Source organism: Nocardia sp. NPDC127579 (assembly GCF_042672005.1).
Taxonomy (GTDB): Bacteria; Actinomycetota; Actinomycetes; order Mycobacteriales; family Mycobacteriaceae; genus Nocardia.
On record NZ_JBHXVZ010000011.1, the window covers coordinates 1 to 56,147 of the forward strand.

Consider the following 56,147-nt stretch of genomic DNA (forward strand, 5'->3'; position numbering starts at 1 on the left):
ACACACGCACCACAGGTCGTGCACGACCACAACACCTCGGGATCGATGATCCCGTTCACATCCACACCACCGACCAACGGACGCTCCGCCTCGGCTCGATCTCGCTCCGAGATCTGTTGCAGCGCTTCCTCGTCCCCGCCGGCCAGCAGGTAGGGCGCTTTGGCGTAGGTGTGGTCGCGCAGCGACGTGATGAGCAGTTTCGGCGAGAGCGGCTTTCCGGTGTTCCAGGCCGGGCACTGCGACTGGCAGCGACCACACTCGGTGCAGGTCGTGAAGTCCAGCAACCCTTTCCAGCTGAAGTCCTCGATCTTGCCGGTTCCGAACACGGCGTCCTCGCCGAGCTCCTCGACTCCCTCGAGGTCGACCGGCTTGCCCGCGACGGTCAGCGGCTTGGCCGCGCCCAGTGCGACGCCGCCGTCGCCCTCACGCTTGAAGTAGATGTTGAAGAACGCCGAAATCCGGTGCCACGCAACACCCCAGGTGAGTTTGCGGCCGATGATGTAGAGGAACGCCGCTCCCGCGAGCATCTTGACGAACGCGAAGATCGAGATCATCAGCGGACTGTTCGGCAGCACCCGCGCGACCTGCATGGTCAGCGGGTCGGTCGACAGATGGCCGCCGCCGTAGGTCGCGATCTTGCCCGCTTTCACCAGCACATCGCCGAGCCCGTGGATCATCACGATCGTCTCGATGAGATACGCGGCGAGGAAATTCGATCCGCTGAAGCGCGACAGCCGCTCCGGGCGCCGGGGATGGTTTCGCTGCCGGATGACGATCAGCGCGGTGATGCCGATGATCGTGGCGAGACTGAGAATCTCCTCCAGCAGGTGGTAGCCCGCCGTGTTTCCGATGACGGGCCAATGGAATTCGGGATCGAAGGTCTGCCCGTAGGACTCGAAGTAGAAGACCATTCCGAGCAGGAATCCGACCATGATCAGCCAGTGCGCCCAGCCGACACTCCGGAATTTGTTCATCCGGGTGTGCGCGGCGACCTCGACGAACACCGTCGCGAGGCGCGGCAGTACCGGCCGCAGCCGAGACGAATCCGGCGCGCCCGCGCGCAGTACGCGAATCATCCGGCTCAATCCGGTGGCCAGCGCCACCCAGCAGATCACCGTGATGGCGGCACCGATGATCCCGAGTGCGATCGTCGCAGTGCTCATGATGCAGTTCCCCCGCTCGGAGAAGTCCCCACTACCGGCCCCCAATCGTGTTACCGGCCGGTAACTTACGTATCTGGGGTCAACGTATCACCCCGCTCGACGCCGACGGAAGCCGGTGTGAGGTGCGCCGCAATCACACCGAAACCCTGCCACCGACCGCCCGTGCGAGCTCAGATACTCCAGCGAGCCCTGGCTCGCCGAATTGCACTGGCCCACAACACTTTCGAGCCGGACACGAGTTCGCCGTCGAGCTGGCTGGCGGCGACCAGATCAGCGGTGAGCCGGGCCGCGGCGACCTTGGTCCGCGCCGGCGCCTTGCTCGGGTGGCCGGTGCCGAACGGGGGCTGGGGGTCGTACTCGATGGCGAGCTGGACCGCCTCGGCACGGTCACGGCCCGCCAGCTCGCCGATCAACCAGAGGCCCAGGTCCAGTCCCGCCGAGACACCGGCAGCAGTGACGATCCTCCCGTCACGCACGATTCGCTTGTCGCGCTGCGGTTTCGCACCGAGCCCGGCGAGCGCCGACTGCGCTGCCCAGTGTGTGGTGGCGGGGCGGCCGTCGAGCAACCCGGCCGCGGCCAGGATGATCGCACCGCTGCACACCGAGGCGGTCCAGGTGCTGGTCTCATGGACGCGGCGCAGCCACGCGAGCAGCTTCTCGTCGGCGGCGGTCACCATCGTGTTGGGGATCGAGCCGCCGACGAGAACGATGTCCGGCGCGGGCGTCTCGTCGAAGGCGTGGGTGGCGGCCAGGATCAGCACACCACTGTCGGTGGTGATCGGGCCGGGTTCGTGCCAGACGAAACGGAATTCGGCATCGGGGAGCCCGCGCAGAACTTCGAACGGGCCGATCGCATCCAAGGCGGTCATTCCAGGGTAGGCGACGACGGCGATCTGGATCATGCGGACCTCCGTCGGAAGGAGTCGGCGAGCCGGGGTGTTCCGGCCGTGGTGACGACATCGACGCGGGCACGGAGGTGGGCGTTTCCGGTGGCCGCGGAGACCAGGGCACCGGCCAGGTCCGCGCGTGCGGTGTAGCGCCCGGGAATACTCGAGCAGGCCACGCGGTAGTCGGTCGGGCGGCGGCTGTCGAAGAGTCCGGATGCGCGCATGATCGTCCAGTCCAGGTCGCTGCGCTCGACGGCGTGTTCCATGCTGCGCATATCGGCGTAGGCGGTGCGGCCCAGGTTGAGCAGAATCGGCAGTAGGACCCGGCGGAACAGCAAGGTCTCGCCGGGTGCGGCGGTGCCCGCGACGCAGACCGAACTGACGCACACCAGTCGTCGCACCCGGTGGCGGCACATCGCGTGCATGATGTTCCCGATGCCCTCGGTGAAGATCGAGACGGGCTTGCGAGTGTAGGTACCGCCCAGCGCGGAGATCACGGCGTCGTGTCCGCCGACTGCGTCCGCGACCGAATCGCCGTCGTAGGCGTCTGCCCGAACCACACGCAACCGTGGTGCGGCGCAGGGGAATTCGTCGGGACGCCGGACCGCGGCGGTTACCTCGTGCCCTCGATCCAGCGCTTGGCGCACCACGTGCAGGCCGGTCCTTCCGTTGGCCCCGAACACAACGATTCTCATACGTCTCCCCGTTTCCGATATCCGGTCAGCAGCGGCACGACCAAGGCGTCGATGATCCGCTCGTAGTACGCCCCATCGATGGGTTGCTCGCCGTCGAGCAGGCGGTAGAAGATCATGGCGGGCACGACATCGGCGATCAGTTCGGTCTGCGCCGCCGCCGCGATCTCCCCGCGGCGGCGGGCCCGATCCACGATCGCCGTGTACGCGGCCCGGCGCGGCTCCCCGATGACCCGGTCCACCGTGTCCCGAAGTGCCGGATCACGATTGATCGACGCCGCTATCGCAGACAGGAACGCATCCCGCGGACCGTTGCGGTCCGAGTACATCGCGCCCACCGCGAGCAGATCCTCGCGCAGGCTGCCCGTATCCGGCAGCGGCTCGTCCCACGCCAGCAGCCGCACCGCGTCCCGGACCAGCTCCGACTTGTCCTTCCACCGCCGATATACCGTCGCCCGGCTGGCTCCTGCCCGCGCCGCCACCGACTCCATGGTCAACCGGTCGTACCCGACCTCCGGCAGAATCTCGCGGACTGCCGCCAGCAGAGCCCGGTCCCGCTCCGGATCTCTCGGCCTCCCACCGGATTTCGACTTGCTCCCACCAGGCTGCACTGAACTCACAACTCGACGGTAACCCCGAATCGATTACGATACAAGCGTGTTCCGTATCGCAACTACAACCGGGGGATGGTGCGCCACCAACCGAGAAGGTCGTCGAAGGGGCGATCCCAGGTGGAGACGATGGCGCACTGGCTGCGCGGGGTGGTGTCGAAGACGATGGTGATGGCCGAACCGTCGGTGGTGTCGCGCCAGAGGGTGGCCGGGGCGTCGGGGCGGTCGAGGCGTTCGATGTAGGCGTATTTGCCGGGTGGCCCGTCCGGATACAACTCGCGGCCACGCTGGCAGAGGAAACTGTTGGACGGGTTGCCGGACCGGCTCGGGCACCAGAGGCCGAGGCCGGTGGTGTTTTCCGCATGGCAGGTCAACCCGCGGTAGCCGGTGGCTTCGGGAGCGGGGACCGCAGCCCGGGTGGCGGTTTTCGGGATCAGCGCCGGGTACAGGTCGGCGATCCACTGCGCCGAGCCGTACGATGCCGCTTTCCCGGCATCGGAGGAATGACGTTCCCGCGTGGCGATTCCCAGGACGAGGGCGCAGACGACGGCGGCGACGAGCAGGCAGACGCTCACGACGATTTCCAGCGGGGTGCTCTTCGCGGTGCGCACATCGTAGGCCACGGGTTCGGCCCGGAGCGTGGGCTTTTCCGCCGCCGCCCGCTCCGCGGCTTCGGCCAGGGCACGGCAGGTGCGGTAGCGCCGGGCGGGATCCTTGGCCATGGCCGTGGCGATGACCGCGTCGAAGGCCCGCAGCCCCGGGTCGACCGCGGACGGTTCGGGCGGCGGTTCGGTCAGGTGGGCGTGCAGCACCGACAGCGGCGTCGAGCCGGCGAATGGTTTTCGCCCGGTGAGCATTTCGTACAGGGTGGCACCGAGTGAATAGATATCGGCCCGGCCGTCGATGTCGCCGCCCTGGATCTGTTCGGGTGCGACGTAGGCGAGGGTGCCGATCACCGCACCGGTGGTGGTGAGCGCGACCGATTCGTCGAGACTGTGCGCGATACCGAAATCGGTGATCAGGACGTTGTCGTCGCCGCTGTCGGCGACCAGGATGTTGGCGGGCTTCACATCGCGATGCAGCACGCCCACGGTGTGCGCGTGGTCCAGTCCGCGCGCCACCTCCGCGAGGATGTGGACCGCCCGATCCGGCGGAAGCGGCCCGTCATCGAGCAGGCGCGCGACATCGACGCCGGCCACGTACTGCATGGCGATCCAGCGGCGGCCGTGCTCGACGCCACGATCGAACACGGTCACGATATTGCGGTGGGACAGGCGGGCGGCCAGGTCGGCCTCCCGTTCGAAACGTCGCGCGGCCGCGGCATCGGACCCGACGGCGGCGGCGAGGATCTTCAGCGCGTCCGAACGCGGCAACCGCGGATGCCGTGCGAGATAGACCGCGCCCATACCGCCCGCACCCAGCGATTGCTCGATTCGGTAACCCGCGAACCGCGTCCCCCGCTGAAGCATGCCCCACGATAACCGCGTGACTCGCGGCGCGGATTCACTTGCGCCAGAAGAGGTGGTGCACGATCCCACTCGGGCTCGGGACCTGCTCGAGGTGGAAGCGATCCGTGTATTCGGCGGGGCTCTCCCACAGGCGTTCGCCACGGCCGAGGGTGACCGGCGCGACGGCGACATGCATGGTGTCGATCAGGTCGGCCGCCAGGAAGGCGCGGACCGTGGCGACACCGCCGCCGATCCGAACGTCCTTGCCGTCGGCGGCGTCGAGCGCCTGGGCCAGCGCTTCCTTCGGCGACGCGTCGACGAAATGAAAGGTGGTGTCCGACAGTGTGAACGAGGGACGCGGGTGGTGGGTGAGCACGAAGACCGGCGTGTGGAACGGCGGCTCGTCGCCCCACCAGCCCTGCCAGTCGTAGTTCTCCCACGGGCCGCGCTGGGGGCCGAACTTGTTGCGGCCCATGATCTCCGCGCCGATGTTGTTGGCGAAGTCGCGGGTGAGGTAGTCGTCCAGGCCGTAGGTGCCGCCCGGTTCGGTGCGTCCCGGCCAGTGCGCGGTGGCCCCCGCCCACGACATGAGCCGGCTCGGATCGGCGTGACCGAACGGGCGGTCCAGGCTCTGCCCCTCCCCCGCCCCGTATCCGTCCGCGGAGATCGTGAAGTTCTGGACACGAACTATCTGTGTCATGTCGGAGCCCCTTCTGATTGTGAATTGCAAGCAGTTGCGAACGTACCCTAGACTGCTCTTATGTCGCAACCAGTTGTGCATGAAAAGCTGCCGGTGCCGCCGGGCAGATCCGGCTGTCCGATCAATAGGACGATCGAGCTCCTCGGCGACCGCTGGAGCCTGATCGTGCTGCGCGACATCATGTTCAGCGGCAACACCCACTTCCGCGAGCTCCTGACGGGCTCGCTCGAGGGCATCGCGTCCAACATCCTGGCCGATCGCCTGGCCAAGCTGGTGGCCGCGGGCCTGCTCACCCGCGACGACGATCCGACCCATCGCCAGAAGGTCGAATACCACCTCGCCGAGCCCGCCATTCAGCTCGTCCCGGTGCTCGCGCAGCTCGGGGCATGGGGTGCGCACTGGCTCGACACCGCCCCCGAGCTCACCATCCGCGCCGAACTCCTGGCCGCGGGCGGCCCGCCGCTGTGGGAGCGCTTCATGACCGAGCTCCGCGCCACCCATCTCGACCGCGCGCCGTCGCCCGCCGACGGCGTGCTCGCGGAGTTGACCGCCGCCTACGAGGCGCTTGCCGAATGACGGGCGCTCATGATTCGGCCGCCGTTCGCGCGGTGCGAGTGAGCATGTGCGCCTCTCGCATTCGGCCGTCCTCGGTGAAGCGACCGAAGAAATACACCTCGATGGCCAGATCCTTGCCGCGCTGCCGCACGTGCATGGCGTAGCGGGCGGCGATCGAGTCGCCGTCCGCGACCGCGTCGTACACCTCGATACGCGCCTCGGGGCGATTCTTGCGGACCGGGCGGCAGTGGGCGATCAGTTTGTCGCGGTCTATTCGATGCCCGTCGGCGAACTGCACGATATCGGGGGCGTGGAACCGGTCGACGACGGCGGACGCGTCCTCGTCGCTTGCGAGCAATTGCTCGTTGAACGAGCGGTAGAAGTCGGCGATGAATGTCTTCGGGTCAGCGAAAGACGGCACGGATCTCCTCACGAAAGGATTAATTCTTACACGCTGTAAAACGTACAGCTCCGACCTAAATCTGACAAGATGTAAGAGATGAATCCACCACGCAAGCGCCGCGCCGATGCCCGCCACAGTCGAGCGGCGATCCTCGATGCGGCCACCACGGTCCTGAACGACCAACCGGACGCGAGCGTCGAAGCCATCGCCGCCGCCGCGGACGTCACCCGGCAGACCGTGTACGCGCACTACCCGTCGCGCGAACGCCTGCTGCACGCCGTCCTGGCACGGATCACCGAATCGACCGCCGCGGCTATGGACGCCGCGCTCCCCGACGACGGGCCGGCAGCCGAAGCCCTGCTGCGCGTCCTCGACGCGGCGGCGGGCGAATCCGCCCGGTATCCCGTTCTGCTGCAACAGATCAACGCGCTTCCGGCGACCCCGGAGACAGCCCGCGAGCAGCACACTCCGATCGCGGACCGCTTGGCGCGGGTGATCCGGCGCGGGCAGGCAGCGGGCGAGTTCGACGCTTCGCTCCCGCTCGCCTGGTTGGTGAGCGTCACGATCCGGCTCGCCCACGCCGCGGCCGAGGAGGCCGCCGGCGGACGGATGAGCGCCGAGGCGGCCACGCAGGCGCGGACACTCAGCCTGATGCGAGTACTGGGTGCTCGCCGCGCCGGCCAGGCCGGACAGGACCCCGCCTAGCGTCCGACCTCGCCCGTGTACTGCCGCACCGAGAACAAACTGGCGTTGTAGCAATAGGTTTCGGACGCGCGTGGCTGATCGGCGAGTTCGGCCAGCCGCCGGTCGGGAATCGACGGCCAGTTCGCGGAGGTGACCACCTCGATATCGCCGGGCACCCCCTCGACCCGCTGCCGGTGGTAGCCGTCGACCACGACCATCGCCAGCACGACGCCGGGGTCGGCGTGAATCCGCCACAGGGTCGGTTCGTAGGCCTTCAGGACCAGCACCTGCGGACGGATCGTGGCGTGGACATAGATGTCGGCCGTGCCTTCGGGGTGGTTACCGAACGAGTGGTCACTGCTCGTCTCGTACACCTCGATCGCGTGGGTGTCGATCGCACGACCGGCGTCGGGTGGCGGATTGCGGCGCTCGCGCACGCTGTAGCCGCCGTCGAGATCGCAGTCGTGCACGACTACGGGATGTCGCCCGGCGGGGAGCGCGGGTTCCGGTCGCGGCGCCGGGGCCGGTCGCGGCGTAAGGGGCGTCGACGGCGAATCCGGCAGCGGGCACGGCTGGGTGCCGACCGACCCGAAATCCGGGCAGGGGTCCGGTGATCGGCTGAAGCACGCCGCCGACGCGGCCACCAGCAGGACGACGATTCCCACTACACCGAGGCGCTGTCGCCACATGCTTCCTCCCCGAAGCCGTTGGAATTCACAGCACTGTCGACTGTACCGGCGCGCTCACTCCCCCACGCTGATCGAAAGTCGTGGCTTGGCTTCCTCGTTCGCCTGCGCCACCCGCTCCCAGACCGCATCGATCATCGGCGCGAGCAACAGTTCACCGAACTGCCGGACCAGTACCTCGACGATCTGGGTGGATTCGCGGCGGACGGTGGAGGCCAGTCCCGCCTCACGCAGGCCGCTGACCTCGCGGCGAGTCAGCTCGACCAGCGACTCCAGCAGCCGGGTCTGGGTCTCGCCCGGTTCCAGCACGACCCGGCGGACATAGTTCACCACGGCCGGGTTGTCGTGCAGCATGGCGCGCACCGCCGCGTCGCGAGCGGCGGCGACCTCGCCGGGTGTACCCGTGGGCGGGATCGAGGACACGGCGGCGTCGAAGTAGTCGACGATGAGCTGATCGACGGCCTCGACCAGGCCCGCTTTGGTCTTGAAGTGATGCTGCACCAGGCCGAGCGTGACGCCCGCGGCGGCGGCGACCGCGCGCAGCGAGACCCGGGATTCACCGTACTGCGCGAACAGATCCATGGCGGCGTTGCGAATTCGCGCCTTGGCGGTCAGGTCGTCGTTGGTGGCCCGTGGATTCAGCATCTGCTCTCAGTTCGTCGCATCGGCCGATTCTACGTCGCTGGGCACTTGACACTTTATCGATACCATCGACATGCTTACTATACATCTGTATTGTCGAATATCAGTGGAGATGGCAATGACGCAACCCCTCGCCGGTGTCGAGGTCGTATCGCTGGCGGTGAACCTGCCCGGCCCGCTGGCCGCGGCCCGGCTCGCGGAACTCGGCGCCACGGTCACCAAGGTGGAACCGCCTGGCGGCGATCCGCTCGCCGCCGCCGCGCCGGACTGGTACGCCACCCTGACCTCGGCGCAGACCGTCCGCACCCTGGACGTCAAGCAATCGGCCGACCGCACCGAACTCGACCGGCTGCTCGCCAGCGCCGATCTGCTCATCACCTCGATGCGCCCGACCGCGCTGACCCGCCTCGGGCTGGATCGACCGCACGAGCGCTTCCCCCGGCTCTCGCTGATCGAGATCGTCGGTCACGACCAGGACCCCGAGATCCCCGGCCACGACCTCAACTACCAGGCCGTGCACGGCACGCTGCGGCCGCCGCACCTGCCGACCGTGCCGATCGCCGACATGCTCGGCGCCGAGCGGGCCGTCTCCACCGCCCTGGCCGCTCTGGTGCGGCGCGCGGAAACCGGTGCGGGACAACCGTATCGGGTCGCGCTGGAACAGGCGGCGGCCCGCGCGGGTGATGCCGTCCGCTACCGGCTGACGGCACCCGGCGCGGTACTCGGCGGGGCCTTCCCCGGATACGGCGTGTACGAGTGCAAGGACGGCCACATCGCACTGGGCGCCATCGAACCCCACTTCTTCCAGGGCGCACTGGACGTCTTCGGCGCCGACGGCAGCCACGACGGATTCCGGAACGCCTTCGCCGACAAGACCATCGCCGAACTCGAGGAGCTCGCGGCCCGGCACGACCTGCCGCTCAACGGCGTCCTCGCCGCCACCACCGGAAAGTAGAGAAACAACGATGTCGAAACTCTTCCCCGACTACCGGCCCACCTGGGAAACCGACCAGCACCGCGAGCTACGCAAGCACGCCGCCGAGTTCTTCCAGAAGGAGAGCGTGCCCAACCGGGAACGCTGGACCCGCCAGCACATGGTCGACCGCGAATTCTGGAACAAGGCCGGCGACGCGGGCCTGCTCGGACTCGACCTGCCCGAGGAATTCGGCGGCGCGGGCGGTGATTTCGGCTTCCAGGCGATCGTGCAGGAAGAGCTGGTCTACGCGCACGACAACGGCTTCGGCTTCTCCGTGCACTCCCCGATCGTCTCGCACTACATCTACCACTACGGCAATGCCGAGCAGCGCGCGAAATGGCTGCCCGGCATCATCAGCGGCGAACTCGTGCTGGCCATCGCCATGACCGAACCGGGGACCGGATCCGATCTCCAGTCGGTGCGCACCACCGCCATTCGCGAGGGCGACCACTACATCGTCAACGGCTCGAAGACCTTCATCTCCAATGGCACGCATTGCGATCTGCTGGTCATCGTCGCCAAGACCGACCCGTCCCAGGGCTCGGCGGGCGTCTCGCTGATCGTCGCCGAGACCAAGGATCTGCCCGGTTTCGAACGGGGCCGGGTGCTGGAGAAGATGGGGCAGCACGCACAGGACACGAGGGAACTGTTCTTCTCCGACATGCGCGTGCCGGTGGCGAATCTGCTCGGCGCGCAGGAGGGTCTGGGCTTCTACCAGTTGATGGAGCAGCTGGCGCGGGAGCGGCTGATCATCGCCAGCCTGTGCTCGGCGCTGGCCGAAGCCGCCGTGCTCGAGGCGCTGGCCTACTCCCGCGAGCGCGAGGCGTTCGGCCGGCCGATCGGCAAGTTCCAGCACAACGCGTTCACCCTGGCCGAGGTCAAGACCGAGGCACTGGCCATCAAGACGATGGTCGATCATGCGATCCAGCAGTACATCGACGGCAAGAACGATCCGGCGACGGCCTCGATGGCCAAGCTGTTCGCGGCCGAGACCTGCGACAAGGTCGTCGACAAGTGCCTGCAACTGTTCGGCGGCTACGGCTACATGATGGAGTATCCGATCGCCAATATGTACACCGGTTCCCGGGTGAACCGGATCTACGGCGGCACCAGCGAGATCATGAAGGAGATCATTTCGCGGTCGCTGTGAGTCCCTGGTAGAGGGCCATTTTCAGCTCAGAGAGCAGCCGCGGTGGCGCCCGGGGACCACCTGCCGCCCACGCGCGCAGGTAGCCCGGCCCGCCGAGTCATTGGTCGAGTTCGGTTGCCGTGTGGGAGGTTTCGCGGCGGGCGGTGGTGCGCGCCAGTGGTAGCGCAGGGCGAGTAGCCGCAGAGTGACGCCGGCGCCAGGCCGGTAGTGCACGGAGTGCAGCAGGGCCGCGGCGATACCGACGATGTCGAATCGTTTACGCACGGCCGGCAGCGCGCCGGAGGTGGCGAAGGCGAATACACCAACCACCCCACCGGCGTGCTGGACGGTCAGGCCAGGACCGAGTCCATCGAGACCTCGATCGGGTCGGTGCGTCGCACACGCATGTGATTGGTGCCTGGTTCGGGGCCTTCGTCGTGCTGGTGGAACCGGAACCGGTAGCTGCGGGCGACAGGGTCGGCGAGGTAGTTCCACAGGGTGCGCTCGGGCATGCCACCGGCCACTCCGGCGGCGGTGTTGTCGACGAAGGCGCACAGCACGACATCGAGCAGCGCGTTGACATCGTCGGGACTCCAGGGGCCGGAGTGGGCGGCGACGGCGTCTGTGAGCATGCGGTAGCGGACGAACGAGTCGTGTTCCTTGCCCGGATCTACCTGAGGGAAGGACTCGAGGGTGGGGTAGGTGTGCAGGGCGTGGTTGGTCATGACCAGCGGCGCGTTGTCGCAGGCGTCCACGAAATGGTACTGGCGGGTTTTGCCGTCGATCTCGAAAACCGTTGCCGCGCCGGTCGCGTCGGCGATCAGCCAATGCTGACCTTCGGGGGTCGGCACGAAGAAATGCTGGGTGAGCAAAGCTTGCTTGGCCTCGGCGACGGTGTTCGCGGTGGCGAGCACGTACCCGACCAGCTGCATCGAGCTCAGGCCGTGCGCGAATCCGCCCGCGGGGGACGCGCCGGGGTTACCCGCACCCTGATGGTCTACCAGTAGGGCGATCATCAACCCGGCCTCGTTCATGCCGTCGTAGCCGGGGCTGAGCATGTCGTGGGAGCCCAGTTGCAGTGCGGTGCGCCCGGATTCGCTGGTGGTCGACAGCAGCACCGTGCGTGAGCACGACAGATGCTCGTCGGGACCGGCGGGCAGACCGGCGAGCCGGCTCATCCGCAGTAGGTACCAGTCCATGTTGCGTCCGATCAGCGGATGCCCGGTGGTGGTCAGCGCCGCCGGAACGAACACCGCCGAGCATGCCGGGCGCGCGGGACCGTCGTAGGCCAGGATCGACGTGTCGAAGACGGTGTCGCCGGGCGCGAGCCCGAACACCTCGGCCACGCCGCGGGCGCGAGCGGCCAGGGTGGGGTGATTGCGGTCGAGATAGGCCACCCGGGCGGCGGCATAAGCAGGGTCGGCGTAACGGGTCAGCGCGGTGCCGTAATCGCGGCGCGCCAGCTCTGCCAGCTCACGGCCCATCTCCTCATCGGTACCGCGCAGCCGCAACGACCGCACCGACATGTAATCGGCAACGTTCGGGGGAACCAGATAGGAATCCTCGACGATCATGACCGAGCCACCCTTCCGAGTCGATGATGCAGGCAATCTTCAAGCAAACAAAGATTAGTGCAGCCGCGGTGGATCAGCGCGAATGCCGCACCACGCGCACAATGGTCGCTCAAAACTGTTACGCACCACTCGCACAGGTCTGCGGCGGAACCGTCCCCATCGCCACCCACACGTTCCGGAAGATCTGTCTGCACTCGGTGGGATCGCGCGCTTCGAGGTCGGGCTTCGACGACCGGAATGGATCGAACCGCTGGTCGCCTCGATCGTCGTCGGAGTACTGGAATTGGCGGCAGCACAGCAGGGCAGGAACACAATGAGGAGCGGACTGCCCGGGTCGTCCTCACGTTGGACGGCTGATCTTCGTTGCGGGACAATCTGTTCGGGTGTGCGCGGGCCGTTGCCGCGTCGCTGGGCATCGTGCACTCGATGCACCGCGCCGAGGATGTCGATGTCGTCGTCGCCGTCTGCGATCTCGGGCTCGTCATCCGGATCGGCCACGCCCGCCCGGTGACACGGGCCTGGACCGAAATCGTCTACCCCGAGCGAGGATCGGACGGCAGCGAACTCGGCGACCGATTCGGCTGCACCGGCGCAGCCGGCGAACACGTCGTGGTCCGTGCGTCACTGCTGTCCGACGCCGAGGGGCTGCTCGCCGCCGCATCGGCAGCCGTGGCGGTGATTGCGGTCGTCGTGATCCGCCCGTTCGGCGGTGAACCGGAAACGACGCGACCCACCTCCGTCGCCCCCGCGCAGAAGCTGTGCGAGAACCCGGGCGTCCCGGTCGCCCGCGCACGCCGCGACAACACCGATCCGCCACTGCGAGTACAAGACTCCCGCGTCGTCCCGGCTGAGCGGATGGGTCGACTTCTACCCCGCCAGGGTCACCGTCGACGTGTACGAAGCCGCGACCGGCGTCCACCGCGGCCAGCAGACCCAGGAGTTGCGCACGATGCTGACCTGCCCGGCCAACCACACGTTCTTCGGCAACGACATCGCCCGAGAACGAATGGTGGAGGTCACCGAACAGATCGCAAAAGGCATGCTCGAGCCCTACGTCGACGCCACGGTCCCGCGATTCGGCAGTAACTCCCACCGCAACCACGATGCCCGCGCCCCTCCCACCCCGCAGCCCGCTACGGCCTCGCCCTGGTCACCGGCACCGCCCTCGATCTCATCTCCGCTCCCTAGACGAGCACACCCCGGCCGCGGACCGGGCGTGATGCAGGCCGCGGCGTCAGAGACGGCCGTGCCTTCATGGTCGCCGCTAGCCAGGAGATCACTTCCCGCTCGCTGTGAAGCAGCAATTCGGCCTCGATCGGCTGTGGACAACCGCGCTGACTTTGCTCCGATTGCACAAAACAGTGATGTTGAATTGCGTCAGGTGTTATGAAAATTCACAAGAGGTTATCGCAAATATGCGGCCGAGCGGATTGTGGACTTCTACGAAGATAGTTGTTGCGGCCGATGAATAAATCAAAAAATCTCGAACGGCGAAAACGACAACCCGACGGCATGGTGTTATTGGATCGTGCCGAGAGGAGTGCTGGATGAATTCCAGAATCATCCGTCCGCTCGTCGCTGTCAGCGTCGCATTCACCTCTCCAAAATATCTGAAACCCGAGATAACACCGACCTTTTCGGGCCGCTTCACCTATCCGCCGAACAAAGGACCGCCGACCCGTGCCGAGCACTCCAGCATCGCGAACCGCACTGTCCGCCCTCGTACTAGCGGCGGGCGCGGCACTCGTGGCACCCACGCCCACGATGGCTGCCCCGCAGTCCGCCGCGACGCAACCGGGCGTCCCCGCCATCGCCGAGAACGTCCCCTCGGACGCGCTCGCGGCGCTGGCACCGACGATCGTAGGCACCATTTCCGCCCCCGCCCCGATCGCCGACCGCGGACAGGCAGCGATCCTGACCCAAGCCCGTGTGCTGCTGGCAACGCCAGGCATCCCCGCGCAGGTCAAGGCCACCCTCGAGAAGGCCATCACCTTCCTCGACGGCAGCGGCGGCGGCGGACCAGACCTGCCCCCGTCGGACGGCCCGCGCATCGCGCAGTTCCTCTACCCGACCCTCGGTAAGGGCTGCGTCGGCCCGACCTCGGATTCCGTCGGCACCGCGCTGGCGGTCCCCGGCCCGGCCGAACTGCCCCCGCCCGGACCTGCCGCGGGTCAGACCGGCTTCGTCTTCACCGCACTGGGCACGAAAAGCGCTACCGCCGTACAGAATACGCCGATGACGGTGCAGTGGATCAACCTCGACAACCGCCGCACCGGCACCCAACCGCTCACCAACGCGGCAGGCATCAACTCCGACGGCCCGGTCACTCTGTCCGCGATCGCCGACACCGGTCCCGGCCGGATCGCGGCCGTGATCACCGGCTCGCTCACCAGGGCCTCCGCCGATGGTGACCGGACCTGCTCGTTCGCCCCGACCATCGGGTTCTTCTCCGTCGGCTGATTTTCCCACCGCGCAATTGGAGTTCGATCTATGAAGTTTGTCGTCCCCGGTATGGTCAGCGGTCTGGCCGGCGCGGCACTCGGAGTGATTGCCGTTCTCGGCATCACCGCGGGCGCGCAGCAGAATTCGACCCCGGGGCCCGACAGCTCCGAGTCCGGTGATCCGGGCTCGTCGCTGCTCGGCAGCGTGCAGTACGGCTCGCGATGAGCAACGTGCGCAGGCTCATCGCCTGCGTCCTCGTCGGGCTCGGCGCGCTGCTGCTCGCGGCCGCCGTCATGATCCCCACCTACACGGTCGGCAAGGTCGCCAAGACGCCGCTCGACCTGCGGATCACCACCATCGCCAGGAGCGTTCCCGGCGAGGAAAGCCTTGTGCTGGACGCGAAGTCGCTCACCGCGACCGAGGGTGCCGCCAAGGTGAACATCGACGTGCCGCTCGTTTCGCAGCGCTTCCTGACGATCGAGGAGCCCTCGGACGCCGATAAGATGACCCTCCAGGCCGGCCAGACTCTGCGTCGCGACGACCGGGACCCCAAGGACGGTCTGCTCACCGCCTCGGTCGACCGCGTCACCATCGACCGCGTCACCGGCGCGCCGATCGACGCCTCGCCCAATGGTTCGATCGCCGTGGCTCAGGACCCCTGGTCGGGCGCCGCGATCGCCACCGAGCAGCAGCGCCGCGGCCTGCAGTACCGCTTCCCGATCGGGACCGAAAAGAAGACGTACCCGTACTTCGATCTCAACGCCCGCGCCACCCATGACATCGATTTCGTCGAGGAGTCGGAGATCAACGGCGTGCCGGTGTACCACTTCCGGCAGACCATCCCGGTGACGAACATGTGGGACGTCGTCAAACACCCGTCCCACCAGCTCGCGCTGCCCGCCGCCAAGTGGGGCCTCGAGGGCACCGAGCCGGTCACCATGACCCGCTTCTACACCAACACCCGCGACGTGTGGGTGGAGCCGAAGACCGGCGCCGTCCTCAAGGGCGGCGAGAACATCCACATGTACTACGGTCGCAGCGCGGGCCAGGTCGACGTCGATATTCTGAAGTCGCACCTCGTCTTCGACGAGGAGACCATCGAGGCCCAGTTGGCCGTCACCCAGGAGAGCTTGGACAAGCTCAGCCTGTTCGGCAAGACCCTGCCGATCGTCCTGGGCATCCTCGCAGCCCTGCTGCTCATCGGCGGCGCGGTTCTCGGATTCAGGAGCGCAGGCTCGGGGCATCGGTTCGATCCCCCGACCGCCGGCAACAGCCCATGATGCTCGCGACCCGCGTGACCTCCCGGGAACCCGAGAGGTCACGCAGGAAGCGTTCGACATGTCAATGATACTGAGCGCCACGCAAACTCGACCCGAGCGGCGCTGCGTCGGCAAGGCCGTCGACAGCCACATGGCCCGCGCCAGCACTACACCAAGATCAGACGACACATCGAAGGGGCTCGGATTCCGGCTTCGGTGCCACTTGAACATCGCGTGGCCAAGACCCGTAGTTGATGAGCAGAGGAATGCAGAACGTACGAGCCACGCATCTCGACGGCCCGCTCGTGGTGCTGTCATGTAAGCGCTGGTCTCGAAAGGTGTTGTCCTCGTCAGGTCCCCGAAATCTTACCCCCGAGCAAGCAAGACCTCGGCTGTTGCGGTGTCGCCAGGGAAATACGATTCGACGGCCAGTTCGGCGACGGTGACATCGGTGGGGCGGGAGAAGGTCGTGAGGGTAGAGATGAAGGCGAGATCGTGCCCCTCGACACGAATGCGCACAGGAACAGCAACACTTTCACCCGGGTCGGTCTCGGCCTCGCCTCCGGGATAGCCCCGAACTTCGTCGTACAACTCGGCCAGGGCCGGACTCCCGGTACGCGCCACCTGGCGGCTCAGATTCACGATCACCTGGGCACGCAACTCCGGCAGGTTCGTGATTGCCGGGGCGAGGCCGTCCGGATGCAGACTCAGCCGCATCAGGTTGACCGGAGGTTCCAGCAGGTGCGGTGCCGCACCGGATCCCAACCAGACCGCCGCGGGGTTCGCGTTGATCACATTCCACTCACCGTCGAGGACCATCGCCGGGAAGGGCTCGTGCGCGAGGAGAATTCGATCGAGGGCGTTGCGCACCGGGTCGAGAGCTGCGGCGACCAGCTCACGTTCGGGGAACGATGGCGCGAATCCCGAGGCCAGCAAAAGATCGTTGCGGACGCGCAGGGGCACCTCCAGCCGATCGGCCAGGTGTAGCACCATCGACCGGCTCGGCGCGGCCTTGCCCGTTTCGATGCAGCTCAGATAGCGCGCCGAGACCGCCGCGCGCAGCGATAACTCCAGTTGCGACAAGCCGCGACGTTGCCGCCACAGACGCAACTGCGCGCCGACGGTATTGCCCATGCTCGTCGACATTACCGGCGCGGTTCGCATTGGCCATGACCTAACAGGTCATGGCCACCCTGCACAATGCCTGGCAACGTTGCCGTCGGACACAACACAGGGAGGCACCGATGTTCGGTTCGCGAAAGTATCTCGATATTCCGCAAGGCACGATCGGCTACCACGAGATCGGCCACGGCGCGGCCGTCGTCCTCATCCACGGCGTCGCTTGCAACGGCTCGGCTTGGCGCGCTGTCGCACCAGCTCTTGCCGATCAATGGCGTTGCATCGCACCGGATTTCCCGATGGGTTCACATTCGCCGGCGGTGCCGGACGCCGATCTGAGCCTGCCAGGGCAGGCCGAGATCGTCGTCGGTGTGCTCGACGCGCTCGGACTCGATCGCGCGGTCGTCGTCGGCAACGGATACGGTGCGGACATCGCGCAAATCGTCGCCGCCCGCCATCCCGACAGGGTCGCGGCGCTCGTGCTCGTCGCGTCGAACGTCGACGATTCCTATCACTGGACCGCGAAATCTCTGGTCGCACTGGCGAAGCTGCCCGGCGCCGAGGCGATGACGCGCAGGCTACTACCGCATCGAGCATTCCAGCGCCTGCCCATCACCTATGGCTGGGTGACCAAGCGCCCGATCCCCGACTCGATCATGGCCGAGTACGTCGGGCCGGCGGTGCACGACCGCGCAATCCGCCGTGACCTGCATCGATTCTTGCGTGAGGTGACTCCGGAACATCTCGCCCGAGCATCCGCGCACGTACGCCGCTTCGAACGCCCAGCGCTGGTCGTATCGCCCGACGAGGACAAGCTCTTCCCCCGCGAAGCCGCCCGGAAACTGGCCGCCGACCTACCGCTGGGCGAATTCGCGACGATTGCCGACTCCTACGCGTGGGTGCCCGAAGATCAGCCCGCCGAACTCGTGCGGCTACTTCGCGAGTTCCTGGCCACGGCGGTTCGTTCAGGCACCACAAACCATCCGTGAAAGCATGTCGGTAACGCTCTGCTGGTCCTGGAAGCAGTTCACGAATCGCGCCGGCCTTTCATGGCCGGAGCAACCGGCCAGCAGAAGGAGCCGTCCCAGCCGCACAGCCCCCGCGAGGCCGGTTCAGAGCTTGCTCAGCGCCGCTTCGATGAGGTCCGCCGTGCGGCGCGGCTGGGCAATGAATGCCACATGGGAACCGTCCACCTCCTCGGTGATCGCACCCATCCGGTCGGCCATGAAGCGCTGCGCCTGAGGGGAGAGGGCGTTGTCGTGCCGGGCGATCTGGTACCAGGACGGAATGGACTTCCAACCCGCCCCCGCGGCCTGCTCGGCGAATGCCGCTGCGGCGATGGGCCGTTGGGTCAGGCTCATCGCCAGGGCCAGTTCGACGGGAAGGTCGGCACAGTACGACTCGTGGAAATCGGCCACGTCGATGTAGAGGTCCGGGCCGCCTGCGGCGTCGTGTGCCTCGTAGGAGGTCGACCGTATGGTCTCGGCCAGCATCGAGGGCGGGAACGTGGCAGTGAGATCGGCACAGCTTTCGCTCTCGTCGAGGCCGAACGCGGCGAGGTAGACCAGACCCGCCACGTTGTCGAGACCGGCGGAGGCCTGCGTGATCACGGCACCGCCGTAAGAGTGCCCTACCAGCAGGACGGGGTCGTGGATTTCACCAGCGACCGCGTGGACCACGGCCGCATCACCGGCCAGGCCCCGCAAGGGGTTCGGCACCGCGACGACGCGGTGTCCCGCAGCCGTCAGGTCGCGGATCACCCCCGTGAATCCGGAGGCGTCGGCAAAGGCTCCGTGCACCAGGACGACCACGGGCGCGCCCGATTCGGTCGGCTGGACGGGTTCGGACATGATTGGCGCCTTGTTCGCACCGGTCACCGGCGCGATCTTCTGTTTGCTCACGCCAACGATCTTGGTGCGGACTCGGGTCGTGCGTCCAAGACCGACCGGGTGGGCGGCGATACCGCCCGGGTATCGATAGTGGTCAGCGTAGGCATGCACTGACGCGGTGGACACGCGGGAGCTGCCCGCTACCAGGTCACCGGCAGGGCTTTCGGGCCGCGCACCAGCAACCCGGTCTTCCACGGCACCTCCTCGATCGGAGCCGCCAGGCGGAGGTCGGGGAAGCGCCGTAGCAGAGTGGCGATCGCGATCTGGAGTTCCAGACGGGCCAGTTGCGCGCCGAGACAGTGATGGGCGCCGTGTCCGAAAGCCATGTGCGGGTTGGCTGTTCGTGTGAGATCGAGCTGCTCGGGGTCGGCGAATACCGACTCGTCGCGATTGGCCGCCTGGGTGTTGACGAACACCGCCTCCCCCGCCCGCACCGTGACGCCGCCGAGCTCGACGTCCTCGGTGGCGACGCGGGCGAATGCACCGCCGGACCCGAGCTGGACATGACGTAACAATTCCTCGATCGCGCCCGGCACCAGATCGGGGTTGTCGCGCAACAGCTTCCAGTGCCCGGGCTCGGTGAGCAGCACGTAGGTGAAGTTGGCGATCTGATTGGCGGTGGTCTCGTGCCCCGCGATGAGCAGCCCGAGTCCGAGGTTGACCAGTTCGGTCTCGCTGAGCCGGTCCTCGGCATCACGGGCGGCGACCAGCGCGCCGAGCAGGTCGTCCGCGGGTTGGGCGCGTCGCTGCGCGATCAGTTCGGCCAGATAGGTTTCCAGCTCGCCGCGAGCCAGGCCGATCTGCTCGCGGGTGTAGGCGGTGGTCGAGAGGATGGCGTCGGAGAAGTCACGGAACCGGCGCTGGTGTTCGGTGGGCACGCCGAGCATCTCGCAGATCAGGGTGACCGGCAGCGGTAAGGCGAACTGCCGCACGATATCCGCGGGCGGCCCGGTCTGCTCGATCGTGTCGAGCAGACCGTCCACGATCTCCTGGGCACGCGGCCGCAGCTGTTGCACGCGCCGCCCGGTGAAGGCCTTGGCGACCAGTTTGCGCAGCCGGGTGTGCTCCGGCGGATCCATGCTGAGCAACGAATCACCGCGCGGCGGTTCGGGTGTCACCCGCGGGATGTCTTCGCGATCCACGGCCAGCGCTCGACTGAATCGCGGGTCGGCCAGTACCAGCCGGACATCGTCGTAGCGGGTGAGCAGCCAGCCCTCCCCGCCGTAAGGCAATCGGATGCGTGCGAGGGGCTCCTCCCGGCGCAGACGAGCGAGCAGCGGGTGCATCTCGAGCCGGACCGGTTCGCCGAACGGATAGTCGCGAACCTCGAAGTCGGTGGTCATCACGCTCTCCTTCCGGAGTGGAGCGGGCCGCACGGAAATCGTTTCCCTAGCTAAGTTAAGGCGGGCGGCGCAGTCCGTCAACGCACGAGTGCCGTTACCGGCGTGGGCAATTCGCGTCGATGCAGGCGGGCGGCCGAAGGAACCCGGCGGCTAAACCTCGGCGCTCGACGCAGTCGGCGTGCCGGTCGCACCGGGCGCGGCGGTCGTGCGCCGGTAGACGATGCGGTCGGCGCGCAGGGCCTCGGTCGGCAGTGGTGTGCCGTCGCGGAGGTGGTCGGCGATCGCCGCGGCGGCGCGGCGGCCCTGCTCGCGGGCCGGTTGTTCGACCGTGGTCAGGTCGAGCATCTCGGCGATGGGATGATTGTCGATGGCGACCACGGACATGGATCCGGGGATCGAGAGCTGGGCTCCCAGCCGGAGTGTGCGCAGGGCGCCCGCGGCGATCTCGTCGGAGTGGCAGAACACGGCGGTCGGCGGTGTGGCCAGGCCGAGCAGTCGCTCCATCGCCTCGGCGCCTTCCGCGATGCCCCAGGGGACGGTGGTCACATACTCGTCCCGCTCGGCGATTCCCGCCCGCGCGAGCTCGTTGCGGTAGCCCGTGTGCCGATCGACATCGGCATCCCAGTTTCCGCCCTCCAGCGATTGGGTCCGGATCATCGCGATCCGCTCGTGCCCGAGGTCGGTCAGATGTCTGACCGCTCGCTCGGCGGCGTCGACATCCCGGAAGCCGACCGAGGGCAGCCCTTCGGCATGCGCACCCACGCCGAGCACCGGAAGTCCGCTGCGGGTGAGCTGTTCCCGGTCGGCTTCGGTCAGCGGGGCGGCGATGATGATCACCGCGTCCACGGTGCGGCGTGCGGCGAGACCGCGGAAGAACTCGTGCCGCCGCGCGGCGGTGTCGAGGCAGTGCAGCAGCAGATCCAGCCCGGCGGCCCGCAGTTGGTCGTGGATGCCGGCGACGACGCTCGAGTAGAACCAGGTCTCCACGACCGGGGTGACGACCGCGACCCGGCCGGTGGTCTCGATCGCGATCGGGTAGGCCAGTTCGGCGGCGGCCTTTCGGATTCGCTCGCGCACGCCCGGCGAGACGCCCGGTTCGTCGCGCAACGCCCGGGAGACGGTGGCGATCGAGACATTGCCGACATGGGCGGCGATGTCGGACATGCGGACGCGTTTCGGACTCACATCTTCGAAGTGTAGCGGTTGAGCAAATTCCTTGCGTAACGAAATTTCCTATGTGCCAGCGAAACCGGGGGTTAGGCACACTCTTGACACCGCATCGGACCACGCCCACACTGGGATTTGTTACGTCCGAATCTGCGTAATACGCAAATATTTTCGTTCAGGTTGTGAACATGGACATCGAGCAGTGGTGGCAGAACGCGGTGGTCTACCAGGTCTACCTGCGCAGCTTCCGAGACGACAACGGCGACGGCATCGGCGATCTCGCCGGTCTGCGCGCGGCCCTCCACTACCTGGTCGAACTCGGTGTCGACGCGATCTGGATAGCTCCGTGGTACCCGTCCCCGCTCGCCGACGGCGGCTACGACGTGGCCGACTACTGCGATATCCACCCCGATTACGGCACCCTGGCCGAGGCCGGCGAGCTCATCGCGGCGGCACATGCGCACGGCATTCGCGTACTCGTCGACATCGTGCCCAACCACACCTCCGACGCGCACCCCTGGTTCGCCGCTGCACTGCGCGACGAACCAGGCACGCGGGACCGGTACTGGTTCCGGCCGGGGCGGGGTGCGGCCGGAACCAGTCCACCCAACGACTGGGCCAGCGTCTTCGGCGGGCCCGCCTGGACGCGGGTGCCGGACGGCCAGTGGTATCTGCACCTGTTCGCCACCGCCCAACCGGACCTCAACTGGCAGGACACCCGGGTGCGGCAGGCCTTCGAACACGTGCTGCGGTTCTGGTCCGAGCTCGGCGTCGACGGGTTCCGCATCGATGTCGCGCATGGGCTCGCGAAGGATCCCGACCTGCCGGACGCGGGACCGCGCCCGCCCGCGGGCCTGATGTCGATAACGAATCATCCAGCGTGGGACCAGGATTCGGTGCACGAGATCTACCGCGCCTGGCGGGCGGTCGCCGACGAGTACACGCCGCCGAAGGTGTTCGTGGCCGAAGCGTGGGTATCCGACAACGCGCGACTGGCCCGGTATCTGCGCGCCGACGAGCTGCATACCGCCTTCCAGTTCGACCTGCTCAAGGCGCCGTGGCGGGCCGAGGTGCTGCGCACGGTCGTCGAGGATGCGCTGACGCAGGCGGTCGAGGTCGGTACGCCGCCGACCTGGGTACTGTCCAATCACGACATCACGCGGACGGTAACCCGCTACGCGCGTTCACAACCCGGGCATCTGGTCGAGGGGCACTGGGAACGCGCCCGCTGGACCTCGGAACCGCCGGACCTCGCACTCGGCCGCCGCCGCGCCCGTGCCGCCGCACTCCTGCAACTGGCTCTCCCCGGCTCCGCCTACCTCTATCAAGGCGATGAGCTCGGCCTGGAGGAGTTCGAGGACATGCCGAACGAGTCGCGGCAGGACCCGAGCTGGCCGCAATCCGGATACACCGACGTCGGACGCGACGGATGCCGCAGCCCCCTGCCCTGGTCCGGAAACGCTGCCCCCTACGGCTTTTCGACCGGAAAGCCATGGCTGCCGCAGCCCTCGGGCTGGACGGAACACACCGTCGAGCACCAGGCAGCCGATCCCGATTCGTTCCTGCGGCTCTACCGCGCGGCCCTGGCCGAGCGCCGCGTGAGCTGGGCGGTGGCGGGCGATCTGCGCTGGCTGCCCGCCCCACCCGGAGTGCTGGCGTTCGCGCGCGGCGCACACCAGTGCTGGGTGAACGTCTCGCCGGATCCCGTCCAGCTGCCGCGCGAGGCCGAGGTCGTTCTCACATCGCAACCAGGTGTGGGCGCGACGTTGCCCGTCGATACCACCGCGTGGGTTCGTACCCACCGCCCGAACGCTGCACCCGGGCGGCTCCGGTGATACCCGAACGCTGCGCCCGGGCAGTTCCGGTACCGGAGCGCCGCGAATCGTGGTGTGCCAGCGTGTTCCCGCACTCGTACAGCCCGTTCGCCTCGGGCCTGTACGCGCCCAGCCGGCCGTGAGCCCCCTGAGGAGAAACACCATGAGCTACAACAACAAACGTCCCGACAATACGGACAGACTCTACGAACAGGTCGCCGCGTTCGAAGCGAACCTGGAATCGGTCCGGCTGCGCCTCCAGGACGCGCCCGAACATGGCGGCGGACCTGCCTGGGACAGAGAGCTCGCCCTGGAATCGGTCAGCCGCGTCGCCGGGCACTTCAAACTCATCGTGGCCCTGAGCCTCAGTATCTGACCCGGTGGCGGCGCTCCGGGTCATCCGAGTTCGAGTGTGGTCGTGCCGAAGACCCGGTCCACACGATGCTGGCGCACCGGCCCCGTGTACATTCGCGCGGTTTCGAAACTCGATGTCAGGCCGCATTTTTCGACCAGCTGGACCGCGGGCTCGTTGCAGAGCGGTACGTCCACCGCCAGGGGTCCGTCCGCCAGAGCCGCCAGCAGATGTCGTGCGTCGTCGTCGGAATCGGCGAACAGTGGGCCGATTCGCATCGAACCACGGGCGGGGCGGATGGTTCCGAAGCCGGTCAGTCGTCCGTCCACAATCCGGACGACGGTCTTGTGGCGCGGGTCGCCGAGCCAGGAGCCGAGGAATCGCGGGCGGTCCGCCGGGACGCAGTCCGAATCGTAGGCGTGCACGAGTGCGGCGTCCTCCGGCGTGAACGCCCGCACCGTGGCATCCGGTGCGGGCAGCCTGGGTACACCGCTGAAACGCGCACTGCGATAGGCGAGTTCGAATCCGCTGCGCCGATAGTTGTCCTGCTGGTCGGGCACCCCGTCCAGTCCGACCACCCGGCTGCCCGCGTGCGCGAGCCCCGCCCGCCAGGTCGCGATACCCAAGCCCTGACCGCGCAGATCCGGCCGCACCAGGTAGAAGCCCAGAAACGCGTACTCCGCACCGTAATTCACCACCGACACGGCCGACACCGGCTCGCCGCCGATCCGGCCGAGGAAGAACCCGTCCGGGTCCTGGGCGAAGAACGAGACCGCATCCTCCCCCGGCGTCCAGCCTTCCGCCTGCGCCCATTCCACGACGGTCGCCCACTCCTCCCGGCGGGCGGGACCGATGACAAGGGCGGGGCGCGCGGCATCCGTCATCCGTTCACCGTAGCTCGTGCGACCTGGCCCGCTGGGGGGCGATCGGAGTATCCCGGCTCCGCCACGCCTACCTCCGCCGACCGGCCGCGACGGCACGCACCGTACTCAGGATGGTGATCACGAGCAGAGTCATCAGCTGAAGCAGGTTGAACGCTTCCGGATCCTCGGGCGGCACGACGCGATCCGGCACCGGACTTCGCGGCGCGGCAACCGGTCTCGGCGTCTCCGGCGTCGGCTCTACGAGCGTCGGGACCGGATCCGCCGGCCCGGGGCCGGGCACCGGGACGGTCGGCAGCGGACCGAGCTCCATCGGAATACCGGGCGGCGACTGGAGCGGCAACAGCAGGCACAGGAGCGCGCTGCCGGTGACCGCGCTGCCGAGCGCGGCGCTGCCGGTACCCGAACCACTGGAGCCCGGGCCGATCAGTCCCGGAATCAATCCGCTGCCGGTGACGCTCCCGGTCGCGCTGCCGAGCATGATCAGGGCACTGCCGAGCGCGAGGCCGCCGACACAGGCCGACTGGACGCTCCCGGCGTCGGGCTGTGGTGGAATATCGGCCGTCACAACGGGTTCCGGTTCCGCGGCCGCAGGTGTAGCGCTCGCGCTCCCGATGCCCAGCGGCCGATAGATCGGCTCCTTGGGCCCCAGCTCCATCGGCGTCCCCTCGAAGGACCCGCTCACCGAGCCGGGTTCCACACTGCCGGTGCCGATCCCGGGAATCCATCCGGGGTCGGCGGTGGCGAGCGGCGGTGTCAACAGGACAGCGGTCAGTGGCAGCGCCGCGACGGCGACTGCTGTGCGATAGCCCATCCCCACTCACCCACTGATCTGGTCGAACCGCGAAAGCGCCAGTTCGAAGGCGGCTTTCGACACGACATTGGATCCGGAGAACGGGCGGTCGAGACCGTAGATGACAGTGATCGTGCCACCGACCACGACCCCGAGCAGCGCCGTCATCACCAGGCTGCGCCGATTGACCACCACCCCGGACAGCACCGCGCTGAACAGCAGCAGAAAAGCGGTGAGCCACAGGGCGAAATAGAGGAAGCCGGGCATGGCCAGGCCCGCGTCCAGCGCGCGATCCACCCGGGACTGCTCGACCGCGTCCAGGCTGGCGAGCACGGCCTCGCGCGGGTCACTGTCCGGGTCGGTGGCTGTCCCCGCGAGCTTGGCGACACCCGTATCCGCCCCTTCGATCACACTCCGTAATTCGTCGAGGGTGGCCTGGGCGGAATCGGCGAGTTTCCGCTGCTCGTCCATCACCGACCATTCCTCGGTGACCACCTGTCCGGTGTACTGCCGCACCAGATTCTGGACGCGAGCGGAATCGGGCAGATCCCCGGCTCCCCGATACACCTCCACCAGCCCTTTGGCTTCGGCCACGGTGTGATTGTGCGCGTTGTCGTAATTCTGCCAGCCGATCACCACGACGAAGGCCGCCACCGCGATGAACAGCGTGTTGATCAATTCCACGACGGTGCCGGGCTCGCCCTCGGGCTCCCGCCATGTCTTGGGACGCAGTCGATCTCCGACCACGAAAACACCGACGGCGACAATGCCCAGAACCACGGGCAGAACCAAGTAACGAACCAGATCGATCATATCGCATGCCCTTTATCTCGAAAAACTCGAATAGGTGCCTGGCTCAGCGCTTTTCGCGCGCGGTCCGATGATATTCGGCCAAATCGACTGGGGCGGAGTGTTTTCGAGGATTGATCTGACCGAATTCGGATGGTTGCGACACGCTGTCGATCGGATGACGAAATCATTACCGCGGAAGGCAGGTGGGCGCGGGCGCGGGCCGATGCGCGCCGGTCGCCGGCGCGGGTTCGCGGGAACGCCGACACCGGACCGGATTCGGCCGTACCTATGCCCCGGTTCACCCCGGGAAACCGGACCGATGAACCCAAAAGTCGGGCGAGTAGTACATACTACTGCGTTGGGGGGCGGCAGATTGCCTCTCACTAGCTGGTAGAACCACACCTCATCAGGGGCTTATATGAGTGACTTGACCACGCGTACGCGAATCACCCGACGACTCCGGGTCGGTCGGCGGGGCATCGCGCCAGTCGTAATGGCGGCGTCGGTGTTCGCCGCGCTGGTGGCCGGATGCAGCTCGTCCGAGACCTCCTCTTCGACCACCTCCGCTCCGCCGCCGTCGCAGTTGCCCGAGGGCACGCAGCTGGTTTCGGAGTGCGCCAAGACCACCCAGACGTTGCAGTCGGTGCACATGGCGCTCGACATCACCAACATTCCGAATCTGCCGATGGAGAAGATCGACGCGGGCGTGACCAATCAGCCCGAGGGCCAGGGGGCGGCCCAGGGTGACGCGAAGATCCGCACCAAGCCGGAGGCGGACTTCATCGAGGCGAAGTTCCTGGTCGTCGACAAGACGCTGTACGCGCTGACCGACGGCTCCACCTACACCAAGATCGGCCCGGCCGAGAAGATCTACGATCCGGGCGTCCTGCTGGACAAGGACAAGGGCCTGGCCAATGTGATCGCCAAGGTGCAGAACGCCAAGGCCGAGGGCCGCGAGAAGATCGACGGCGTCGACGTCGTGAAGGTCACCGGCACCATCAACTCCTCGGTCATCGACCCGATCGTGCCGCGGGCCGCCGAGGGCGCCGAGGATCTGCCGATCACCCTGTGGGTCAAGGACGTCGCCCCGCCGACCACCTCCGCCGCGCCGCTGCCCTCCACGGCCGCGTCGCCGGGCACCGGCCCGAACCTGATCCGCGCAGTCGTGAAGAAGGACCAGGGCGAGATCAAGCTGACCCTGAGCGACCACGGCAAGCCGGTCAACGTGCTCAAGCCCGGCAGCTAGGCGCATCGACCGCGTCCGAGGACCGGTCCGGGAACGTGGGGGCGGCTGCGGCTGTTCCCTTGTTCCCGGACCGGCTTTCCCGTTTTCGGGTGGGTTGCGTTCTACCCAATCCTGCAACGGTTAAACCGGTTTAAGAGATTGTTCAGTGAGATGCAAGCAACCGCCCGGACGATTCTGTCGTAACACTCAGCACAGCTCCGCCCGTGGCATCGGCTACGACCCTGTTCCAAAGGATAGAAATGACGACGAGTGACCGCCCCGCTACCGAGGAACAGGAGTTCCGTCGGCCGCCCGGTCCCCCGCCCGGCCCCCCTCCGGTGTCGAACGTCTGGGTGTACAACGGCAAAGCCTACGACCTGAGTGAATGGATCTCCAAGCATCCGGGCGGAGAATTCTTCATCGGGCGCACCAAGAATCGCGACATCACCTCGATCATCGGGTCCTATCACAAGGATCCGGAGCGGATCGGGCGGATGATCGAGCGTTACGCGCTGGACCGTCAGGCGATTCCGGAGGATATCCACCCCAAGGCCAATGCGCCGGACTTCCTGTTCAAGGAGGGCTTCGACAGCTGGCGCGATACGCCGAAGTACCGGTTCGACGACAAGAACGACCTGCTGCACAAGGTCAAGGCACGGCTGAAGGAGCCGGAGCTGGCGGCCCGCCTGCGGCGGATGGACACGCTGTTCAACGTGGTGGTCGCGGTGCTCGCGGTGCTGTACTTCGCGGTGCAGGGCCTGCGACTGGCCGACACCGCCTGGATGCCGTTGCCGCTGTTCGTCTTCGCCATGGTGGTGCTGCGCAGCTCGCTGGCCGGGTTCGGGCACTACGCGATCCACCGGGCGCAGAAGACGCAGTGGAGCAAGATCGCGGTCAACGCCTTCGATCTGAACTACGTCGCGCTCGCCTTCGTCACCGCCGACGGGCACGCACTGCTGCACCACCCGCACACCCAGAGTGAAGTCGACATCAAGAAGAACGTCTTCACGATGATGATGCAGGTGCCGCGCCTGTACCGGATCCCGGTGCACACCATGCACAAATTCGGGCACACCGTGACCGGCATGCTGATCCGGCTGCTCGATGTGTGCCGCCTGGTCCGCCAGGTCGGCGTCCGCGACATGTACGGCACCCGGCGCGGCGCGCTCGGTCATTTCGTCGGATCGTTCGGCGTGCGCTTCCTGCTGATCGCCGAACTGGTGGCGTTCACGCTGGCCGGCGACTTCTGGGCGTGGGCCCTGCAATTCGTGGTCACCATGTGGATCAGCACCTTCCTGGTGGTCGCCAGCCACGACTTCGAGGTCGACACCGAGGACCTGCATTCCGACACCGAGGACTGGGGCGTCAATCAGCTCGAGCAGGCCTACGACCTGACCGTGGTCGGCAATCGCTGGGTCGACTGCTTCCTGTCCGCGGGCCTGAGCTCGCACCGCGTGCATCACGTACTGCCCTATCAGCGCAGCGGTTTCGCCAATATCGCGACCGAAGACGTCGTGCGCGAGGAAGCGGAGAAATTCGGCGTGGAATGGCTGCCGGCGAAGAGTTTCCTCACCGACCGGTTCCCGAAACAAATCCAGACCTATCTGCTTTCGCCCTCACGCGAGGCCGAGGAAAACAAATGGGGCTTCGTGCGTGAGCATCTGTCGCCCTCGGCGTTGAGGACCTGTGCCACCTACACCGTGCAGGGCTTCACCGGAATCGGGACGGTGTAACCGGCCCGCTGCTCAATCGGCGACCGCGCCGTCTGGTGGGTGACGGCCGGTCACCGTTCGAATAATTCTCGAAAGGAAGAACATTCGTGTCTGTGATTATCGATGAGGGTGGCGCACGACCGGAAACGGGCGGGCACTTGGCGGGGGCCGAGCACGGATACGGAGTGCTGCCGCCGGCGCCTCCGACCAGTGTGGCGGTGATCGAGGGCATCGCCACCGGCTCGCCCAGCGAGGTCTACTCGCAGGCCGAGGCGGCCGGGAAGGTGGCCGCGCTGTTCACCGATCCGGCACAACGGGCCCGTATTCCACGGATCTACCAGAAGACCATGATCGACACCCGGCGCTTGGCGGTCGATCCGCTGGATCCGGAGTTCCTGGCCTACAGCGGCAGACCGGCCACCATCCGGGAGCGGATGGACCTGTTCTTCGAGCACGCGGTACCGCTGGCGGTCGAGGTGGCCGGCCGCGCCATTGCCGGGGTGGCGGATCCTTCCGCCGAGATCGGCCTGCTGGTCTTCGTCACCAGCACAGGATTCATCGCGCCGGGCGTGGATGTGGCGGTGGTGAAGAAACTCGGCCTGTCGCCGTCCATCGGACGGGTCATGATCAACTTCATGGGCTGCGCGGCCGCGATGAACGGCATCCGCTCGGCCACCGACTACGTGCGCGCGCATCCGGACAAGAAGGCTCTGGTCATCGCGCTCGAACTGAGCTCGGTGAACGCGGTGTTCGACGACGACGTCAACGACGTCATCATCCACAGCCTCTTCGGTGACGGGTGCGGCGCGGTCGTGATCGGTGCGAGCCAGGTGCATCAGCCGCTCGCGCCGGGCAGCGTGGTCATCCGCGACAGCTTCAGCCGGCTCTTCGACGACGCCGAGGACGGAATCGTGCTGCGCGTCAACGACAACGGCATCACCTGCGAACTCGCCGAGAGCCTGCCGGACTACATCCTGCACGGCGTGGACCCGGTGGTGACCGAGGCGCTGCACCGCAACGGACTGCGCAAATCCGATGTGGCGCTCTGGGCGATCCACCCGGGCGGGCCGAAGATCATCGAGCAGTCCGCGCACTCGCTCGGGATCCCGGTGCAGACGGCGGCGGCGAGCTGGGATGTCCTCGCCGGGCACGGAAATATGCTCAGCGTCTCACTGATCTTCGTGCTGGAGAGCATGATTCAACGTGCCGAGTCGGCCGCCCCGATCTCCACGGGCGTCGCGTTCTCCTTCGCGCCGGGGGTCACGCTCGAGGGAATGATCTTCGACATCATCCGCCGCTAGCCGCCGCGAAACCCCGAAAGAAGCACAGTAGCAATGCAACTGATCAGATTCCTGCTCACGATCTCGCGGGTGCGGATCGCGACCGTGGTGGTCGCGGGCCTCGTCTGCGGCGCGGCCAACACCTACCTGCTGACCCTGATCCGCGGCGTGGTGGCGCCGGAACCACAGCCGGGGGTCACGGTGCAGGCCTTCGCGCTCACCGCGCTGGTCATCCTGATCAGTGGCGTACTCTCGCAGATCCTGCTGCTGCGCCTGGCCCAGGACGCCATCTACCGGCTGCGCGCCGACCTGAGCTCGAGCATCGTCTCCGCGCCGCTGGAGCACCTCGAGCGACTCGGCATGCACCGGCTGATGGCCACGCTCACCGAGGACGTGCGCTCGCTGTCACAGGCGGTCACCGCGATTCCGAGCATCTGCATCGACGTCGCCACCATCATCGGATCGTTCGTCTTCCTCGCCGTGGTGTCCGGCCCGATCTTCGCGATCACCATCGCGGGCACCCTGCTCGGCATCGCGTGCGTGGAGACCTTCCTGAAACGGGTGCGGCGGATCTACCAGGCGGCACGGGAGAACGAGGACGCGCTGCTGCGTTCGTTCCAGGCGGTGACACTGGGCATCAAGGAACTCAAACTGCACCGCGGCCGGCGCCGGGACTTCATGGACCGTCAGCTGCTCGGCGCGTCCGGCGCGCTGCGCGACCAGAATGTGGACGCGGGCTCGAAATTCGCGGTCGCGCAAGGCATCGGCCAGATCCTCCAACTGGGGACGATGGCGCTGATCCTGTTCGTCATCGCCTCGGCGCTGGACGTGCCGCACGATGTGATGGTCGCCTACGTGCTGGTGACGACGTTCCTCTCGATGCCGATGCAGAACTTCATGCACCGGCTGCCGGATCTGCTGCGCGGCGATGTGGCGCTCGCGAAGATCCGCACCATGAACCTGTCGATGGAAACGCTGCACGACGAGGCGCGGCTGCCGTACACCGATCGACCGGCCGTCGAGTCGGCGCGGCTCGAGCTGACCGGCATCGGCTACAGCTACCGCGCCGAGGTGCCGCCGCCGTTCCCGCCGCCGGGCGGCCCGGGCGCCGGACGGCCCGGCGGACCGCCGCCGGGCCGTGGGCAGCGACCGCCGCACGCCCCACCGCCGCGCGGGCCGGGCGGCCCGGACGTCAACGGGCACAAGCATGTGCACCACGGCGGCGCCGACGGCCGGCCGATGCCGATGGCTCCCCTGCCCGGTCCCGAGGGCGAGGAGGGCTTCCGCCTCGGCCCGCTGGATCTGGTCTTCGAACCCGGCCAGATCAGTTTCGTCGTCGGCGGCAACGGCAGCGGCAAGTCGACACTCGCCAAAATCGTGACCGGCCTCTATGTTCCGCGTACGGGCACGCTGTCGCTGAACGGCGAGCCGATCGACCACGAGAACATCGAGTGGTTCCGGCAGAACTCCTCGGCGGTGTTCACCGACTTCCACCTGTTCGAGGACTACCTCGGTTTCGACCGGCCCGACCTCGACGGCGCGGTCCGCAGCTACCTCGACCAGCTACAGCTGTCGCACAAGGTGACCGTCGAGAACGGCCGCCTGTCCACGCTGGACCTCTCGCAGGGCCAGCGCAAGCGCCTCGCCTTGCTCACCGCGCTGCTCGAGGATCGGGCGATCTATGTCTTCGACGAGTGGGCAGCCGATCAGGACCCGAAGTTCCGGGAGATCTTCTACCGCGACATACTCACCGACCTGAAGGATCGCGGCAAGACGGTCATCGTCATCACCCACGACGACCGGTACTTCGATCGCGCGGATCAGCTCGTCAAACTCGACTACGGCCGAATCGCCGCGGCGGTGGCGGAGTAGACCCGCGGACTCCCTACCCGGCCCCGGGTAGGGAGTCCTGCCGCGCCCGGTTGCGGTCCAGCTCTTCGTGATTGTCCGCCGCCCAATCGACCAGTGCGGCAACGATATCGAGCAGCCCCTCACCCAGCGGGGTCAGCGCGTACTCCACCCGGGGCGGCACCTCCGGATAGGAGGTGCGGCTCACCAACCCGTCCTGATGCAGCTGGCGCAGGGTCAGCGTCAGCATGCGCTGGGAGATACCGGCCACCCCGGCCTGGAGGTCGCTGTAGCGCAGCGGACCGTTCTCCAGCACCGCGATCACCAGCAGACTCCACTTGTCGCCGACGCGACCCAGCACCCGGCGAATGGAATCCATTCGCTCGGCGGGTATTCCGGCACACGGCCCGATGCGGGAGGTCCGCGGGTTGAACTCCATAGCGCACATTTCCCTCCGGCACGGACATGAATGTGCCTTTTGTACCGACTCTTCCGATGCTCCATCCTGGCCCTGCACACCGGAAGCGGGAAATGGGGAAAATCATGGCGAAAGTTATCGCGGTCTGCGGAGCGGGCACCGGGCTGGGCGAATCGGTCGCCCGGCGGTTCGGACGCGAGGGGTTCCGGGTCGCGTTGATCGCACGACGCGGCGACCGGCTCGAAGTACTCGCGCGGCGGCTCACCGCCGAAGGGATCGACGCCGCCGCGTTCCCCGCCGATCTCGGCGACCCCACGGCGGTCACACCGCTGCTCGCGGCCATCCGCGCGCGGTTCGGACGCGTCGACGTCGTCGAGTACGGCCCGGTGGACGGGAGCCAAACCTTCACCCCCGCAGCTGAACTCACCGCCGCGACGCTCCAGCGGCTGATCCCGCTCCTGCTGCTCACACCGATCGAACTGGTGCGTGCCCTGCTCCCGGAATGGACCGCCCGCGGCGACGGCGCGTTCCTGCTGACCCACGGCTATTCGGCCGTCGAGCCGCTCCCCGGGCTCAGCGGCGTCGGCCCGATCATGGCCGCTGCGCGCAACTACGTCTATTCGCTGCACGACGAGGTCGCCGAATCCGGCGTCTACGTCGGCACACTGGCCGTGGCCGCATACATCGGCCGCAGCGAGATCGCCGAATCCGCCTCCGCCACGTTCGATTCCGACCTTCCGGTAGCGGATCCGGACGATCTCGCCGAGCTCTACTGGACCATGTACCGCACCCGGGACCGGATCGAACAGGTCCATCCCGCCGCACCCGGACCGCACCCGGACGCCCACGTGTGAAACACGGACATATCGCCGTCCTCACCAAATGCGCGGGCATGATCTCTCACAATCGGTGCCATGGCGAAACCCTGTTTACTGTTGCAGTTACGGCCCGAGCACGCCGCCGCCGACGACGAATTCCGCGCCATCCTGCGGGCCGGCGCGCTGGCACCCGAACAGGTGGTGCGGGTTCGGATGGATCAGGAGTTCCCCGAACTCGACCTCGACGACTACGCGGCGGTCATCGTGGGGGGCGGGCCGAGCAATGTCAGCAGCGCGGAGACCGAAAAATACGACTACCAGCGGATATTCGAGCCCAAACTGCGCGAACTGGTCGCCGAGATCGTGCGCCGGGACCTGCCCTACCTCGGCGCCTGCTATGGGCTGGGCCTGCTGGCCGATGTGCTCGGCGGAAAGGTCGGCACCGAACGCTACAGCGAGGGGCCGGGAGCACAGACCATCGAATTGACCGACGCGGCAACGCGGGACCCGCTACTGCACGACCTGCCCCGCGCCTTCCGCGCGTTCGTCGGGCACAAGGAAGCCTGCCAGGAAGTGCCGCCGGACGCCGTGCTGCTCGGCGGTTCCGCGGGCTGCCCGGTACAGATGGTGCGGGTGCGCGAGCACATCTACGCCACCCAGTTCCATCCCGAACTGGACGGCGACGGACTCGCGCTGCGCATCGAGATCTACCGGCACGCGGGCTATTTCGATCCCGCCGAGGCCGACTCCCTGACCGAGCTCGGGCACCGGGAGACGATCACGGTGCCGATGGAGATCCTGCGCCGGTTCAGCGCCCGCTACCTCGGCTAGCCGGTGGGCTCGGGCGCGCTGTCGTCGTCCTCGGGCTCGTCGGGCACGGTGCGCACGCCGGTCGCCAGATCGATCTGCTCGCCGACATACCGGATGACCACCGCGGCGACGGCGGCGACCGGCACCGCCAGGAAAGCGCCGACGATTCCGTACAGTGAGCCACCCGCCGTCACCGCGAGCAGCACGATCACCGCATGCAGCTTCATACTCCGCGACTGCAGAACCGGTTGCAGCACATTGCCTTCCAGCTGCTGCACGGCCAGGATGATCGCCAGCACGATCAGCGCCGTGGTGACGCCATTGGCGACCAGGGCGACCAACACGGCCAGCGCGCCCGCCACGAACGCGCCCACGATCGGGATGAAGCCGCCGAGGAAGGTGAGCACGGCCAGCACCGCCGCCAGCGGCACACCCAGAATCACCAGGCCCGCGCCGATGAACACGGCATCGATCAGGCTGACCAGGGCCTGGGTGCGAATGAACCCGCCCAGGGTGATCCAGACGCGCGCCAGCACCTGCTCCAGGTGGGTACCGCAGCGGCTGCCCGTAACCTGGTGCAGCCACGGCAGGAAGCGCGGACCGTCCTTGACGAAGAAGAACGCCAGCACCAGCACCAGGAACAAGGTCACCAGCACCGAGGTGGCAGTGGTGACCCCGGAGAACACCCCGGTCGCGATCTGCTCGGCGCTCGACTTCAACCGGCTGGTGACCGCCTCGACCGCGGAGTCGAGCTGCTCGTCGCGGATGCGCAGCGGCGGACCCTGCATCCAGTTCCGGATCCGATCGATGCCGTCGGTCGCCTTGTCGGCCAGATCCGGCGACTGATCCACCACGGTCGGCACGATCAGCGCGATCACCCCGGCCAGCACGCCGACGAAACCGAGCAGCGAGACCGAGGCCGCCGCGGCGGGCGGCCAGCCCTTCTTCATCAGCCAGCCCGCAGGCGGCCACAGTACCGTCGCCACCACAATGGCCAGCAGCACCGGCAGCACCACCACCCACAGCTTGGCCAGGACATATCCGAGCACCCAGACGCCGGCCGCGATCGCCACCACGCACAGCGCCCACTTGGCCAGCCATACGACACCGCGGCCGATGACCTGACCGCGATCCGGTGTATCGCCTGGTTTGCCGCCCTCGAAAGTCTCCCTGAGCCCGCTCACGCCGCCAGTCTCGCACGTCGGCGGGAGCGCGGCACGGATTGACCGCCCGCGCACAGCACCCGATCCACCGGTATCCGATACGTCGCCGCAGCGGGTCCACGCTCGCCGAACCCGCGCGCCCAGCAGTGCCGACGGCGTAATCTCGATATATGGACGGGGTCTCGTCGACTGTCGGGGTCGAAGAGGAGTTCCTGCTCGCCGACCCGGAGACAGGCGCGCCCACGGCGAAGAACGAGGCGGTCGCGCGTACGGCCATGGAATCAGGCATCGACCTGCAACTCGAACTCACCCGCTGTCAGGTGGAGACCAGCACCGACGTACACACCCGCACCACCGATCTGCTCGACCAGTTGCGCCGGTTGCGCCGCGGCGCGGCCACCTGTGCCGAGCGCAACGGAGCCCGGTTGCTCGCGGTGGCGATCCCGCCGACCGTTCCGGCCCGGTTCCCGGTCACCGATACACCGCGCTATCGGCGCATCGCCGACGGTTTCGGCATGCTCGCCCAGGAGCAGGGTCTGTGCGGCAGCCACGTGCACGTCGCGGTGCCCGATCGCGAGACCGCCGTTCAGGTCAGCAATTTCCTGCGGCCGTGGCTGCCGCTCTTCCTGGCCCTGACCGCGAATTCGGCGTTCTATCGTGGCGTCGAGACCGGCTATGCGAGCTGGCGCAGCATTCTGTGGCGGCGCTGGCCCAGCGCGGGCCCGCCGCCGTACTTCCGCTCCGCCGAGGACTACGACCACACGGTGGCGATGATGCTGGCCAGCGGGATCGTGCTGGACGAGGGGATGGTCTACTGGGATGTCCGGCCGTCGGTGCGCTGGCCGACCGTGGAGATCCGGATCAGCGATGTGCCCGCCACCGTCGAGGAGACGGCGCTGCTGGCCGCGCTGGTCCGCGCGACGGTGCTGCAGGCGCGAATGTTGCTGGCGCAGGGCATGATCGCGCCGCCGGTGGCCGCCGACGTGCTGCGGGCGGCGTACTGGAAGGCGGCGCGGACCGGGCTCGACGGCGAGGCGCTCGCCCCGGACGGCCGCGTACTCACCGCCCGCGCCCGGCTGTGGGAACTCCTCGACTACATCTCCCCCGCCCTCGACGAACTCGGCGACCGCGCCTTCGTCATAGAAACGCTCGCGACGGTGCTCGAACGTGGCAACGGCGCGATCCGGCAGCGCAACGCGTTCCGCTCGCGCGGCGAAGTCGGGGATGTGGTGGCGGAGCTGGCCGCGGCGACTCTGGACGGCTGCCCGGCAGTTCCGCTCGCGGCGAGTGTGGCGCGGGCACAGGTGGTTTCGCCGACGAGCGGCCCGGCGGCCTGATCGGTGCGCCGGGCCCTGTCGGTACCCCGGGGTAACGTGCGGACCCATGACGGGGTTGGGACCGAACGAATTGCGCACGCTGCTCACGGATTTGGGAGCGGCCGATTTCGGCGACTGGAGCCATTCCGAGGTCGTCGGTGTCTGCGAAGGTCTCGGGTGGGCGGTATCGCGCGAGTCGCTGCCCCGCTGTGAGACGGCCGCGGTACCCGGGGTGGTGCGCGGCGCCTACCTCACCGAGAACTGGGATCGGCGCCACGGCGGCGATTCGGAGATGATGCAGCTGTATCTGTGCGCCGCCACCATCGCGCCCGAACGGTTCCGCGACTACCTCGCGGTCGCGACCGAGGTCTGGGGCGAACCCTCGCTGCACGGCGGCAACAACGACGCCTTCGTCCGCTGGCGCGGCGAGATCACCACCAGGCAGCTCGAGATCAACCGCCGCGGTGAGCTGTTCGTCCGGGTGTTCGCCACCCACGCCTGGGAGGGCTGGGATTACCGCAGCTGGGAATACGGTGAGGGGCTCGGGGAGGTGCCCTACACCTGGATCGGCGAGAACGATCATCCCAGTCTGAACGGCTGCTACTTCGGCGGGCGGCTCGTGCACAGCTGGGACGAACTGTCCGAAGCACTCGAGATGACCTTGCGCGATATCCATTTCGGCATGCTGACGCTCAGCGACGAAACGCACCGCATGCCCGCCGACAGCGTCGTGATCAGCCTCGAGGCCGCGGATCCGAGCGCGCGCGGCGCATGCGTGCAGCTCCTGCAAGCTCGCGACGAGCTGATCATTCTGGTATCCACCGACACTCCCGACGCCGACACGCTACGCGCCCGCGGATTCGACACCGACGAATACGGCGCCTGGACCCGTGAATTCCGGCCGGGCCCCGAATCCGCCGCAGCCGCCGGACAACTCGCGGTCACCTTGCTCCGCGAATTCGGGCACGACTCCCCCGCCCAGGTCACCCGGCAGTCCTGGCGCACGTCCGCCCAGTACCGGCGGTTCAGCCTGCACTGCGTCGGCGTGGAGCGCTCCCGCGCGCGCTGACCGGGCCCGCGCGCCCGCCGTGCTGGAATAGACGGATGAGCGCTGATGACGACAAGGTGATCGAACTGGCGGGCAAGATCTTCGACTTGGCACGCACCGGCGACGCCGATGCCCTCGCCGCCTACCTGGATGCCGGGGTGCCCACCTCGCTCACCAACGACCGCGGTGACGGCCTGCTCATGCTCGCCGCCTACCACGGCCACCGCGACGCCGTCGCGGTGCTGCTGCGGCGCGGCGCCGACGCGAACCAGCTCAACGACAGCGGTCAGACCCCGCTGTCCGGCGCGGTCTTCAAGGGCGACAAGGAGATCGTGCGCCTGCTACTCGCGGCGGGCGCCGATCCGGACGCGGGGACGCCCTCGGCCCGCGACACCGCCGCGATGTTCGATCAGACCGCTCTGCTGGAGCCGCCGCGGGACTGAGCGGTCAGCGGTCACGTTCGACGGCGGCGGCTGCCTTGCGGGCGGCGATCAGGACCGGGTCCCAGACCGGAGAGAACGGTGGGGCGTAGCCGAGATCCAGGGCGGTCATCTGATCGACGGTCATGCGCGCGGTGAGCGCGACGGCGGCGATGTCGACACGTTTGGCGGCGCCTTCGCGTCCCACGATCTGCGTACCGAGCAGCCGCCCGGTGCGGCGTTCGGCCAGCATCTTCACCGTCATCGGCGCGGGGTTCGGGTAGTAGCCCGCCCGGCTGGTCGACTCGACGGTGACGCTGACGGCTTGCAGGCCCGCGGCGCGCGCGTCCTTGTCCCGCAAGCCGGTACGCGCGACCTCGAGCTCACAGACCTTGCTCACCGCGGTGCCGACGATTCCCGGGAAGGTGGCGTAGCCGCCGCCGATATTGGCGCCGATGATCTGACCGTGCTTGTTGGCGTGTGTGCCGAGCGCGACGTGCACGCGGCTGCCCGAGACCAGATCCAGCACCTCCACGCAGTCACCGCCGGCCCAGATGTCGTCGTGGCCGGCGACCCGCATGGCCAGATCGGTCAGCAGGCCGCCGTGCGCGCCGAGCGGGAGTCCCGCGGCCTCGGCCAGCGTCGTCTCCGGGCGCACGCCGATGCCGAGGACCACGACATCGGCCGGGTATTCCGCCGTGGCGGTCAGCACGGCGCACGCGCGGCCCGTGGCGTCGGTGCGGATCTCGGTGACCTCGGCATTCCCGACGACCTCGATATCCATGCCGCGCATGGCTTCCCGGATCAGCGCGCCCATGTCCGGGTCCAGCGTGGCCATCGGCTCGGCGCCACGATTGACCATGGTCACCGCGTAGCCGCGTTTGATCAGCGCCTCGGCCATCTCGACACCGATATAGCCCGCGCCGATCACCACCGCGCGCCGCCCGGTCGTGTGCTCCAGCGTCTCGATCAGCGCCTGCCCGTCCTCGAGGGTCTGCACGCCGTGCACGCCCGGCGCGTCGATGCCGGGCAGGTCGGGCCGGATCGGCCGGGCGCCGGTCGCGAGGACGAGTTTGTCGTATCCGCACCAGGATTCGACACCGTCGGCGGCGCGGACCCGCACCCGGCGGCCCTCGACATCGAGCTCGACGACCTCGGTGCGCAATCGCAGATCGATATCGCGGGCACGGTGCTCCTCGGGCGTGCGGGCGATCAGATCGTCGCGGTCACCCACATCCCCGGCGACCCAGTACGGAATGCCGCATGCCGAATACGAGGTGAACCGGCCGCGTTCGAAGACCACGATCTCCAGTTCGCCCGGCGTACGCTGCCTGCGGGCCTGCGACGCCGCCGACATACCCGTGGCATCCGCGCCGACGATCACCAATCGCTCAGTCATACCGGCCACGCTACGGCCCGCGCGCGGTCGCGACCGCACCAGCATCCGGCGAGTTTCGCGACTTGTCCTGCGTCGAATCCGGGTTGGGCGCACACTGATCTTCTGCAAACGCTGTGTGAGGGCAGCGTTTTCGCTGTGGGAGCACGCATGAGTACAACCGATGACGAACGACGGCTCGCGGAATTGGGTTATAAACAGGAACTGGCCCGCTCCTGGTCCGGATTCTCGAATTTCGCGATCAGTTTCACCATTGTCTCGATCCTGACCGGCGGCCTGGCCAGTTACGGAATCGGCCTGGCCAACGGCGGCCCGATCACCATGGCCTGGGGCTGGCCGCTGGTTTCGGTGATGGTGCTGTTCGTCGGCTTGGCGATGGCCGAATTGGCCTCGGCCTATCCGACATCAGGCGGCCTGTACTGGTGGGCGTCCGAACTCGGCGGGCCGGTCTGGGGCTGGTTCACCGGGTGGTTCAATCTGATCGGGCAGATCGCGGTCACCGCCGCCATCGATTACGGCGCGGCCATATTCACCACCTCGGTGCTGAATGTGATCGGCATCGAGATCGGCACCGACCGCACCGCCATCTTCGGCGTCTTCGCCGTCATCCTGGTGTTGCACGCGGTATCGAACGCGATCGGCCCGCATCTGTCGGCGGTCGTCAACAATGTGTCGGCCTGGTGGCACGTAGCCGGTGTCGCGATATTCGTGCTGGTGCTCGGCATCGGCGCGGAGAACCATCAGAGCATCGGATTCGTCTTCACCGAAACCGTCGACAACAGCGCGGTCGGCTTCGGCGGTGTCGCCTTCAGTTTCCTGCTCGGCCTGCTGCACGCGCAGTACACCTTCACCGGCTACGACGCGTCCGCGCATATGAGCGAGGAAACCCACAATGCCGCCCGAATGGCGGCCAAGGGCATCGTGAACACCGTCATCGTGTCGGCGGTGGCCGGATACCTGCTGATCATGGCGGTCACCTTCGCCATCCCGAATCTGGACGACGCGCTGGACCCGGCGAAGAACAGCGGTTACCCGGTGATCTACATCCTGGAGAATTCACTGAATTCCTTCTGGTCCGCAACGCTGCTGATCATCGCCGCAGTCGCCCAATTGTTCTGCGGTTACGCCTCGGTCACCTCGGCCTCGCGCATGCTGTTCGCGTTCGCCCGGGACGGCGCGGTGCCGGGTTCGGCGCTGTGGTCGAAACTGTCGGCGCGCAGGGTTCCGGTGAACGCGGTGCTGTTCATTTCCTTCTTCGCGTTCCTGCTGCTGATTCCGTCCATGCTGGTGCCGGCGGAGAAAGCGCCCGTCGCCTACGCGGCGGCGACCTCGGTCGCCACCATCGGCCTGTATATCGCCTACGGCATTCCGATTCTGCTGCGGCAGGTGCACGGCAGCCGATTCCGCACCGGGCCTTGGCAACTCGGCCGCTGGTACCGGCCGATCGGTGTCGTCGCGCTGGTGTGGATCGCGGCGATCAGCGTGCTGTTCATTCTGCCCACCGACGATCGCGGGTATCCCTGGCACAGCGAATTCACCTGGACGGTGGTCAATTACGCGCCGCTGACCCTGGCGGCCGTGGTGGGCGCCATCGGTATCTGGTGGTTCGTCTCGGCGCGGCGCTGGTTCACCGGCCCCAAGCGCACGGTCGCCGAACCGCCGGTCGAGGTCTGAGCCCACGCCGGCCGCTGCCCTCGACCGGGCAGCGGCCGGTGTGCGCTCAGTGTCCCGGCAGGACGCAGGCCGCGTCGAGGCCGAGCACGTGGTTGAGCCGGCCGAAGGCCAGCCAGGAGCCGATGCTCATGGACAGTTCCACCACCTCGGCCTGGGTGTAATGAGCGAACATGCGCTGCCAGAACTCGTCGTCGAGATTGTGGTGGTCGATGGCGTAGCGCTCGGCGTATTCGGCGGCCAGCCGGGTGCGTTCGTCGAACAGCTCGGTGGTCTTCCAGTCGGTGACGGCATCGGCGAAGGCCTCCTCGACCTTCTGCCCGTCTCGTTCGGTGCGCCAGTCCAGACAGAAGACGCAGCCGTTGATCTGGGCGATCCGCAACCGGGCGGCCTCGAATTCGCGCAGGCCGAGCGTGGAGTGCTCGTAGACCGACAGCGAGAAGCCGGAGGCGGGAATGCCGATGCCCGGCACCATTTCACCCCATACGAAGCCGATCGGGTCCTTGCCCTCGGGTACGTCGATGATCACGGGTTCTTCCTTCCGAGTTTGCCGACCGCTGGAGTCAGCGGCACGTCGAGTGCGTCGTAGAGGCCGGGTTCGGCCGCGCTGAGCCAGCCGATGGCGTTCACCAATCGCCCGGCGGCCGTGGCATTTCCGCCCGCCGAGCGATTTCCGCCCTCATCGCTGGCCTCGATGCTGACTTCGATCCGCGGGCGGCCCTCGATGATCACGCGGTGCGCGCCGACTCCGTCCGGAGGCAACGGCCAGTCCCGGGCGCAATCCGGGTGGATGCGGGTGACGTGCTCGATGACGATGCGCGGCGCTCCGTCGACGATGCCCTGCACCTCGAATCGGATCGCGCCCTGGGTTCCGGCCTCGAAATCGCCCATCAGCTCCGTGGTCACGGTCGCCTCGAGCGCGCGACGGTCCACGGTCTCGCGGATCTCGTCGAGTTCCACGCCGAGTCCGCGGGCCAACAGCCGCACCTGCCCGCCCCACACCATGGTCGGCACGGTCGGGGCCAGCATCGGCGGCTCGTAGTCCATCGGCTGGCCCATGCCGACCAGCCAGCGCACCGAATCGGGCTGGTCGTAGGTGGTGTAGTCGAAGATCTCCTGGCAGCGGACCACGTCCACAGTGCCGGCCAGCCCGCTGATCAGCAGCGGCAGCACGTCGTTGCCCCAGCCCGGGTCGACGCCGGAGACGAACAGCGAACCACCGCCGGCCTCGATCGCGTCCAGCACCGGCCGACGCAGTTCCGCCGGTGCGTTGGCCGGGTCGTAGAGCGCGTAGAGCGCGGGGGTGACGACCGCCGCACCCGCGCGGACGGCCTTGACGATGTCGGTCAGCGCGTCGTCCGGGCGAATGTCGCCGGAAGCGGCGTAGACGACGGCGCGCGGACCCGCGGCAAGTACCGCGTCGACGTCGTCGGTGGCCGCGACCCCCAATTCGTAGTCGAGCCCGGCGAGAATGCCCGCGTCGCGGCCCACCTTGTCGGGGTTGTGTACCAGTACACCAGCCAGTTCGAGCTCCGGATGGGCATCGACGGCGCGGATGGCCGCCCGGCCCATATTGCCGGTGCCCCATACCACAGTGGGGATCATCGGCGAAGCGTAGCAAGTGCTTGGTTGGTAGAGAGGGGTTTTCGATCAGGGAATGGCGTTGTAGCGCACCAGATATTCGGCCAGGCGGGCGAGGTCGGCATCGGACCAGTCCTGGAAGCGCGCGGTGAACGCGGTCCGGCGCGCGGCCTCCGCCTCGCCCGCCACCCGGCGGCCCGCCGCGGTCGCGTGCAATCGCAGATTGCGGCGATTCGCGGGATCGACCTCGCGGGTGAGGTAGCCCTCCCGCTCCAAGGCCGCGACCTGCCTGCTCACGGTCGACTTGTCGAGCAGGAAATGTTCGGCGAGTTCACTGGCCTGGCAGCCGTCGCGCTCGATCAGCAGGTCCAGGATGCTGGCCGCGACCAGCGTCAGATCCGGATGCAGTTCGGCGGCGCGGCCGCGCGCGCGGCGCGCGAACGCGGTGAGTTCGCGCTGAATGGACTGGATCGCGGACCCCCGTGGCGACTCGTGCGACATAGTTGTATGATACAACTAATTGGATAGTTGCATTTACCAACCATTGGAGTCGTCCATGCAGACCTCGCCAGCACAGCTGCGGCATGTCGCCGCGCACCTCATCACCCCACTGCTCATGTGCCTGGGCATGGCCTTCGCCTACCTCGGCGCGTTCCACCAGCCCGAACCGAACCACCTCCAGGTGGCCGTGGTCGGCAACGCCCCGCAGCAGATGGTGCTGGCGCAAACTTTGAAGGACAAGGCCGGCGACGGGCTCGAGGTGGTGACGCTGGCCGACCGCGATGCCGCACTCGAGCAGCTGCGCGCACGCGAGCTGGCGGGCGCCTACGTGCCGGATACGTATCATCCGGAACTGCTTGTCGCCAAGGGGAATTCGGACACCACGGCGATGGCGGTCGAACTGGTCTTCGAACAGGTCGCCGGACAACAGGGCGTGCCACTGACCGTGACCGACATCGCGCCGACCGCGCCTGGCGATCCCACCGGACAGGGCATCTTCTTCCTGCTCGTCGCGCTCAGCGTCGGCTCCTATGCCAGCGTCGCGGCGATCGGCGCGGCGGGTGCCGGGCTGCGCATGCGGGTGCGCGCGCTGATCGGCGTGGCCACCTCACTGGTGGTCAGCGTCATCGGAATCGCCGTGGCCGGGCCGGTGTTCGGCGTCATCGATCACGCCCATGTGGGGATCTGGGCCATGTCGTGGCTGTATTCGGCGGGCATCGTGCTCGTGGGCATCGGGCTACACACCTTCCTGAAGCGGTGGACCACACTGGTGCTGATGGTGCTGTTCGTGATGCTCAACTTCACCACCTCCGGCGGGATCTACCGGCCCGAGTTGCAGAACGGGTTCTTCGGTGCGCTGCACTCGTTCTGGAACGGGGCGGGGTTCGTCGAGGGAGCGCGCAGTCTGCTCTATTTCGACGGCGGGGCCGGATTCGGCGGGCGGGTCGCGAGTCTGCTGCTATGGCTGGTCGCGGGGTTGGCACTACTGGTTGTCGCGGCGCGGCACGAGCGCGCGGAGTCGCCGGAGGCGGAATCGGCGGCCGAGGAGGAAATGGAGGAGGCCGTCGGCGTGTGACCCTCGGAGTGCGCTGTCGGGGGGCACCGGGTATGGTGAGTGAATCACGCACCAGCTCGGTGCCCTTCCCCCCTCCTTTCGCTTCCAGCAGTTTATGTGTAACCGTCGGTTACACATAAATGTCCGGATCTGAATTGCCTTCCCGAACAAGCGAACACGTCTGATTTCCGCGATCTCCCGGCGACTCGCCGGTACCCATCGGCGAGTCGTCGGACAGCGAGTACGGTATAGGCCGCCGACATGGGCGACCAACATCGCGGAAAGGCGGAGCGCTACCGATGTACGAGCCGTATTCGCACCTGCCTGGACAGAATTCGGCCGACCAGCTACCACTAGGCGCTCGCTACAACTCCGCCGACCCCATCCGGTGGCACGGCAGCCTCGTCTACCCGATGTACTCGGAAAAATTCGGGCCCGCCACCACCACGCTCACCATGCACACCATCTCGGCCGCCGCCCCGCCCGGGCTGCGCGGGTGCGGCATCGGCCTGTCCGTCTCCGAGGGATACATCGACATCGACGGCCGTCAGCTCGGCGGCGTCGACGTGTGGGGCGATGTGCTGGCCGGCGGCGTCACCTTCCAGCTCACTCCCACCGGCCCGCAGGCCATGCTCAGCCTGACACCGGTGTGGGTCGACGCGACCGGCGCCCAGAAATCCTGGACCGGCAACTACGGCATCGTCATCGAAGAATCCGCCGACGGGCGAAAGGCCCTGTGGTGCAGCGTCGGCGAAGGTCCACCGAACTTCGCCAACCTCGTCATCGGCGTCGACACCACGGCCGCCCCGGGCGGGCGCAGCTGGTTCCCCGCCGATGCCCCGGCCGCCCCCGCGCGCGGCGGTCAGGTCACCGAAGCCGCGATCCCGGTGTCGCAGCAATGGTTCGAAACCGCCGGCCAGCCCCTTCCCGGAACCGGCGTGCCGAGCCATCCTGCCGAGCCGGTCGAACCGCAACGATTCCGGGCACCAGCGGCCCAGGAACCGAGTGTCACACCGCAGGATTCGACGCATTCGCCGGCTCCGTTCGGTGGACCGATCGCCGCACCGCCCTCGCGCTTCCAGTCCGCTGACCCGTTCCGGACCGGCCCCGCGCCCGAAGGACCGGCATTCCCCCAGCGATCGGAACCCCAGGCACCGGCACAACCCCGCTTCCAGGCACCGGCAGCCACCGACTCGGCGGATCAATTCCAGACCACGCCGATGCAGCCGCCGGACCAGGTGCCGGTTCGGGGATCCACGCCGGACCTACTCCCGGAACCGCTCGCACCCGAACCGCACGCCGGTCTACCGCGCCGCCTCCCCGCGGCAGCCGCCGAACCTCCCCCGGCACCTGCCTGGCCGGAGCCGTCGGCCACCAACGCTGCGGAGATCACCCAGACAGCCATCGCTCCCCCGGAACACGACCGACCACCGATCCCGGACACAGCAGCCCCGGAACAGCCACGAACCCCAGGGGCCGCACTACCCCAGCGCACTCCCGCAGCGACCCCCGCACACCAGGATTCACCTGCCACACGTGCGAAACCGTCGAGCACGCCGGATGCGATCAACGCCGCACCGCACGGTCCGGGCCGGCTCGGCGCGCAACACCACGATCCGGGACTCGATGCGCCACAACACGATCCAGCCCGGCCGAGCGCGCAGAACCAGGATCCAGCCCAGCCGAGTCCGCAGAACCAGGATCCAGCCCAGCCGAGTCCGCAGAACCAGGATCCAGCCCAGCCGAGTCCGCAGAACCAGGATCCAGCCCAGCCGAGCGCACAACATCACCGCCCAGCACGACTCGACGGAAAACCCCACGACCCAGCATTCGACGCGCAACAACACGGCTCGGCTCCGCTCGGCGAACAACACAGCTCAGCCCTGCACGACGGACAACATGATCCGGCACCGCTCGACGCGCCTCAACACGACCGAGCCCGACTCGATGGACGAAGGTCGGGCACACCGGACACCACCCCGGCGTCGAGTCCAGTTCTGGAGCACGCGCCCGGGCCCGAAGCCCCGCGGAACCAACCGTCGGTCTCGGACGGACCTCCTCCAGACCAACCGCACACAGCGGGCTCGGCACTACCGCGACGCATACCGGCAGCGGCTGCCACGCACCGCAACTCACTGTCCGAACCCGCACCGACCCGCGCGGAGCACTCTCCGGCGCCGAACCCGGCCCAGTCGCTGACATCCGACACGCCAGCACCGGAACAGCCGCGAACGCAAGGCTCATCTCTCCCGCGGCGCATACCAGCCGCGGCTGCCGCACACCGCGATTCGGAGAAGGCTCCCACCGCGCCAGCGACAAGCCAGGCTCCGATGCCCACCGATACCTCGGCTGTCGCACAAACCATCACGGCCTCGAACGCGGCAGAATTATCCGATCGGTCGCAGATTTCCGGCACACCGCGCACGCCCGGTTCAGCCCTGCCCCAGCGCAAACCAGTGGCAGCACAACATGATTCGTCAGCCATCACACCGCCGCACCAAGTGCCGGAAACCCCCGGGACATCGACCGCGGCCCCCGAGCTGATCCAGGCCTCGAATTCCGAGGCTCCCGCATGGCTCGACCAGTCGGTCACCGCCCTGCCCGAGACCGCCCCTGCGAAACAACTCCCCCGGCGAGAAGCACCGAAACGAACAGAGGACGCGGCGCCCTCCGAGCAACCGCGCACACCGAACACCGCCCTCCCCCGTCGCATTCCGGCAGCGGCCGCGGCACACCGCGATTCCCGTTCCCCCGCTCTCACGACTCCGGAGCAGTCGCCGGCGGCAGCAGAGTTCACCCCCGGCGTGATCCAGCCGCCACCGGACATGCCGACGTGGCGCGACAGGCAGATCGACAACAGGCAGGACCCCGGCGAGCCCGAGAAAACTCCGGCTGCCGACGCCCCACGGCTTCCCGTGCCGGAAAGCGCGACAGACTGGGCGCACACACTCGAAGCGCCGCCCGAGCGACCGGCCCCCAGCACTGGACTGCCCCGGCGAATTCCGGCGACCGCCGCGCAACAGGATTCACCGCCTCGCACCGCCGCCGAGCAATCCGCGACGACAGCACCGGCAGCCCACGACCCGATATCGAACGCCCCGGCAACGCGGGGGCAGACCGCCGAGCCGGACTTCCCCCAGCCTGCCCGCCCCGTACCCGAGCGCCTTCCCGTTCCGGAAAGGCTGCCAGAATGGCGAGACAGCGGACAGGACGCCGACGACCCCCGAGCCGATCGAACCTCTCGCGCACCAGCATGGCTCGACGAAGAAGCCCCCACACCGCCCGCGCGTCTCTCGACCCCGGATAGCCTGCCGACTCGGCAGACCGACGTCGGCGGCCAGGAAGTCGGCCGAACCTCGCACAGGCCTGCATGGCTCGACCAGCACGACCTCACCGCGCCGGACTCAGCCACACCAGCTACGCGTCTGCCCGAGCCGGAACGCGCGGCGGACTCACGCGATGTGCCTTCGCCGGAACAATCGGGAACGCAGCCGCCCGCCCTGCCCCGACGAATTCCAGCGACTGCCGCACAGAATGATTCGCACCATCCAACGCCTTTCGCCGCGGAACAACCGCCGACAGCGCTCACCGCACCGGCCATGTCGTCGAGCCGAGCCACCGAGCCGGATTTCCCTCGATCACCCGACAGCATCCCTGACCAACTCCCACAGCCGGACGGTCTCCCGCAACGACGCCCCAGCCAGGTCGACAGCGAGCACAATTCCGGCGAATCGGAGGCGGCTCGGACTTACGGCACACTGCCGCAGCGGCACCCTCGACCGGACAGCGTGCCAGCGCGGTGGGACACAGAAATCGCGAGCGGGCGCAATGCCGACGCGTCGGATGCCGCGCCGGCTGCGGGGACACTGCCGCAACGACTCTCCCAGCCCGACATTGCGCCGATCAGACAGCTCGCTGAGCCGGCGTTCGAGCGAACATCCGACAGCATCGCCGACCCGGTCCCACGACCGGACCGTCTCACGGGATGGCGTGACAGGCCGAGCGAGCACAGCATCAGCGAGCCGGAGGCGGCACAGACTTACGGCACACTGCCGCAAAGACTCCCACCGACCGACAATTCGATGCAGGAGGCGGACGCCGCTCGAAGGTCGGACACAGCGCCGGGACGACTTCCCCCGCCGGAAGACTGGGCGCAGACATTCGATCTGCCTTCGCCCTCGGCTACCGGGTTGCCTCGACGGATCCCCGCTGCTGTCACACAGCGTGATTCGTCGCCCCTGACGTCAGCGGAGCAAGCTGCGGTGGCGGCGATGACCACGCCCGAGACGATCGCGGCACCGCACGATGAGCACGCTGTCGGGAGCCGGGAGGCGGCTCGACCTTCCGGCACACTCCCGCAACGACTTCCTCGACTCGACGATGTGTCGACTCGGCAGGACGCAGAGATCGCCAACGGGCACGGAACCGGCGAGCAGGAAGCGGCGCTGACGTCCGACACACTGCCGCAACGACACCGTCGACTGGACAGTGCACCGACATCGCGAGGCGCTGTGATCGGTGACGAGCAGGATGGCAGCACACCGGATGCAGCGCCGCCTCCCGGGACACTGCCGCGACGGCTTCCTCGCCGCGACAGCGTCCCGGGCGGCGAGGTCGGTGACAGGTGGAGTGTCGGCGGATCGTCGAGCGATCAGGGGTCCAGCACTGTGCCGGAGCGTCTTCCAAGGTTGGAAGACATGCCGGACTGGCCGCAGGCGGCGGACCCGCTGCCGACCGAACCGCAACCGACCTCGGGAAATGGGCTGCCAGTACGTATTCCAGCAGTGGATGCCAGGCAGCACGGCGTGCTCGATTGGTCGGCTACCGCGGTGTCGGATGGTCTCTCGACATCCGAGCCGTACTTCGGGGATGTGCACGGACGGGACGAGCCGAGCTCGACCGCGCTGTCAACAGAACTGCCGTGGGCCGACTCCCCGGCAACTCGACCAGCCACCGCATCTACCGAACTGGCGTCCGGCTATGCGCCGGAAACCGAATCGGCCCCGACGTCCACCGGGCTCACATGGGGCGAGATACCACTTCCACCGAGTACGTCGGCCGAACTGGTGTCGAACCACGCGCCGAAATCCGAATCAGGCCCGGCGCCCACCGAACCGGCATGGGACGGCACCCCAGCCGCTCGGACGAGTGTGGGGTGGGCCGAACCGGTTTCGGGGCATGCCCTGGACACCGCACCAGCCGCGGTCGTTGGCGAATCGGGGTCGTGGCACACGCCGGAGACCGGAGCGGGCGCGCTCTCCGCTGAACTGGCGTGGGGCGACGCACCCGAGTTCGGGACGTCTGCGGCGCCGAGTGGGGCCGTCTCGGGTGATGGTCCGGCGGGGGTGGATTGGGCTTCTGCTTGGACGCCGCGACAGGGGTCGAACGGGCCCGCGCCGGAGGCCGACGGGAACAGGCCAGAATTCAGCGGGGGCAGCCCGGAGCTCCGCGACGACGGTCCACGACTCCGGGACGTCAGCCCCGAACTCGACAGCGACAGGCCACGACTCCGGGGCGACAGGCCCGAACTCGACAGCGACAGGCCACGACTCCGGGGCGACAGCTCCGAACTCGACAGCGACAGGCCGGAACTCGGTGGGGACGGCGCGGAATTCGGTGGGGACAGGCCGGAACTCGGGCACTGGGGGGATCAGCGGACGACGCGGGATTGGTTCGGCAACGAGCGGCCGGTGGAGGCGGGGCCGGTTGGCGGGGGTGGTGTGGCCGAGGTGAACTCGTGGCAGGTCGAGGTGGCGCGGCAGGTTATCTCGGCGAATGCGGCCAGTGGGGAGACGAAGCAGGATTGGTTCGGATCGCGCAATGATGCAGAGGCTGCATCGCCGGTCGAGTCGCTGTATTCGGGTGTGGTGCCGCAGGATTGGGCACCGAACCAAGGTGATGGTGGGTGGCAGGCGTTCGCGGACCCTGATCCCGGGATGCGCACAGCGCTGTATGACCTGGGTGTCGCCATGTACGGGCGTGGCGAGGAGGACGAGGCGTGCGGGCTGTGGGCCCAGGCCGCGGCAGCGGGGCACGCGGGCGCCGCCTACGACCTCGGCGTGGTTCGATTGCGGCGGGGCGATGTCGCAGAGGCCGAACGCTGGTGGCGCGCGGCAGCCGAACAACACGAGAACCGGGCCGCCGCCGGCCTGGCCGAACTCCTCGACCGGCAGGGCAACAGCGATACCGCCGCGTCTCGCTGACGGCTGCTCAGCGCCACCAGCGCAGTGCGATGCCGCATCCGCCCGCTACTCGAGCAACCCGATCGCCGCAGTCATGCCGAGGAACAGGACCAGCTGGTAAGCGCCGTTGATCACGGTGAGCCGAACAGGTTTCTGCTCGAAGCCGTTGTGCTGCGCCAGGGTGGAGAGCGAGAACCCCAGCCACGCGGCAAGACCGACCGCCAGGGCCGACCAGATCGAGTCGGTGCCGAAGAAGTCGGAGGCCAACGAGCAGGCGACGGCGAGCCCCAGCGCTGTCACGACGATGGACACCACGAGGATCGCGAACGGCGCTTTGCCGGCTCGCGCCGAGTCCTCCTTGGTGACGCCTGTCAGCTCCCGCCACGCGCTACCCACGAGCCCCCAGTCGCTGTACCAGATCCAGGCGATGGCCATACCGACCACGATCGCGACTACGACGGCCAACCAGTTGATGCTCAGTTCCATGGAACCCCACTCTTCTCGGCAGCCGACCCTCTCGCTTGATAAAATCAAGCGTGGTGGAAAAAGTCAACCAAAGATCGAAGCCCCTCAAGACCTACGGCCAGTTCTGCGCCCTCGCGCGCTCACTGGACATCGTGGGAGAACGCTGGACCTTGCTCATCGTGCGCGAACTCCTCCCCGGGCCGATGCGCTACACCGAGCTGAAGTCCTCACTCGACGGCATCGCGACGAACCTCCTGGCCGAACGATTGCGGACGATGGAGGCCAATGGGATCGTCGAGCGCCACCTGCGGGACGGCGCCGTCGCGTTCGCCCTGACGCCCCGGGGTGCGGAACTGCGCGAGCCCATGGAGGCGCTCGGCCGCTGGGGCGCACCACTGCTCGCCACCGGCCGCGGCGACGACGCCTTCGAGCCGCGCTGGCTCACCCTCGCACTTCCCGCCCTCCTTCGCGGCACCACCTCGCCGACTCCCGTCGAACTGGGCATCGAGACGGATGGCTGCACCATGGTGGTGCGGATCGACGAGCGGGGGCCGAGCGCGTTCGTCCGCTCTGGCGATATGCCCGAGGCACTTCTCGTCGCCTCGCCCGAGATCGTCGTCGGGCTCGCCGCCGGAGCGATCGGCATCGAGGAGGCGGTCGCGACGGGCGGGTTTCAGGGCGATCCACGCGTCCTGCATGCCGTGTTCGACACCGCGCCACCGCGGGACAACTGAGGCGCACGCCCCGGCTGGAGCAGCGGACTCAGCCGGCCGCGCGCAACTGATCGCGGGCCGCCATGAGAGCGAATCCGAGCAGGTTCGAACCGCGCCAGCGGGCGGGGTCGTCGGCGCGCGGGTCGTCCGCGGCCAGGCCGATCCCCCAGATCCGGTCGACGGGGCTGGCTTCGACGAGCACCCGCTCCCCGGTGCGCAGCAGGTAGTCCGCCAGCGGTTCGTGTTGCCCGAACTTGGCTACGCTCGCGGTCACGACGATGTCGAAACGGGCTGCGCTCCAGGCATTCTCGTCGAATCCACGCACCTTCCTGCCGAGCGACTTGGCCTGGCTGGGATGTTTCACCGCCAGGATGCGGGCGGCGGTGTCGGTATCGTCGAACAGCATCGCCTTGCCCCACATCATGTAGTGTTCGGCGCTGCGAAACGTGTTGTCGCCAACCGTGAACTCGGCCGGCCACCACTGGCTGAGCGCGCCGGGTCCGATGCTGTTGTCCCGTTGCGGCTGGTGCCCCCAGAATTTCAGGTACTTCACCTTGCCGCCGGATCGAAGGAAAGCGGTCAATTCCGGCACAGAACTCATGGTCACGGCTGTCAGCGTGGCACAGCCGGGTATCAGCTTCAACGGAGTTGTCAGGCGAGCGCGAAGGTCAGCAGCTGCACCGGCCCACCGGCATCCCGCGACCACGAGTAGCCGAACCACACACCGGGTGTGATCTCCCGGATCTCGTCGTACAGTTGCGGGCTCGGGGACGGACGGTAGTCCAGCACCCAGGCCGGGCCGCCGTCGAGCAGCGCCGGTCCGCGGAAGACGTCGGCGGGCCAGCCCTCGATACCGGCCGCAGTGATCCGGTTCATCAACCGACCACCGTCGGGTCCGGTGTAGAAGGTCTTGCCGATCCAAACCGCGGGCGTCCACGCCTGCATGTCGATCGGGCGGATCACCCATCCGTCTTTCACGCCCATGGGCACCGCGCCGAGTGCGGCGGCGCGGAACAGGGCGTCCTGCTGGGCCGCATTGCAGCGGAAACGCAGCGAATCGATGGTTGCCGCCCGATTGCCGTCATAGAGAACGCATCCGCCGCCGTAATCGGCGTCGGCGTGTGCGACGGGCAGCGCCAGCGGTGCGAAGACCAGTGCTGCACCGAGCCCCAGGGGGAGCAACCATCGGAAAGCGGCGGGATGACGAGCGTTCTGTCGGGTGCGCATAGTGGGTCCTCCAAACCCCCGGCCTACCCAGATGCTAGTTCGCCATAAGTTTGCTATCTCGAACCGACATCAAAACGCAACGCCCGGAAAATCGGTTTCGCGAGCGACCGTCCACCGGTAGGTTGACCGGCATGGGTAGTCCAGGCGGGAACGGGGCGTGCGCGGTCGGCGCGTTCTACATTCGGCTGCGCACGGTGGCCTGGGCTCGCCCGGCGCACCGTGCCCCGATCACGCGGTAGTTCTCCGCGGCGATCGGATCATCGACCGGCATTGCGTCGGTCCATCGTGCCCCGGCGTGGGTCCAGGCGAATCACGGATTCCTGATTCGACCACTCCTCTCGGAGGACACCCATGTCCCGTTCGCTGCCGCCGCATGCGCGCACCTCGAACAACCGCAAGAAGCTGTCCCAGAATTTTCTGGCCGACACCCGCACCGCGGATCTGATGATCCGCCACTCGGGGATCGGCGCAGACGACCTCGTCGTCGAGATCGGCCCCGGTGACGGCATGCTCACCCGCAGACTGCTCGGCGTCGCCGGGCAGGTACTCGCCTACGAGCTGGATCGGCACTATGCCGACCGCCTGCGCCGCCGCTACGCCGACGACCGTCGAATTCGCTGCTACCACAGTGATTTCCGAACCGTCAGCGCGCCGCGCGAACCGTTCGCCGTGGTCGCGAACATCCCGTTCGCCGGCACCACCGAGATCGTGCGCTGGTGCCTGTCCGCGGGGCAGCTGACCTCGGCCACCCTGCTCGTGCAAGCCGAGTTCGCCCGCAAGCACACCGGCGACTACGGCCGCTGGACGAAGCTGGCGATCACCCAGTGGCCCACTGTCGCACTGGAACTGGGGCCGCGTGTCGACCGCACCCGCTTCCGGCCGATACCCCGGGTCGACGCCGCGATCCTGCACCTGCGGTCGCGCCCGCAACCGCTGCTGCCCGCGGCCTCGCTGCCCGATTACCACCGTCTGGTCGATCTCGGTTTCTCCGGCATCGGCGGCTCGCTGGCCGCCTCCCTCTCCCGGGCCCGGCCCGCCCGGATCGTTCGAAAGGCCTGTACGAGCGCGGGTATTTCGCTCGACGCACCGGTCGGAGTCGTCGGACCGGACCAGTGGCTGGTGCTGTTCACCGAACTCGGCCGCGCCCGGCACCGGTGACCCGTCGGAGCCGGATTTGACTTAGGGTTGCTGGCGGACCGAGTAGTGGGTAGGCCATGGGGGTCTCGCCCGGGGAGGAATCGTTCGTGACGAACCCGAGTCAACCGCAGCCGCAGGACGCGCCGGGGCCCGAGCCGGCAGGGCAGGTACCGCCCAGCCCGTATCCGGCGGCGGGACAACCGATTCCGCAGGCAGGCGCGCCGCAGACAGCCGTCTACGACCCGAATTACGCCGCTGGGCAGCCGGTTCCGGGGCAGCAGCCCCAGCACCCGTATCCCGGCGGCGCGATTCCGGGCGCCCAATATCCACACATGGGGCAGCCCACGCCGAGTACTCCCGGTTATCCGGGAGCCTACGGGCCCGGCTACCGGCCGCAGCCCAGCCCGCCCGGTGCGGGACTCGGGCGCGTGGCGGGCGGATTGCTGCTGCTCGGCACGGTGATCAGTATTGCCAGCCGGTTCATCTGGGGCCGAGGCTGGACCTCCTACGGCGGGGACATCTGGGTCGAGATTCCCCTCGTCGTCATCTCGCTGACCGGCCTGGTCGCGGCGATTCTGCTGCTGATCGGTTCCCGCACGGCGACTCGGCCGGCCTTGGGAGCGGCCGCGGCGGGCATGCTGTTCGCCTCCACCCTCAGCGAGGCGGTTGTCGGCCCGTATTGGTTCGGGGTCGTCTCCGCGATCTTCATCACCACCGCGATCGATATGCTCATCGCACTCGCGGCCATGATCACCGCGATCCTCGCCGCCACCAAGACCGGCCAGAACGCTACGCCACCGAGTCGGTTCGGCCAGAACGCCTGGGGTCAGCCGCCGGCCGCGCAACCCGGTCAGTGGGCGCAGCCGCTCGGGCATCAAGTCCCCGGCCAGCCGGTCGCGCCGCAGTACCACCCGCCGCAGTAAGTCGGCGGCGGCCGGAAACCGCACCGGCTTCGCGGATGGGCACGCGCTGTCGGCGGGCGGGGTTACGATGCGGAAATGGCACATCCGGCGGGTCCGGGGGCAGCGGTCGCGGGCCGCTCGCCCGGCAGCGGGGTGGGTGAGGTGGTGCGGCGGTTCGCGCAGGCCTGGGAGGTCGAGCGGGAACCGCCGCGGCTTCCGGAGTTCCTACCGGACTCGCCCGCGATCCGGCGGGTGTCGTTGATCGAGCTGGTCAAGGTGGATCTGGCCAATCGGTGGGCGCGGGGACACGAGCCCAAGCGCCTGGCCGACTATGTCGAGGAGCTCCCCGAACTGGGTAGCTGGCCGCTGCCCCCGGATCTCATCTACGAGGAGTTCCACGTCCGCAGGCAAGCGGGCGCGCGACCGGACGTGGCCGAGTACACGGCCACGTATCCGGCTCAGGCCGAACAGCTTTCGCAGCTGCTGGCCACCGACGACTATCACAGCACGCTGCTGTCGGCGGCCGCCGAGCCCGCCCGCCTGGACGACATCGAGCCGGGCCAGCGCGTCGACGACTTCGATTTGATGACCGGTCTGGGCCGCGGGGCGTTCGCGCGGGTGTTCCTGGCCCGCCAGCGCTCCATGCAGCGGCTGGTGGCGGTGAAGATCTCCCAGGACCACAGTGCCGAACCGCAGACACTGGCTCAACTGGATCACGACTACATCGTGCGAGTCTTCGACCAGCGTGTGCTCGAGGAACGTGGGCTACGGCTGCTGTACATGCAGTACGTGCCCGGCGGCACAGTGTTCACGGTTCTGGAACGGGTCCGCGCCACACCGCCGGAGCGGCGTTCGGGTGCGCTCCTGCTCGAGGTCATCGATGGCGTATTGGCGGACCGGGGTGAGATCCGACCGGCCGAGTCGCCGACTCGCACCGAACTGGCCGGGCTGTCGTGGCCGGAAACCGTGGCGTGGCTGGGTCGCCGGCTGGCCGAAGCGCTCGATTACGCCGATCACCGCGGCGTGCTGCACCGCGATATCAAACCCGCGAACGTGTTGCTGACCGCCGAGGGTCTGCCGAAGCTGGCCGATTTCAACATCAGTTTCAGCGGCACCGTGTCCGGAGACAGCCCGGTCGCGTATTTCGGCGGCTCGCTGGCCTACATGTCGCCGGAGCAACTCTCGGCCGTGCACCCCGACCAGCCGACCACCGCCGCCGACCTCGATATTCGCAGTGACCTGTTCGCGCTCGCGGTCATG

General features: G+C 67.9%; 55 protein-coding genes (1 of these 55 running past the window's edge). 27 read left to right on the forward strand and 28 right to left on the reverse strand.

The window, feature by feature from the left end:
- The 6 genes from ACFVMC_RS29645 to ACFVMC_RS29670 form a co-directional block, all read right to left on the reverse strand.
- Positions 1-1,163: 4Fe-4S dicluster domain-containing protein (locus ACFVMC_RS29645; RefSeq protein ID WP_379215711.1), on the reverse strand; the 1,163-nt coding region annotated here is incomplete at its 3' end.
- A 170-nt stretch (positions 1,164-1,333) separates the two neighbouring features.
- On the reverse strand, positions 1,334-2,062 hold the full coding sequence (locus tag ACFVMC_RS29650) for a DJ-1/PfpI family protein (RefSeq protein ID WP_379216080.1): 729 nt from the start codon (positions 2,060-2,062) through the stop codon (positions 1,334-1,336).
- Positions 2,062-2,745 (reverse strand): NAD(P)-dependent oxidoreductase, encoded by a 684-nt coding sequence (locus ACFVMC_RS29655; RefSeq protein ID WP_379215713.1) that lies wholly within the window; start codon positions 2,743-2,745, stop codon positions 2,062-2,064. Before ACFVMC_RS29655 ends, ACFVMC_RS29650 begins: the two co-directional genes overlap by 1 nt.
- Positions 2,742-3,362 (reverse strand): TetR/AcrR family transcriptional regulator, encoded by a 621-nt coding sequence (locus ACFVMC_RS29660; RefSeq protein ID WP_379215715.1) that lies wholly within the window; start codon positions 3,360-3,362, stop codon positions 2,742-2,744. Before ACFVMC_RS29660 ends, ACFVMC_RS29655 begins: the two co-directional genes overlap by 4 nt.
- A gap of 53 nt (positions 3,363-3,415) precedes the next feature.
- Positions 3,416-4,822 (reverse strand): serine/threonine-protein kinase, encoded by a 1,407-nt coding sequence (locus ACFVMC_RS29665; protein ID WP_379215717.1) that lies wholly within the window; start codon positions 4,820-4,822, stop codon positions 3,416-3,418.
- 34 nt (positions 4,823-4,856) lie between these two features.
- On the reverse strand, positions 4,857-5,501 hold the full coding sequence (locus ACFVMC_RS29670) for a dihydrofolate reductase family protein (RefSeq protein ID WP_379215719.1): 645 nt from the start codon (positions 5,499-5,501) through the stop codon (positions 4,857-4,859).
- A gap of 60 nt (positions 5,502-5,561) precedes the next feature.
- On the opposite strand from ACFVMC_RS29670, the gene ACFVMC_RS29675 reads away from it, so the two are divergent.
- Positions 5,562-6,077, forward strand: coding sequence for a winged helix-turn-helix transcriptional regulator (locus ACFVMC_RS29675; RefSeq protein ID WP_379215720.1), 516 nt, complete (start codon positions 5,562-5,564; stop codon positions 6,075-6,077).
- A gap of 7 nt (positions 6,078-6,084) precedes the next feature.
- Here the strand turns inward: ACFVMC_RS29675 and ACFVMC_RS29680 are convergent, their stop codons facing one another.
- Positions 6,085-6,477: a nuclear transport factor 2 family protein gene (locus ACFVMC_RS29680; protein WP_379215722.1), complete on the reverse strand. Its 393-nt coding sequence runs from the start codon at positions 6,475-6,477 to the stop codon at positions 6,085-6,087.
- 78 nt (positions 6,478-6,555) lie between these two features.
- On the opposite strand from ACFVMC_RS29680, the gene ACFVMC_RS29685 reads away from it, so the two are divergent.
- Positions 6,556-7,164, forward strand: a complete 609-nt coding sequence (locus tag ACFVMC_RS29685) for a TetR/AcrR family transcriptional regulator (protein ID WP_379215724.1) — start codon at positions 6,556-6,558, stop codon at positions 7,162-7,164.
- On the opposite strand, the gene ACFVMC_RS29690 is transcribed toward ACFVMC_RS29685, so the two are convergent.
- Together ACFVMC_RS29690 and ACFVMC_RS29695 are read right to left on the reverse strand one after the other, a co-directional pair.
- Positions 7,161-7,832, reverse strand: coding sequence for a hypothetical protein (locus ACFVMC_RS29690; protein WP_379215725.1), 672 nt, complete (start codon positions 7,830-7,832; stop codon positions 7,161-7,163). The two genes, ACFVMC_RS29685 and ACFVMC_RS29690, sit on opposite strands and share 4 nt — an antisense overlap.
- Before the next feature lie 54 nt (positions 7,833-7,886).
- Positions 7,887-8,474 (reverse strand): TetR/AcrR family transcriptional regulator, encoded by a 588-nt coding sequence (locus ACFVMC_RS29695; protein WP_379215727.1) that lies wholly within the window; start codon positions 8,472-8,474, stop codon positions 7,887-7,889.
- Positions 8,475-8,583: 109 nt separating this feature from the next.
- On the opposite strand from ACFVMC_RS29695, the gene ACFVMC_RS29700 reads away from it, so the two are divergent.
- Together ACFVMC_RS29700 and ACFVMC_RS29705 are read left to right on the forward strand one after the other, a co-directional pair.
- Positions 8,584-9,426 carry a CoA transferase gene (locus ACFVMC_RS29700; RefSeq protein ID WP_379215729.1) on the forward strand — a complete coding sequence of 281 codons (843 nt, stop codon included), beginning with the start codon at positions 8,584-8,586 and terminating at the stop codon, positions 9,424-9,426.
- A gap of 10 nt (positions 9,427-9,436) precedes the next feature.
- Positions 9,437-10,597: an acyl-CoA dehydrogenase family protein gene (locus ACFVMC_RS29705; RefSeq protein ID WP_379215730.1), complete on the forward strand. Its 1,161-nt coding sequence runs from the start codon at positions 9,437-9,439 to the stop codon at positions 10,595-10,597.
- A 21-nt stretch (positions 10,598-10,618) separates the two neighbouring features.
- Here ACFVMC_RS29705 and ACFVMC_RS29710 read toward each other — a convergent pair whose 3' ends face one another.
- The 3 genes from ACFVMC_RS29710 to ACFVMC_RS29720 all read right to left on the reverse strand — a co-directional run bounded on the left by ACFVMC_RS29710 (position 10,619) and on the right by ACFVMC_RS29720 (position 13,170).
- Complete coding sequence (locus ACFVMC_RS29710; protein ID WP_379215732.1) at positions 10,619-10,906, reverse strand: hypothetical protein; 288 nt, start codon at positions 10,904-10,906, stop codon at positions 10,619-10,621.
- A 20-nt stretch (positions 10,907-10,926) separates the two neighbouring features.
- Positions 10,927-12,150, reverse strand: coding sequence for a C45 family autoproteolytic acyltransferase/hydolase (locus tag ACFVMC_RS29715; RefSeq protein WP_379215734.1), 1,224 nt, complete (start codon positions 12,148-12,150; stop codon positions 10,927-10,929).
- 867 nt (positions 12,151-13,017) lie between these two features.
- Positions 13,018-13,170: a hypothetical protein gene (locus tag ACFVMC_RS29720; RefSeq protein ID WP_379215736.1), complete on the reverse strand. Its 153-nt coding sequence runs from the start codon at positions 13,168-13,170 to the stop codon at positions 13,018-13,020.
- A gap of 744 nt (positions 13,171-13,914) precedes the next feature.
- Here ACFVMC_RS29720 and ACFVMC_RS29725 point away from each other — a divergent pair.
- Genes ACFVMC_RS29725 through ACFVMC_RS29735 form a run of 3 tightly spaced genes read left to right on the forward strand, consistent with a single transcriptional unit; the run spans position 13,915 to position 15,872 of the window.
- The gene (locus ACFVMC_RS29725) at positions 13,915-14,610 is read left to right on the forward strand and encodes a hypothetical protein (protein ID WP_379215738.1); all 696 of its coding nucleotides are present in this window, start codon (positions 13,915-13,917) and stop codon (positions 14,608-14,610) included.
- A gap of 30 nt (positions 14,611-14,640) precedes the next feature.
- Positions 14,641-14,817, forward strand: coding sequence for a DUF2613 domain-containing protein (locus tag ACFVMC_RS29730; RefSeq protein ID WP_379215739.1), 177 nt, complete (start codon positions 14,641-14,643; stop codon positions 14,815-14,817).
- Positions 14,814-15,872: a DUF3068 domain-containing protein gene (locus tag ACFVMC_RS29735; protein ID WP_379215741.1), complete on the forward strand. Its 1,059-nt coding sequence runs from the start codon at positions 14,814-14,816 to the stop codon at positions 15,870-15,872. Before ACFVMC_RS29730 ends, ACFVMC_RS29735 begins: the two co-directional genes overlap by 4 nt.
- A 345-nt stretch (positions 15,873-16,217) precedes the next feature.
- Here the strand turns inward: ACFVMC_RS29735 and ACFVMC_RS29740 are convergent, their stop codons facing one another.
- A complete protein-coding gene (locus ACFVMC_RS29740; protein ID WP_379215743.1) occupies positions 16,218-16,985 on the reverse strand; it encodes a helix-turn-helix domain-containing protein in 768 nt (255 codons plus the stop codon).
- Between the two features lie 110 nt (positions 16,986-17,095).
- On the opposite strand from ACFVMC_RS29740, the gene ACFVMC_RS29745 reads away from it, so the two are divergent.
- Positions 17,096-17,959, forward strand: a complete 864-nt coding sequence (locus tag ACFVMC_RS29745; protein ID WP_379215745.1) for an alpha/beta fold hydrolase — start codon at positions 17,096-17,098, stop codon at positions 17,957-17,959.
- A gap of 123 nt (positions 17,960-18,082) precedes the next feature.
- Here the strand turns inward: ACFVMC_RS29745 and ACFVMC_RS29750 are convergent, their stop codons facing one another.
- From ACFVMC_RS29750 to ACFVMC_RS29760, 3 genes are all read right to left on the reverse strand, one after another.
- Positions 18,083-18,871 carry an alpha/beta fold hydrolase gene (locus ACFVMC_RS29750; RefSeq protein ID WP_379215747.1) on the reverse strand — a complete coding sequence of 263 codons (789 nt, stop codon included), beginning with the start codon at positions 18,869-18,871 and terminating at the stop codon, positions 18,083-18,085.
- A gap of 128 nt (positions 18,872-18,999) precedes the next feature.
- Positions 19,000-20,202 carry a cytochrome P450 gene (locus tag ACFVMC_RS29755; RefSeq protein WP_379215749.1) on the reverse strand — a complete coding sequence of 401 codons (1,203 nt, stop codon included), beginning with the start codon at positions 20,200-20,202 and terminating at the stop codon, positions 19,000-19,002.
- 150 nt (positions 20,203-20,352) lie between these two features.
- Positions 20,353-21,387: a LacI family DNA-binding transcriptional regulator gene (locus tag ACFVMC_RS29760; RefSeq protein ID WP_379215751.1), complete on the reverse strand. Its 1,035-nt coding sequence runs from the start codon at positions 21,385-21,387 to the stop codon at positions 20,353-20,355.
- 170 nt (positions 21,388-21,557) lie between these two features.
- Between ACFVMC_RS29760 and ACFVMC_RS29765 the strand changes: the two genes are divergently transcribed.
- Positions 21,558-23,204, forward strand: coding sequence for a glycoside hydrolase family 13 protein (locus ACFVMC_RS29765; protein ID WP_379215753.1), 1,647 nt, complete (start codon positions 21,558-21,560; stop codon positions 23,202-23,204).
- 142 nt (positions 23,205-23,346) lie between these two features.
- Entirely contained in the window at positions 23,347-23,559 is a 213-nt protein-coding gene (locus ACFVMC_RS29770) for a hypothetical protein (RefSeq protein ID WP_379215755.1), read from the forward strand.
- Positions 23,560-23,579: 20 nt separating this feature from the next.
- Here ACFVMC_RS29770 and ACFVMC_RS29775 read toward each other — a convergent pair whose 3' ends face one another.
- From ACFVMC_RS29775 to ACFVMC_RS29785, 3 genes are all read right to left on the reverse strand, one after another.
- On the reverse strand, positions 23,580-24,419 hold the full coding sequence (locus ACFVMC_RS29775; RefSeq protein ID WP_379215756.1) for a GNAT family N-acetyltransferase: 840 nt from the start codon (positions 24,417-24,419) through the stop codon (positions 23,580-23,582).
- 67 nt (positions 24,420-24,486) lie between these two features.
- A complete protein-coding gene (locus ACFVMC_RS29780) occupies positions 24,487-25,230 on the reverse strand; it encodes a hypothetical protein (protein ID WP_379215758.1) in 744 nt (247 codons plus the stop codon).
- 6 nt (positions 25,231-25,236) lie between these two features.
- Positions 25,237-25,989 (reverse strand): DUF4239 domain-containing protein, encoded by a 753-nt coding sequence (locus ACFVMC_RS29785; protein WP_379215760.1) that lies wholly within the window; start codon positions 25,987-25,989, stop codon positions 25,237-25,239.
- Positions 25,990-26,419: 430 nt separating this feature from the next.
- Between ACFVMC_RS29785 and ACFVMC_RS29790 the strand changes: the two genes are divergently transcribed.
- The 4 genes from ACFVMC_RS29790 (at position 26,420) to ACFVMC_RS29805 (ending at position 32,090) form a co-directional block, all read left to right on the forward strand.
- A complete protein-coding gene (locus tag ACFVMC_RS29790) occupies positions 26,420-27,247 on the forward strand; it encodes an LppX_LprAFG lipoprotein (RefSeq protein WP_379215761.1) in 828 nt (275 codons plus the stop codon).
- Positions 27,248-27,486: 239 nt separating this feature from the next.
- Entirely contained in the window at positions 27,487-28,959 is a 1,473-nt protein-coding gene (locus ACFVMC_RS29795) for a fatty acid desaturase (protein ID WP_379215763.1), read from the forward strand.
- Between the two features lie 86 nt (positions 28,960-29,045).
- A complete protein-coding gene (locus ACFVMC_RS29800; RefSeq protein ID WP_379215765.1) occupies positions 29,046-30,239 on the forward strand; it encodes a type III polyketide synthase in 1,194 nt (397 codons plus the stop codon).
- A gap of 33 nt (positions 30,240-30,272) precedes the next feature.
- The gene (locus ACFVMC_RS29805; protein ID WP_379215767.1) at positions 30,273-32,090 is read left to right on the forward strand and encodes an ATP-binding cassette domain-containing protein; all 1,818 of its coding nucleotides are present in this window, start codon (positions 30,273-30,275) and stop codon (positions 32,088-32,090) included.
- A gap of 13 nt (positions 32,091-32,103) precedes the next feature.
- Here ACFVMC_RS29805 and ACFVMC_RS29810 read toward each other — a convergent pair whose 3' ends face one another.
- A complete protein-coding gene (locus ACFVMC_RS29810; protein ID WP_379215768.1) occupies positions 32,104-32,445 on the reverse strand; it encodes a winged helix-turn-helix transcriptional regulator in 342 nt (113 codons plus the stop codon).
- 164 nt (positions 32,446-32,609) lie between these two features.
- Between ACFVMC_RS29810 and ACFVMC_RS29815 the strand changes: the two genes are divergently transcribed.
- Positions 32,610-33,338, forward strand: coding sequence for an SDR family NAD(P)-dependent oxidoreductase (locus ACFVMC_RS29815; protein WP_379215770.1), 729 nt, complete (start codon positions 32,610-32,612; stop codon positions 33,336-33,338).
- A gap of 60 nt (positions 33,339-33,398) precedes the next feature.
- Positions 33,399-34,133: a glutamine amidotransferase gene (locus tag ACFVMC_RS29820; protein ID WP_379215771.1), complete on the forward strand. Its 735-nt coding sequence runs from the start codon at positions 33,399-33,401 to the stop codon at positions 34,131-34,133.
- Here ACFVMC_RS29820 and ACFVMC_RS29825 read toward each other — a convergent pair.
- Positions 34,130-35,296: an AI-2E family transporter gene (locus tag ACFVMC_RS29825; RefSeq protein WP_379215773.1), complete on the reverse strand. Its 1,167-nt coding sequence runs from the start codon at positions 35,294-35,296 to the stop codon at positions 34,130-34,132. The two genes, ACFVMC_RS29820 and ACFVMC_RS29825, sit on opposite strands and share 4 nt — an antisense overlap.
- 149 nt (positions 35,297-35,445) lie before the next feature.
- Here ACFVMC_RS29825 and ACFVMC_RS29830 point away from each other — a divergent pair, with 149 nt between their 5' ends.
- From ACFVMC_RS29830 to ACFVMC_RS29840, 3 genes are read left to right on the forward strand one after another with little or no spacing between them, the layout of a single operon-like run.
- Positions 35,446-36,612 (forward strand): glutamate--cysteine ligase, encoded by a 1,167-nt coding sequence (locus tag ACFVMC_RS29830; protein ID WP_379215775.1) that lies wholly within the window; start codon positions 35,446-35,448, stop codon positions 36,610-36,612.
- A gap of 46 nt (positions 36,613-36,658) precedes the next feature.
- On the forward strand, positions 36,659-37,660 hold the full coding sequence (locus ACFVMC_RS29835; RefSeq protein WP_379215777.1) for a hypothetical protein: 1,002 nt from the start codon (positions 36,659-36,661) through the stop codon (positions 37,658-37,660).
- Positions 37,661-37,695: 35 nt separating this feature from the next.
- On the forward strand, positions 37,696-38,082 hold the full coding sequence (locus ACFVMC_RS29840) for an ankyrin repeat domain-containing protein (protein WP_379215779.1): 387 nt from the start codon (positions 37,696-37,698) through the stop codon (positions 38,080-38,082).
- Between the two features lie 4 nt (positions 38,083-38,086).
- Here ACFVMC_RS29840 and ACFVMC_RS29845 read toward each other — a convergent pair whose 3' ends face one another.
- Complete coding sequence (locus ACFVMC_RS29845; protein ID WP_379215781.1) at positions 38,087-39,457, reverse strand: FAD-dependent oxidoreductase; 1,371 nt, start codon at positions 39,455-39,457, stop codon at positions 38,087-38,089.
- A gap of 147 nt (positions 39,458-39,604) precedes the next feature.
- Here ACFVMC_RS29845 and ACFVMC_RS29850 point away from each other — a divergent pair, with 147 nt between their 5' ends.
- Positions 39,605-41,128: an amino acid permease gene (locus ACFVMC_RS29850; RefSeq protein ID WP_379215783.1), complete on the forward strand. Its 1,524-nt coding sequence runs from the start codon at positions 39,605-39,607 to the stop codon at positions 41,126-41,128.
- A 46-nt stretch (positions 41,129-41,174) separates the two neighbouring features.
- On the opposite strand, the gene ACFVMC_RS29855 is transcribed toward ACFVMC_RS29850, so the two are convergent.
- The 3 genes from ACFVMC_RS29855 to ACFVMC_RS29865 are packed head-to-tail and all read right to left on the reverse strand — an operon-like array spanning position 41,175 to position 43,207.
- Positions 41,175-41,654 (reverse strand): carboxymuconolactone decarboxylase family protein, encoded by a 480-nt coding sequence (locus ACFVMC_RS29855; RefSeq protein WP_379215785.1) that lies wholly within the window; start codon positions 41,652-41,654, stop codon positions 41,175-41,177.
- The gene (locus ACFVMC_RS29860) at positions 41,651-42,730 is read right to left on the reverse strand and encodes a dihydrodipicolinate reductase (protein WP_379215787.1); all 1,080 of its coding nucleotides are present in this window, start codon (positions 42,728-42,730) and stop codon (positions 41,651-41,653) included. The genes ACFVMC_RS29855 and ACFVMC_RS29860 overlap by 4 nt, the downstream gene beginning before the upstream one ends.
- Positions 42,731-42,775: 45 nt before the next feature.
- Positions 42,776-43,207: a MarR family winged helix-turn-helix transcriptional regulator gene (locus ACFVMC_RS29865; protein ID WP_379215789.1), complete on the reverse strand. Its 432-nt coding sequence runs from the start codon at positions 43,205-43,207 to the stop codon at positions 42,776-42,778.
- 55 nt (positions 43,208-43,262) lie between these two features.
- On the opposite strand from ACFVMC_RS29865, the gene ACFVMC_RS29870 reads away from it, so the two are divergent.
- From ACFVMC_RS29870 to ACFVMC_RS29880, 3 genes are all read left to right on the forward strand, one after another.
- A complete protein-coding gene (locus ACFVMC_RS29870) occupies positions 43,263-44,282 on the forward strand; it encodes a hypothetical protein (protein ID WP_379215791.1) in 1,020 nt (339 codons plus the stop codon).
- A gap of 5,310 nt (positions 44,283-49,592) precedes the next feature.
- A complete protein-coding gene (locus ACFVMC_RS29875; RefSeq protein ID WP_379216082.1) occupies positions 49,593-49,994 on the forward strand; it encodes a hypothetical protein in 402 nt (133 codons plus the stop codon).
- A gap of 203 nt (positions 49,995-50,197) precedes the next feature.
- Positions 50,198-50,464, forward strand: coding sequence for a hypothetical protein (locus ACFVMC_RS29880; RefSeq protein WP_379215793.1), 267 nt, complete (start codon positions 50,198-50,200; stop codon positions 50,462-50,464).
- A gap of 45 nt (positions 50,465-50,509) precedes the next feature.
- Here the strand turns inward: ACFVMC_RS29880 and ACFVMC_RS29885 are convergent, their stop codons facing one another.
- Positions 50,510-50,929: a DUF1761 domain-containing protein gene (locus tag ACFVMC_RS29885; protein WP_379215794.1), complete on the reverse strand. Its 420-nt coding sequence runs from the start codon at positions 50,927-50,929 to the stop codon at positions 50,510-50,512.
- Positions 50,930-50,982: 53 nt separating this feature from the next.
- Between ACFVMC_RS29885 and ACFVMC_RS29890 the strand changes: the two genes are divergently transcribed.
- Entirely contained in the window at positions 50,983-51,642 is a 660-nt protein-coding gene (locus ACFVMC_RS29890) for a winged helix-turn-helix transcriptional regulator (protein ID WP_379215796.1), read from the forward strand.
- A 28-nt stretch (positions 51,643-51,670) separates the two neighbouring features.
- Here ACFVMC_RS29890 and ACFVMC_RS29895 read toward each other — a convergent pair whose 3' ends face one another.
- Together ACFVMC_RS29895 and ACFVMC_RS29900 are read right to left on the reverse strand one after the other, a co-directional pair.
- The gene (locus tag ACFVMC_RS29895) at positions 51,671-52,222 is read right to left on the reverse strand and encodes an NADAR family protein (RefSeq protein WP_379216084.1); all 552 of its coding nucleotides are present in this window, start codon (positions 52,220-52,222) and stop codon (positions 51,671-51,673) included.
- Between the two features lie 50 nt (positions 52,223-52,272).
- Positions 52,273-52,848: a hypothetical protein gene (locus ACFVMC_RS29900; RefSeq protein WP_379215798.1), complete on the reverse strand. Its 576-nt coding sequence runs from the start codon at positions 52,846-52,848 to the stop codon at positions 52,273-52,275.
- Between the two features lie 351 nt (positions 52,849-53,199).
- On the opposite strand from ACFVMC_RS29900, the gene erm reads away from it, so the two are divergent.
- The 3 genes from erm to ACFVMC_RS29915 form a co-directional block, all read left to right on the forward strand.
- Positions 53,200-54,006, forward strand: coding sequence for a 23S ribosomal RNA methyltransferase Erm (gene erm, locus ACFVMC_RS29905; protein WP_379215800.1), 807 nt, complete (start codon positions 53,200-53,202; stop codon positions 54,004-54,006).
- A gap of 86 nt (positions 54,007-54,092) precedes the next feature.
- The gene (locus tag ACFVMC_RS29910) at positions 54,093-54,908 is read left to right on the forward strand and encodes a hypothetical protein (protein WP_379215802.1); all 816 of its coding nucleotides are present in this window, start codon (positions 54,093-54,095) and stop codon (positions 54,906-54,908) included.
- A 75-nt stretch (positions 54,909-54,983) separates the two neighbouring features.
- On the forward strand, positions 54,984-56,147 hold the 5' portion of the coding sequence (locus tag ACFVMC_RS29915; RefSeq protein ID WP_379215804.1) for a protein kinase. 1,065 nt of this gene lie beyond the right edge of the window; only the first 1,164 of its 2,229 coding nucleotides appear in the window; it begins with the start codon at positions 54,984-54,986; the stop codon falls past the right edge of the window.

Coding starts and splice junctions, on each gene's coding strand:
- ACFVMC_RS29835 (WP_379215777.1), top strand. CDS start 36,659: ATGACGGGGTTGGGACCGAACGAATTGCGCACGCTGCTCACGGATTTG.
- ACFVMC_RS29900 (WP_379215798.1), bottom strand. CDS start 52,848: ATGCGCACCCGACAGAACGCTCGTCATCCCGCCGCTTTCCGATGGTTG.
- ACFVMC_RS29670 (WP_379215719.1), bottom strand. CDS start 5,501: ATGACACAGATAGTTCGTGTCCAGAACTTCACGATCTCCGCGGACGGA.
- ACFVMC_RS29740 (WP_379215743.1), bottom strand. CDS start 16,985: ATGGGCAATACCGTCGGCGCGCAGTTGCGTCTGTGGCGGCAACGTCGC.
- ACFVMC_RS29745 (WP_379215745.1), top strand. CDS start 17,096: ATGTTCGGTTCGCGAAAGTATCTCGATATTCCGCAAGGCACGATCGGC.
- ACFVMC_RS29820 (WP_379215771.1), top strand. CDS start 33,399: ATGGCGAAACCCTGTTTACTGTTGCAGTTACGGCCCGAGCACGCCGCC.
- ACFVMC_RS29685 (WP_379215724.1), top strand. CDS start 6,556: ATGAATCCACCACGCAAGCGCCGCGCCGATGCCCGCCACAGTCGAGCG.
- ACFVMC_RS29655 (WP_379215713.1), bottom strand. CDS start 2,745: ATGAGAATCGTTGTGTTCGGGGCCAACGGAAGGACCGGCCTGCACGTG.
- ACFVMC_RS29730 (WP_379215739.1), top strand. CDS start 14,641: ATGAAGTTTGTCGTCCCCGGTATGGTCAGCGGTCTGGCCGGCGCGGCA.
- ACFVMC_RS29805 (WP_379215767.1), top strand. CDS start 30,273: ATGCAACTGATCAGATTCCTGCTCACGATCTCGCGGGTGCGGATCGCG.
- ACFVMC_RS29885 (WP_379215794.1), bottom strand. CDS start 50,929: ATGGAACTGAGCATCAACTGGTTGGCCGTCGTAGTCGCGATCGTGGTC.
- ACFVMC_RS29705 (WP_379215730.1), top strand. CDS start 9,437: ATGTCGAAACTCTTCCCCGACTACCGGCCCACCTGGGAAACCGACCAG.
- ACFVMC_RS29845 (WP_379215781.1), bottom strand. CDS start 39,457: ATGACTGAGCGATTGGTGATCGTCGGCGCGGATGCCACGGGTATGTCG.
- ACFVMC_RS29875 (WP_379216082.1), top strand. CDS start 49,593: ATGGTCCGGCGGGGGTGGATTGGGCTTCTGCTTGGACGCCGCGACAGG.
- ACFVMC_RS29700 (WP_379215729.1), top strand. CDS start 8,584: ATGGCAATGACGCAACCCCTCGCCGGTGTCGAGGTCGTATCGCTGGCG.
- ACFVMC_RS29850 (WP_379215783.1), top strand. CDS start 39,605: ATGAGTACAACCGATGACGAACGACGGCTCGCGGAATTGGGTTATAAA.
- ACFVMC_RS29795 (WP_379215763.1), top strand. CDS start 27,487: ATGACGACGAGTGACCGCCCCGCTACCGAGGAACAGGAGTTCCGTCGG.
- ACFVMC_RS29790 (WP_379215761.1), top strand. CDS start 26,420: ATGAGTGACTTGACCACGCGTACGCGAATCACCCGACGACTCCGGGTC.
- ACFVMC_RS29895 (WP_379216084.1), bottom strand. CDS start 52,222: ATGAGTTCTGTGCCGGAATTGACCGCTTTCCTTCGATCCGGCGGCAAG.
- ACFVMC_RS29725 (WP_379215738.1), top strand. CDS start 13,915: ATGGCTGCCCCGCAGTCCGCCGCGACGCAACCGGGCGTCCCCGCCATC.
- ACFVMC_RS29770 (WP_379215755.1), top strand. CDS start 23,347: ATGAGCTACAACAACAAACGTCCCGACAATACGGACAGACTCTACGAA.
- ACFVMC_RS29865 (WP_379215789.1), bottom strand. CDS start 43,207: ATGTCGCACGAGTCGCCACGGGGGTCCGCGATCCAGTCCATTCAGCGC.
- ACFVMC_RS29830 (WP_379215775.1), top strand. CDS start 35,446: ATGGACGGGGTCTCGTCGACTGTCGGGGTCGAAGAGGAGTTCCTGCTC.
- ACFVMC_RS29665 (WP_379215717.1), bottom strand. CDS start 4,822: ATGCTTCAGCGGGGGACGCGGTTCGCGGGTTACCGAATCGAGCAATCG.
- ACFVMC_RS29780 (WP_379215758.1), bottom strand. CDS start 25,230: ATGGGCTATCGCACAGCAGTCGCCGTCGCGGCGCTGCCACTGACCGCT.
- ACFVMC_RS29815 (WP_379215770.1), top strand. CDS start 32,610: ATGGCGAAAGTTATCGCGGTCTGCGGAGCGGGCACCGGGCTGGGCGAA.
- ACFVMC_RS29735 (WP_379215741.1), top strand. CDS start 14,814: ATGAGCAACGTGCGCAGGCTCATCGCCTGCGTCCTCGTCGGGCTCGGC.
- ACFVMC_RS29810 (WP_379215768.1), bottom strand. CDS start 32,445: ATGGATTCCATTCGCCGGGTGCTGGGTCGCGTCGGCGACAAGTGGAGT.
- ACFVMC_RS29880 (WP_379215793.1), top strand. CDS start 50,198: ATGCGCACAGCGCTGTATGACCTGGGTGTCGCCATGTACGGGCGTGGC.
- ACFVMC_RS29870 (WP_379215791.1), top strand. CDS start 43,263: ATGCAGACCTCGCCAGCACAGCTGCGGCATGTCGCCGCGCACCTCATC.
- ACFVMC_RS29765 (WP_379215753.1), top strand. CDS start 21,558: ATGGACATCGAGCAGTGGTGGCAGAACGCGGTGGTCTACCAGGTCTAC.
- ACFVMC_RS29775 (WP_379215756.1), bottom strand. CDS start 24,419: ATGACGGATGCCGCGCGCCCCGCCCTTGTCATCGGTCCCGCCCGCCGG.
- ACFVMC_RS29690 (WP_379215725.1), bottom strand. CDS start 7,832: ATGTGGCGACAGCGCCTCGGTGTAGTGGGAATCGTCGTCCTGCTGGTG.
- ACFVMC_RS29840 (WP_379215779.1), top strand. CDS start 37,696: ATGAGCGCTGATGACGACAAGGTGATCGAACTGGCGGGCAAGATCTTC.
- erm (WP_379215800.1), top strand. CDS start 53,200: ATGTCCCGTTCGCTGCCGCCGCATGCGCGCACCTCGAACAACCGCAAG.
- ACFVMC_RS29715 (WP_379215734.1), bottom strand. CDS start 12,150: ATGATCGTCGAGGATTCCTATCTGGTTCCCCCGAACGTTGCCGATTAC.
- ACFVMC_RS29860 (WP_379215787.1), bottom strand. CDS start 42,730: ATGATCCCCACTGTGGTATGGGGCACCGGCAATATGGGCCGGGCGGCC.
- ACFVMC_RS29755 (WP_379215749.1), bottom strand. CDS start 20,202: ATGACCACCGACTTCGAGGTTCGCGACTATCCGTTCGGCGAACCGGTC.
- ACFVMC_RS29695 (WP_379215727.1), bottom strand. CDS start 8,474: ATGCTGAATCCACGGGCCACCAACGACGACCTGACCGCCAAGGCGCGA.
- ACFVMC_RS29675 (WP_379215720.1), top strand. CDS start 5,562: ATGTCGCAACCAGTTGTGCATGAAAAGCTGCCGGTGCCGCCGGGCAGA.